General features: G+C 72.2%; 52 protein-coding genes and 2 pseudogenes (1 of these 54 only partly in view). 37 read left to right on the top strand and 17 right to left on the bottom strand.

All coding sequences use genetic code 11. The features are described from left to right. From typA to H9641_RS10020, 8 genes are all read left to right on the top strand, one after another. Positions 1 to 457: the 3' end of a translational GTPase TypA gene (gene typA / locus H9641_RS10055; protein ID WP_191803352.1), read on the top strand. It extends 1,454 nt beyond the left edge of the window; the window shows 457 of its 1,911 coding nt (coding positions 1,455-1,911); its start codon lies beyond the left edge, outside the window; its stop codon occupies positions 455 to 457. A 99-nt stretch (positions 458 to 556) separates the two neighbouring features. After that, complete coding sequence (locus H9641_RS10050) at positions 557 to 1,678, top strand: PIG-L family deacetylase (protein WP_191803350.1); 1,122 nt, start codon at positions 557 to 559, stop codon at positions 1,676 to 1,678. Beyond that, entirely contained in the window at positions 1,675 to 2,145 is a 471-nt protein-coding gene (locus tag H9641_RS10045) for a DUF6113 family protein (protein ID WP_191803348.1), read from the top strand. The genes H9641_RS10050 and H9641_RS10045 overlap by 4 nt, the downstream gene beginning before the upstream one ends. An 83-nt stretch (positions 2,146 to 2,228) precedes the next feature. Next, on the top strand, positions 2,229 to 5,102 hold the full coding sequence (locus tag H9641_RS10040; protein WP_225220279.1) for a VanW family protein: 2,874 nt from the start codon (positions 2,229 to 2,231) through the stop codon (positions 5,100 to 5,102). Between the two features lie 293 nt (positions 5,103 to 5,395). Further along, positions 5,396 to 6,283: a hypothetical protein gene (locus H9641_RS10035; RefSeq protein ID WP_191803346.1), complete on the top strand. Its 888-nt coding sequence runs from the start codon at positions 5,396 to 5,398 to the stop codon at positions 6,281 to 6,283. Further along, positions 6,280 to 7,281, top strand: coding sequence for a prephenate dehydratase (locus H9641_RS10030; protein WP_191803344.1), 1,002 nt, complete (start codon positions 6,280 to 6,282; stop codon positions 7,279 to 7,281). The genes H9641_RS10035 and H9641_RS10030 overlap by 4 nt, the downstream gene beginning before the upstream one ends. Continuing rightward, positions 7,278 to 8,294 (top strand): prephenate dehydrogenase, encoded by a 1,017-nt coding sequence (locus H9641_RS10025; protein ID WP_191803342.1) that lies wholly within the window; start codon positions 7,278 to 7,280, stop codon positions 8,292 to 8,294. The genes H9641_RS10030 and H9641_RS10025 overlap by 4 nt, the downstream gene beginning before the upstream one ends. A 120-nt stretch (positions 8,295 to 8,414) precedes the next feature. Then, the gene (locus tag H9641_RS10020) at positions 8,415 to 8,816 is read left to right on the top strand and encodes a RidA family protein (RefSeq protein ID WP_191803340.1); all 402 of its coding nucleotides are present in this window, start codon (positions 8,415 to 8,417) and stop codon (positions 8,814 to 8,816) included. Positions 8,817 to 8,863: 47 nt separating this feature from the next. On the opposite strand, the gene H9641_RS10015 is transcribed toward H9641_RS10020, so the two are convergent. After that, positions 8,864 to 9,199: a hypothetical protein gene (locus H9641_RS10015; RefSeq protein WP_225220278.1), complete on the bottom strand. Its 336-nt coding sequence runs from the start codon at positions 9,197 to 9,199 to the stop codon at positions 8,864 to 8,866. 90 nt (positions 9,200 to 9,289) lie between these two features. On the opposite strand from H9641_RS10015, the gene fdxA reads away from it, so the two are divergent. From fdxA to H9641_RS10000, 3 genes are all read left to right on the top strand, one after another. Further along, entirely contained in the window at positions 9,290 to 9,607 is a 318-nt protein-coding gene (gene fdxA, locus H9641_RS10010; protein WP_056764260.1) for a ferredoxin, read from the top strand. Positions 9,608 to 9,628: 21 nt separating this feature from the next. Further along, complete coding sequence (dapC, locus tag H9641_RS10005) at positions 9,629 to 10,765, top strand: succinyldiaminopimelate transaminase (protein WP_191803338.1); 1,137 nt, start codon at positions 9,629 to 9,631, stop codon at positions 10,763 to 10,765. A 251-nt stretch (positions 10,766 to 11,016) separates the two neighbouring features. After that, positions 11,017 to 12,315, top strand: a complete 1,299-nt coding sequence (locus tag H9641_RS10000) for a citrate synthase (protein WP_056650274.1) — start codon at positions 11,017 to 11,019, stop codon at positions 12,313 to 12,315. Positions 12,316 to 12,408: 93 nt separating this feature from the next. On the opposite strand, the gene H9641_RS09995 is transcribed toward H9641_RS10000, so the two are convergent. Both H9641_RS09995 and dapD read right to left on the bottom strand, forming a co-directional pair. Then, entirely contained in the window at positions 12,409 to 13,419 is a 1,011-nt protein-coding gene (locus tag H9641_RS09995) for a hypothetical protein (RefSeq protein ID WP_225220277.1), read from the bottom strand. Between the two features lies 1 nt (position 13,420). Then, complete coding sequence (dapD, locus tag H9641_RS09990) at positions 13,421 to 14,404, bottom strand: 2,3,4,5-tetrahydropyridine-2,6-dicarboxylate N-succinyltransferase (protein WP_191803335.1); 984 nt, start codon at positions 14,402 to 14,404, stop codon at positions 13,421 to 13,423. Between the two features lie 59 nt (positions 14,405 to 14,463). Here dapD and dapE point away from each other — a divergent pair, with 59 nt between their 5' ends. From dapE to H9641_RS09960, 6 genes are all read left to right on the top strand, one after another. After that, the gene (gene dapE / locus H9641_RS09985) at positions 14,464 to 15,621 is read left to right on the top strand and encodes a succinyl-diaminopimelate desuccinylase (RefSeq protein WP_191803333.1); all 1,158 of its coding nucleotides are present in this window, start codon (positions 14,464 to 14,466) and stop codon (positions 15,619 to 15,621) included. A 42-nt stretch (positions 15,622 to 15,663) separates the two neighbouring features. Further along, complete coding sequence (locus H9641_RS09980) at positions 15,664 to 16,482, top strand: LOG family protein (RefSeq protein ID WP_191803331.1); 819 nt, start codon at positions 15,664 to 15,666, stop codon at positions 16,480 to 16,482. A 110-nt stretch (positions 16,483 to 16,592) separates the two neighbouring features. Further along, positions 16,593 to 17,501: a dihydropteroate synthase gene (folP, locus tag H9641_RS09975; RefSeq protein ID WP_318244504.1), complete on the top strand. Its 909-nt coding sequence runs from the start codon at positions 16,593 to 16,595 to the stop codon at positions 17,499 to 17,501. Beyond that, positions 17,498 to 18,847 (top strand): hypothetical protein, encoded by a 1,350-nt coding sequence (locus H9641_RS09970; protein WP_191803327.1) that lies wholly within the window; start codon positions 17,498 to 17,500, stop codon positions 18,845 to 18,847. The genes folP and H9641_RS09970 overlap by 4 nt, the downstream gene beginning before the upstream one ends. A gap of 161 nt (positions 18,848 to 19,008) precedes the next feature. After that, complete coding sequence (locus H9641_RS09965; protein ID WP_064506638.1) at positions 19,009 to 19,176, top strand: DUF3117 domain-containing protein; 168 nt, start codon at positions 19,009 to 19,011, stop codon at positions 19,174 to 19,176. Between the two features lie 78 nt (positions 19,177 to 19,254). Then, positions 19,255 to 20,811 (top strand): leucyl aminopeptidase family protein, encoded by a 1,557-nt coding sequence (locus H9641_RS09960; RefSeq protein WP_318244503.1) that lies wholly within the window; start codon positions 19,255 to 19,257, stop codon positions 20,809 to 20,811. 153 nt (positions 20,812 to 20,964) lie between these two features. Here H9641_RS09960 and H9641_RS09955 read toward each other — a convergent pair whose 3' ends face one another. Then, positions 20,965 to 21,615 (bottom strand): O-methyltransferase, encoded by a 651-nt coding sequence (locus H9641_RS09955; protein ID WP_369800608.1) that lies wholly within the window; start codon positions 21,613 to 21,615, stop codon positions 20,965 to 20,967. Between the two features lie 227 nt (positions 21,616 to 21,842). On the opposite strand from H9641_RS09955, the gene sigE reads away from it, so the two are divergent. From sigE to H9641_RS09920, 7 genes are all read left to right on the top strand, one after another. Continuing rightward, positions 21,843 to 22,472, top strand: a complete 630-nt coding sequence (sigE, locus tag H9641_RS09950; protein ID WP_377617508.1) for an RNA polymerase sigma factor SigE — start codon at positions 21,843 to 21,845, stop codon at positions 22,470 to 22,472. Then, complete coding sequence (locus tag H9641_RS09945; RefSeq protein WP_191803323.1) at positions 22,469 to 23,455, top strand: anti-sigma factor family protein; 987 nt, start codon at positions 22,469 to 22,471, stop codon at positions 23,453 to 23,455. Before sigE ends, H9641_RS09945 begins: the two co-directional genes overlap by 4 nt. After that, the gene (locus H9641_RS09940) at positions 23,452 to 25,317 is read left to right on the top strand and encodes a S1C family serine protease (RefSeq protein WP_191803321.1); all 1,866 of its coding nucleotides are present in this window, start codon (positions 23,452 to 23,454) and stop codon (positions 25,315 to 25,317) included. Before H9641_RS09945 ends, H9641_RS09940 begins: the two co-directional genes overlap by 4 nt. 9 nt (positions 25,318 to 25,326) lie before the next feature. Beyond that, on the top strand, positions 25,327 to 25,701 hold the full coding sequence (locus H9641_RS09935) for a twin-arginine translocase TatA/TatE family subunit (RefSeq protein ID WP_191803319.1): 375 nt from the start codon (positions 25,327 to 25,329) through the stop codon (positions 25,699 to 25,701). A 70-nt stretch (positions 25,702 to 25,771) separates the two neighbouring features. Next, on the top strand, positions 25,772 to 26,809 hold the full coding sequence (gene trpS, locus H9641_RS09930) for a tryptophan--tRNA ligase (RefSeq protein WP_191803317.1): 1,038 nt from the start codon (positions 25,772 to 25,774) through the stop codon (positions 26,807 to 26,809). Beyond that, positions 26,809 to 27,360 carry a 2'-5' RNA ligase family protein gene (locus H9641_RS09925; RefSeq protein WP_191803315.1) on the top strand — a complete coding sequence of 184 codons (552 nt, stop codon included), beginning with the start codon at positions 26,809 to 26,811 and terminating at the stop codon, positions 27,358 to 27,360. Before trpS ends, H9641_RS09925 begins: the two co-directional genes overlap by 1 nt. 29 nt (positions 27,361 to 27,389) lie before the next feature. Next, positions 27,390 to 28,451, top strand: coding sequence for a YihY/virulence factor BrkB family protein (locus tag H9641_RS09920; RefSeq protein WP_191803313.1), 1,062 nt, complete (start codon positions 27,390 to 27,392; stop codon positions 28,449 to 28,451). 69 nt (positions 28,452 to 28,520) lie between these two features. Here H9641_RS09920 and H9641_RS09915 read toward each other — a convergent pair whose 3' ends face one another. The 4 genes from H9641_RS09915 to sdhC all read right to left on the bottom strand — a co-directional run bounded on the left by H9641_RS09915 (position 28,521) and on the right by sdhC (position 32,055). Next, entirely contained in the window at positions 28,521 to 29,294 is a 774-nt protein-coding gene (locus tag H9641_RS09915) for a succinate dehydrogenase iron-sulfur subunit (protein WP_056650307.1), read from the bottom strand. After that, positions 29,294 to 31,126 (bottom strand): succinate dehydrogenase flavoprotein subunit, encoded by a 1,833-nt coding sequence (sdhA, locus tag H9641_RS09910; RefSeq protein ID WP_056650310.1) that lies wholly within the window; start codon positions 31,124 to 31,126, stop codon positions 29,294 to 29,296. Before sdhA ends, H9641_RS09915 begins: the two co-directional genes overlap by 1 nt. Before the next feature lie 84 nt (positions 31,127 to 31,210). Next, on the bottom strand, positions 31,211 to 31,672 hold the full coding sequence (locus H9641_RS09905) for a succinate dehydrogenase hydrophobic membrane anchor subunit (protein ID WP_191803311.1): 462 nt from the start codon (positions 31,670 to 31,672) through the stop codon (positions 31,211 to 31,213). After that, the gene (sdhC, locus tag H9641_RS09900; RefSeq protein ID WP_191803309.1) at positions 31,672 to 32,055 is read right to left on the bottom strand and encodes a succinate dehydrogenase, cytochrome b556 subunit; all 384 of its coding nucleotides are present in this window, start codon (positions 32,053 to 32,055) and stop codon (positions 31,672 to 31,674) included. Before sdhC ends, H9641_RS09905 begins: the two co-directional genes overlap by 1 nt. Positions 32,056 to 32,379: 324 nt before the next feature. Between sdhC and H9641_RS09895 the strand changes: the two genes are divergently transcribed. Beyond that, complete coding sequence (locus H9641_RS09895) at positions 32,380 to 33,549, top strand: mannose-1-phosphate guanylyltransferase (protein ID WP_191803307.1); 1,170 nt, start codon at positions 32,380 to 32,382, stop codon at positions 33,547 to 33,549. An 11-nt stretch (positions 33,550 to 33,560) separates the two neighbouring features. Here H9641_RS09895 and H9641_RS20920 read toward each other — a convergent pair. Further along, a pseudogene (locus H9641_RS20920) lies at positions 33,561 to 34,181 on the bottom strand (DUF4192 family protein); the annotation flags it as partial. A gap of 122 nt (positions 34,182 to 34,303) precedes the next feature. On the opposite strand from H9641_RS20920, the gene H9641_RS09885 reads away from it, so the two are divergent. After that, complete coding sequence (locus tag H9641_RS09885) at positions 34,304 to 34,870, top strand: hypothetical protein (RefSeq protein ID WP_191803305.1); 567 nt, start codon at positions 34,304 to 34,306, stop codon at positions 34,868 to 34,870. 14 nt (positions 34,871 to 34,884) lie between these two features. Then, complete coding sequence (locus H9641_RS09880) at positions 34,885 to 36,006, top strand: polyprenyl synthetase family protein (RefSeq protein ID WP_191803302.1); 1,122 nt, start codon at positions 34,885 to 34,887, stop codon at positions 36,004 to 36,006. Between the two features lie 52 nt (positions 36,007 to 36,058). Here H9641_RS09880 and H9641_RS09875 read toward each other — a convergent pair whose 3' ends face one another. After that, positions 36,059 to 36,478, bottom strand: a complete 420-nt coding sequence (locus H9641_RS09875; RefSeq protein WP_191803300.1) for an Rv2175c family DNA-binding protein — start codon at positions 36,476 to 36,478, stop codon at positions 36,059 to 36,061. Positions 36,479 to 36,606: 128 nt separating this feature from the next. Here H9641_RS09875 and pknB point away from each other — a divergent pair, with 128 nt between their 5' ends. Then, positions 36,607 to 38,721 carry a Stk1 family PASTA domain-containing Ser/Thr kinase gene (pknB, locus tag H9641_RS09870; RefSeq protein ID WP_191803298.1) on the top strand — a complete coding sequence of 705 codons (2,115 nt, stop codon included), beginning with the start codon at positions 36,607 to 36,609 and terminating at the stop codon, positions 38,719 to 38,721. Positions 38,722 to 38,988: 267 nt separating this feature from the next. Here the strand turns inward: pknB and H9641_RS09865 are convergent, their stop codons facing one another. From H9641_RS09865 to H9641_RS09855, 3 genes are all read right to left on the bottom strand, one after another. Beyond that, positions 38,989 to 40,341: a class II 3-deoxy-7-phosphoheptulonate synthase gene (locus tag H9641_RS09865; protein WP_191803296.1), complete on the bottom strand. Its 1,353-nt coding sequence runs from the start codon at positions 40,339 to 40,341 to the stop codon at positions 38,989 to 38,991. A 7-nt stretch (positions 40,342 to 40,348) separates the two neighbouring features. Next, complete coding sequence (locus H9641_RS09860; RefSeq protein ID WP_191803294.1) at positions 40,349 to 41,587, bottom strand: pyrophosphate--fructose-6-phosphate 1-phosphotransferase; 1,239 nt, start codon at positions 41,585 to 41,587, stop codon at positions 40,349 to 40,351. An 88-nt stretch (positions 41,588 to 41,675) separates the two neighbouring features. Continuing rightward, entirely contained in the window at positions 41,676 to 42,452 is a 777-nt protein-coding gene (locus H9641_RS09855; RefSeq protein ID WP_191803292.1) for a lysophospholipid acyltransferase family protein, read from the bottom strand. A 75-nt stretch (positions 42,453 to 42,527) separates the two neighbouring features. Here H9641_RS09855 and H9641_RS09850 point away from each other — a divergent pair, with 75 nt between their 5' ends. After that, positions 42,528 to 43,097: a hypothetical protein gene (locus tag H9641_RS09850; protein ID WP_191803290.1), complete on the top strand. Its 570-nt coding sequence runs from the start codon at positions 42,528 to 42,530 to the stop codon at positions 43,095 to 43,097. 221 nt (positions 43,098 to 43,318) lie between these two features. Here the strand turns inward: H9641_RS09850 and H9641_RS09845 are convergent, their stop codons facing one another. Then, positions 43,319 to 44,266 carry an ROK family glucokinase gene (locus H9641_RS09845; RefSeq protein WP_191803288.1) on the bottom strand — a complete coding sequence of 316 codons (948 nt, stop codon included), beginning with the start codon at positions 44,264 to 44,266 and terminating at the stop codon, positions 43,319 to 43,321. A 263-nt stretch (positions 44,267 to 44,529) separates the two neighbouring features. On the opposite strand from H9641_RS09845, the gene H9641_RS09840 reads away from it, so the two are divergent. Further along, a complete protein-coding gene (locus tag H9641_RS09840; RefSeq protein ID WP_191803286.1) occupies positions 44,530 to 46,341 on the top strand; it encodes an AMP-dependent synthetase/ligase in 1,812 nt (603 codons plus the stop codon). Between the two features lie 78 nt (positions 46,342 to 46,419). Here the strand turns inward: H9641_RS09840 and H9641_RS09835 are convergent, their stop codons facing one another. Further along, a complete protein-coding gene (locus H9641_RS09835) occupies positions 46,420 to 47,985 on the bottom strand; it encodes an NYN domain-containing protein (RefSeq protein ID WP_191803284.1) in 1,566 nt (521 codons plus the stop codon). A gap of 72 nt (positions 47,986 to 48,057) precedes the next feature. Here H9641_RS09835 and H9641_RS09830 point away from each other — a divergent pair, with 72 nt between their 5' ends. Together H9641_RS09830 and H9641_RS09825 are read left to right on the top strand one after the other, a co-directional pair. Next, a complete protein-coding gene (locus H9641_RS09830) occupies positions 48,058 to 49,935 on the top strand; it encodes a DEDD exonuclease domain-containing protein (RefSeq protein ID WP_191803282.1) in 1,878 nt (625 codons plus the stop codon). Beyond that, positions 49,929 to 50,210, top strand: a complete 282-nt coding sequence (locus tag H9641_RS09825) for an Lrp/AsnC family transcriptional regulator (protein ID WP_191803280.1) — start codon at positions 49,929 to 49,931, stop codon at positions 50,208 to 50,210. Before H9641_RS09830 ends, H9641_RS09825 begins: the two co-directional genes overlap by 7 nt. Before the next feature lie 48 nt (positions 50,211 to 50,258). Here H9641_RS09825 and trpD read toward each other — a convergent pair whose 3' ends face one another. Together trpD and H9641_RS09815 are read right to left on the bottom strand one after the other, a co-directional pair. Next, positions 50,259 to 51,314: an anthranilate phosphoribosyltransferase gene (gene trpD, locus H9641_RS09820; RefSeq protein ID WP_191803520.1), complete on the bottom strand. Its 1,056-nt coding sequence runs from the start codon at positions 51,312 to 51,314 to the stop codon at positions 50,259 to 50,261. Between the two features lie 86 nt (positions 51,315 to 51,400). Further along, a complete protein-coding gene (locus H9641_RS09815; RefSeq protein WP_225220275.1) occupies positions 51,401 to 51,874 on the bottom strand; it encodes a hypothetical protein in 474 nt (157 codons plus the stop codon). A 494-nt stretch (positions 51,875 to 52,368) separates the two neighbouring features. Between H9641_RS09815 and ctaE the strand changes: the two genes are divergently transcribed. The 5 genes and pseudogenes from ctaE to H9641_RS09790 all read left to right on the top strand — a co-directional run. Further along, complete coding sequence (ctaE, locus tag H9641_RS09810) at positions 52,369 to 53,019, top strand: aa3-type cytochrome oxidase subunit III (RefSeq protein WP_191803278.1); 651 nt, start codon at positions 52,369 to 52,371, stop codon at positions 53,017 to 53,019. An 81-nt stretch (positions 53,020 to 53,100) separates the two neighbouring features. Further along, complete coding sequence (gene qcrC, locus H9641_RS09805; protein WP_191803276.1) at positions 53,101 to 53,880, top strand: cytochrome bc1 complex diheme cytochrome c subunit; 780 nt, start codon at positions 53,101 to 53,103, stop codon at positions 53,878 to 53,880. After that, complete coding sequence (gene qcrA / locus H9641_RS09800) at positions 53,877 to 54,908, top strand: cytochrome bc1 complex Rieske iron-sulfur subunit (RefSeq protein ID WP_318244502.1); 1,032 nt, start codon at positions 53,877 to 53,879, stop codon at positions 54,906 to 54,908. Before qcrC ends, qcrA begins: the two co-directional genes overlap by 4 nt. Further along, positions 54,905 to 56,623 (top strand): cytochrome bc1 complex cytochrome b subunit, encoded by a 1,719-nt coding sequence (gene qcrB / locus H9641_RS09795; RefSeq protein ID WP_318244501.1) that lies wholly within the window; start codon positions 54,905 to 54,907, stop codon positions 56,621 to 56,623. The genes qcrA and qcrB overlap by 4 nt, the downstream gene beginning before the upstream one ends. A 178-nt stretch (positions 56,624 to 56,801) precedes the next feature. Further along, positions 56,802 to 56,877: pseudogene (locus H9641_RS09790) on the top strand (superoxide dismutase); the annotation flags it as partial.

Below are 56,877 nucleotides of genomic sequence, written 5' to 3'. Positions count from 1 at the left end.
CCTCACGGACACGCGCGGCACGGGCATCGCGTCCTCGATCGCCGAGGGCTACGAGCCGTGGGCGGGCCCCATCGAGACCCGTGTGAACGGTTCGCTCGTCGCTGACCGTGCGGGCGTCGTGACGCCGTTCGCGATGATCAACCTGCAGGAGCGCGGCTCCTTCTTCGTCGACCCCACGCAGGAGGTCTACGAGGGCATGATCGTCGGTGAGAACTCGCGCAACGAGGACATGGACGTCAACATCACCAAGGAGAAGAAGCTCACGAACATGCGTGCCGCGTCGAGCGACACGTTCGAGAACCTCACCCCTCCGAAGCACCTGACGCTCGAGGAGTCGCTCGAGTTCGCCCGCGAGGACGAGTGCGTCGAGGTCACCCCCGAGGTCGTGCGCATCCGCAAGGTCATCCTCGACCAGACCGAGCGCGCCCGCGCGTTCTCCCGCGCCAAGAAGTCCTGATCTCGTCAGGACTGCACAACCGCTGAGCACGCAGCCCGTGCCGCTGGTCCTCGTGACCGGCGGTGCGGGCTCCGCTCTACCTGCACCTCTGGAGGACGAATGAGGCTCGAGCCGGTCCAGCCCCGTGGTGGGCTGCTCGCCGTGCACGCGCACCCCGACGACGAGACCCTCGCGACCGGCGCGCTGCTGGCGACGTGGGCGGCGGCGGGCGAGCCGGTGACGCTCGTGACGTGCACGCGCGGCGAGCAGGGCGAGGTCATCGGCGCGGAGCTGGCGCACCTCGAGGGCGACGGCCCGGCTCTCGCGGCGCACCGCGAGGGTGAGCTGGCCGCGGCGCTGGCGAGCCTGGGCGTGTCCGACCACGTGTTCCTCGACCAGGTCGAGGACGGCGAGCCTGGCCGCTCGCCGGGCCAGGTCGGTGAGCGTTCCTTCCGCGACTCGGGCATGGCGTGGGCCGCGCCGGGCATCGCCCGGGCCGCGGCCGAGGCGGACCTCCCCGAGGGAGCGCTCGTCGGCGTCCCGCTCGACGAGGCGGCGCGCCGCCTCGCGCGCGTGCTGCGCGAGCGGCGCCCGCGCGTCGTGGTGACGTACGAGCCGTCGGGCGGCTACGGCCATCCGGACCACGTGCGGGCGCACGAGATCACGGTCCGCGCGATCGAGCTCGCCCGGGAGCAGGGTTCCGCGCTGCCCGACGGCGGAGCCCCGGACCCCGAGGTCGTCCGGCTGGGCGGTGCGCGCGCAGGAGACCCGTCGGCGGGTCACGAGCCCGCGCTGTGGCAGTCCGTGGTGCCCGCCGAGGTCGCGCGAGCAGCTCGACGTGAGCTGGCCGTCCTGCCGGGGGTCGCGGCGCTGCGCGCCGAGCATCCCGAGCTCACGCTGACCGACCCCGAGGAGCCGCTGCCCCCCGTGGCCAAGAACGGTCTCGAGGAGGTCGTCGTGGTCGAGGTCGAGCCGGTGCTCGGTGCCGTGGTCGGCGCACTGCGTGCGCACGCGACCCAGGTGCAGCACGTCGGCGTCGCGGTGCGGCACGGCGACGGAGCCCCGGCGGGGGAGCGGGGTCAGAGCGCTGCGGGTGAGGTCCTCGGGTGGTACGCGCTGAGCAACGACGTCCTCGCTGCCCTTCCTTCACGCGAGTTCTACACGGTGACCTCGGAGTCTGCGGGAGCCTCTCGCACGTTCACGGGAAATGATCAGACAGGACCAGTAGCGTGGACGTCGTGAAGAAGACCGGAACCCGTCGCCTGACGCACGCGCTGCTGTGCGTGCTGCTCGGCCTCGTCGTGGGCGTCGTCGGCACGGTCATGCACCGTGTCGTGGTGACGGACCACCTCCTTCCCGTGGGGGTCGTCGTCGCGCTGCTCGCGGTGCTCGCCGCGGGGACGCTCGCGCGGGCCTGGGCCGGGTACGCCGGGGTCGTCGGGTTCGCGATCGGATGGGTCGTCGCCGTCCAGGTCCTGTCGATGCGCGGGCCAGGTGGTGACCTGCTCGTACCCAACCAGACCGTCGGGCTCGTGTGGGTCTACGGCGGGATGCTGCTCGTAGCGGCCGCGGCCTTCCTCCCCGCGTCCTGGTTCAGCGACCGACCCGTGCGTGCTGTCGCCCGCACGAGCGACGAGTCGCCGCAGCCGCAGATCGCCACCGGATCTTCACCCGGAACACCCACCGGACACTTCGGTACAGACGCATAGAATTGCCCCCGTGCGGGCTGCCCGCATCCCCCACTCTTTCGTCGCGGCTCGACCGCGCACCCACATCATCACGGAGACAGTCGATGGGACACCCGACCGAGCGTGAGAACGCGCCCGACCCGAGCCTGAGCGACGGGACTGCGACTCCTGTGGAGCCAGGCACCCCGGCCGCCGCAGCGGCAGTGCCCGCCGCGGCCGACGCCCCGACGAGCCCAGCCGCCGAGGCCGGGCGCGCCGTCTCTGACCAGGAGGTCGTCGAGCCTGCGGAGGAGTCGGCTCCGGTCGAGGGCGGGTCTCTGGACACGCAGCCCGTGCCGACGCCTGCCGAGGATGCGGCAGTGCCCGCCGCGGACACGGTGTCATCGCCTGAGCCGCCCGCCGAGACGCTCGGCACAGAGGACGTCACGGTCGAGTCCGGCGCGGACGTTCTGCCGGTCGACTCGGACGCGGTGGTCACCCCCGCGACGGCACCGGCTGTACCTGCCGAGCCCGCGCCGGTCGCCGAGGCGACCGCGCCCGCAGCCGCAGATGCTCCTTCGGGAGAGGCCCCGGCACCGGTCGAGCCTGCATCAGTCGAGTCGGCAGAGACCGTGGCCGATGCCGAGCTCCCCGCTCCTGTCGAAGCGGCGCCGGTCGAGCACGCCCCTGTTGCGGTCGAGCCGGTGAGCGCACCCGCGCCGACTGCCGCTCCCGTCGCGGACACCGAGCCCGCGGCAGCTGCTCACGGCCCGTCGTTCGACGATGACGACGACGTGCCCTACTCTCCTCGGGTCTTCGCGTTCGAGCAGGCGGACGCTCCCGCCGAGCCGGCTCCCGTCGAGCCCGCTCCCGCTGAGCCCGCACGTCCGGTGGCGGCCGAGCCTGCTCCCGTCGAGCCCGTTCTGGTCGAGCCCGCGCGCGCTGAGCCCGCAGGTCCGGTGGCGGCCGAGCCGGCTCCCGTCGAGCCGGCTCCCACCGAGGTCCCGACCAACGCCGTGACCGAGGTCCTGCCGCCCGTGGAGGCCCTCCCGGTCCCGGACGCCCAGGCGACCCAGGTTCTCGCGCCCCTGCCGGGCGCCCCCGAGGTTCCCGCAACCCCGGTCGCGGCCTCCGCGGCGCCCGCTTCCCCCTTCGCCCCGGCGACGTCTGCGTGGACGAGCGCGGCGACGTCGGGCGCTGCGGCGACCCCCGCACCCGCCGCTCCCGCGCGAACCTCTGTCACCTCGGCGTTCACGCCCGTGGGGGTTTCGGCCCCCGCGGGAGCGGAGCCGCCGGCCGACGACTCGCCCCTCGCGGGCCTGTCCGGTGACAAGGCACCGAGCCGACTGCCCAAGGTCGCCCTGTGGGCGGGCATCGGCGTCGTCGTGCTCGCCGGCCTCTACACGGGAGCCCAGTGGTTCTACTCGGACAAGGTGCCGCCCGAGACCACGGTGGCGGGGGTCGAGGTCGGCGGCCTCGACCGGACCTCGGCCGTGTCGGCGCTCGAGAAGGGGCTCGGGGGACGCGCGAAGGAGCCGATCACGCTCCAGGCCGGTGAGGCGACCACGACCCTCGACCCCGCGGCCGCAGGCCTCGCGTTCGACGCCCAGGCCACGGCCGACGAGCTGACGTCCTTCTCCATGAGCCCCGTCCAGCTGTGGAAGCAGCTCTTCGGCGGCGAGGAGGAGCTGCCCGTCACGACGGTCGACAAGACCAAGCTCGCAGCCCAGGTCGCGGAGGTCGAGGCGAGCCTCAACGTCGAGCCCGTCGACGGTTCGGTCGTGTTCACCGACGGGCAGCCCACCGCCACGCCGGCGCTCGACGGCGCCGAGGTCGTCGCAGACGAGGCCACCACGATCATCGAGTCGTCGTGGCTCACTGCCGCGCAGCCGCTCGACCTGCCGACCGACCCGATCGCTCCGGCCATCACCCAGGCGGAGACGGACGCGGCGCTCGCGCAGGCCACGACGCTGGTCTCGGCGCCGGTCACGGTCGAGGTCGGGGGCCAGCGTGCCGAGCTGAGCCCGGACGTGCTGGCAGAGGCTGCGGCGTTCAACGCGGCGGACGGCTCGCTCCAGCTCACGCTCGACGGTGCGACGCTCCTCGAGGCGGTCGTCGACGGCACGGACGACCTGCTCAACGCGGCGGCCGACGCCAAGTTCGTCTTCGTCAACGGCGCCCCGGTGATCGAGGGCGGGGCGCCCGGCACGACGATCGACCCCGCGGCCCTCAGCGCCGCGGTCGCCACTGCGGGGACGGGGACGGAGCGGACGGCGACCGTCGAGCTCGTCGAGTCGGACCCGGCCCAGTCGGTCGCCGCGCTCGAGGCGCTCGGCGTCAAGGAGAAGGTCTCCGAGTTCTCGACGCCCCTGACCAACGACGCCCAGCGCACCGAGAACCTGCGCGTCGGGGCGAGCAAGGTCAACGGGACTCTCGTGCTGCCGGGCGAGACGTTCTCGCTGACGGAGACGCTGTCGCCGATCACCAAGGCCGGGGGCTACTTCTCGGCCGGCATCGTCCAGGACGGCAAGCACGTCGACGGGATCGGAGGCGGTCTGTCGCAGATGGCCACCACGACGTACAACGCCGGGTTCTTCGCGGGCCTCGACGACGTCGAGCACCGTCAGCACAGCTACTGGTTCAGCCGCTACCCGGCGGGGCGCGAGGCGACCATCTTCGTCGGCTCGATCGACATGAAGTTCAAGAACGACACCCCCTACGGCGTCCTCATGCAGTCCTGGGTCGGCGGCGGTGAGCTGCACGTCGCGATCTGGAGCACCAAGTACTACGAGGTGCAGACGAGCGAGGGCGAGAAGCGCAACGTCGTCCAGCCGACGACCGTGACGCACTCGGGCGCCGACTGCGTGCCGCAGCCCAAGGGCAACCCCGGGTTCACGATCACGACGCCCCGCAAGGTCCTGCTCGACGGCAAGGTCGTCAAGGACGAGAAGAACACGTGGACGTACAAGCCGGACAACCAGGTCGTGTGCGCGCCGTGACCTGCTGACCAGCTGTTCCTCCGACCAGGAGCCAGCAGGTCGGCGTCGGGCGTCGGCGAGGCGCCCGGTAGTACCACGGAGCGGGTCGTGACCGGAAGGTCGCGGCCCGCTCCGTCGCGCTCGGCGCGGCACTCGCCGCTGCCTGGAAGGTCGGGGCGTCACCGGTGGCCCGGGACGTCTCACGGAGCCCTGCGCCCGCGGCCGGGACGTGCCCTCGCGGCTAGACTGCTCGGCGGACGCTGACCCGCGCTGCGCTCGCGCAGCCACCCCTCGAGGCAAGGCAGAGACACTCGATGCTCGGACGTAGTGAACGCGAGTCGGGGGCCCACGCGCGGCTCGCGGCGCAGATCGCGAAGTGGCACGGCGCGGACGGTCTGCCCGCGGGGACCGGCGCCGACGACCTGCTGGACCTGGGATCCACGTCGTCGACCCTGGCGACGGTCGCGAGCATCGACGACCTCGCAGCCGTCATGCACATCGGGCACCCCGCGCAGCCGTCGCACGACCTCGAGCGGGCGCTCCTGGCGGCGTCGCCGTCCTTGGTCGTGACCGCGGCCGTCGCGGTCCCCGCCCAGTGGGTGTGGGTCGGTCGGCCTGGCCAGGCCACGGGCAGCGTCGTGGTCGACGAGGCCGGGATGCGCGACTGCCGTCACGTCCTGCGGACCCTGGGCGCGAACCCGCGTCTGGTCCCCTCCCGGACGGCGCTCGACGAGCGCATCGCACTCTCGGGCCGGGACGGCACCCTGGTCGTCGAGCGCTCGGAGATCCCCGCGGGGTGGGCCGAGATCCCGGGCAGCGAACAGCTGAGCGCGGGGGCCCCCATCTGGTACGGGCTCGTCGAGGCCCGGCGTCCCGCGCCCGTCGTCGAGGGCGAGGCGCAGGTGTGGTTCGCGTTCGGTCCGCGCGACGACCACCGCGGTTCGCTCCAGCAGACCCTGTCGGTCATCGCGGAGAGCGGGATCGACATGCAGCACCTGCGCAGCCACCGCTCGCTCGCGGGGCCGCACATCTTCTTCTCGTCGTTCTCGTGCCCCGACGCAGCGGTGCTGTCGTCGCTCGTGAGCGAGCTCGCGGCGCGCGACGTGGCGCACCGCGTCCTCGCGGTGCTCCCGGGACGTGACTTCCTGCCCGGCCCGGACGCGTTGGTGCCGCAGTGGGCGCCGGAGCACGTGGGCTCGTGAGCCGGGTCGCCTACCTCGGGCCCGAGGGCACGTTCACGCACCAGGCGGCCGTGCAGTGGGTCCGGTCCCAGGGACAGCCCGCTGAGGCCCCGGAGGCGTCCGGCACCACCTCGGGCCGTGCCGTGGGTCCGGTCGAGGCGCCCGTCGAGCTGGTGCCGGCCGCGACCGTGACGGACGTCTACGCCGGGGTCGCCTCGGGGGCCTTCGACCAGGGCATCGTCGCGATCGAGAACTCGGTCGAGGGGTACGTGGTCCCGTCGCTCGATGCGATCGTGGGCAGCGAGGACGTCGTCGCGATCGACGAGGTGGTCCTCGAGATCACGTTCGACGCGTTCGTCCGACCGGGCCACGGCGAGCTGACCGAGGTGACCGCGCACCCGCACGGCCTGGCGCAGTGCCAGGAGTTCGTGACGCGCTCGGGGGCGCTGCCGGTGCCGGCCGCGTCCAACGCGTCGGCGTGCCGGGACGCGACCGCGCACCAGGTGGCGCTGGGGCCGAGCATCTGCGGCGAGCTCTACGGTCTCGACCTGCTCGAGGCCGGCGTCGAGGACTTCCACGGCGCACGGACCCGGTTCCTCACGATCGTCCGGCGGGACCGCGCGAGGGACGCCCTCGCGGCGGCGCGGACCGACGGTCCCGCACAGTGGCGCACCATGCTCGCGCTCACGCCTCTCGTGACGGGCCCGGGGGTCCTGGCACGGATCACGCAGGCGTTCGGGGCGGGCGGGGTCAACCTGTCGAGTCTCATCACGCGTCCGCTCAAGGCGCTCGAGGGCAAGTACGTGTTCGTCCTGACGGCCGACGCGGCGCCGTGGGAACCGGCCGTGCGGAAGGTGCTCGAGGGCCTGCTCGCCGCGGGCGACTCGGTCAAGACGCTCGGTGTCTTCCCGGCCCGGGGCGAGCTCGACGAGGCGCTCTCGAGCGACCACGTGCCGGTGGGCTCGGTCGGGGCCGGCGCGAGCGCCGACGAGCTGGACCGGGGGCTGCTGTGGGCATGACGTCGCCGACCGTCGCGGTCCTGGGCCTCGGGCTCATCGGTGGGTCGCTGGCCCGGAGACTGGCGGCGCAGGGGATCGAGGTCACGGGCCACGACTCCTCGGCCGCGACGCGCGCCGAGGCAGCGACGGCCGGGATCCTCGTCACGTCGGACATCGAGGCGCTGTGCACCGCGGCGCCTGACGTCCTGGTCCTCGCGGTGCCGTTGCGGGCCATGCGTCCCGTGGCCACCGAGGTCGCGCGCCACCTGCCGGCGACCACGCTCGTCACGGACGTCGGGTCGGTCAAGGGGCCCGTGCGCGACGTCCTCGACGCGTGCGGTCTGGGGCAGCAGTACGTCGGTGCGCACCCCATGGCGGGGACCGAGCACTCGGGATTCGCGGCCTCCTCGGAGTCGCTGCTCGACGGCGCACGGTGGGCCGTCACGGTCACCGAGCGCACACGGGCGGACCTGCTCGTGACGCTGCTCGCGCTCGTGACGGGCCCCGCGGGTGGGAGCGCCTACGTCCTGACGGACGAGGTGCACGACGAGGCCGCCGCGCTCATCAGCCACGTCCCGCACGCGTTCGCGATCGAGCTGCTGAACCTGGTCTCGGCGGCCCCGGTCCGTGACGTCGCGCTGGCGCTCGCGGCGGGCAGCTTCCGCGACGGGACCCGGGTGGGCCGGACCGACCCGCGCCGGACCGAGGCCATGCTCACCGAGAACGCGGGGTGGGTCGCTCCCGCCCTGCGCCTCGCCGCACGGGACCTGGAGGCGCTCGCGACGGCGCTCGAGGCGAACGCCTCGGCGGCGGAGTTCTTCGACCGTGCCGACGACGTCCGGGCCGGCTGGCAGCCTCGGGGCGTCGACGGGCCGTCGTCGGTCTCGTCCGGGTCGCCGGTGCAGGACGGGTCGGGCGAACGGCTGACGGTCGACCTCGCGGAACCGGACGGTGCAGGGGAGCTCGTCGAACTCTGCCTCGCGGGCTGGGCCGTCGTCTCGGTGCAGGGCTCGCTCGTCGGACTGCACCGCTAGGCCGGTCGCCGCGCGAACGCGCCACCGCGGGCCGGGTCCCTCCACCCCGGTCCTCGGGCCCGTGCGCTCGCCGTGCCGCTCGTGCTGCCGGTGTCAGGGGGCCGTGGAACCGTGGGGGTCATGGAGATCACACGGATGCAGCCGGCCGGGCTCGTGGTGAGCCCGGCGTTCAGTCATGTCGCGATCGTCCCCGCGGGGGCCGCGACCATCTACGTGGGCGGCCAGAACGGCGTCGACGACACGGGCGCGGTCGTCTCGGACGACGTCGCCGAGCAGTCGGTCCGGACCATCGACAACGTCAGCATCGCGCTCGAGGCGGCGGGGGCCTCGCTCGCCGACGTCGTGCAGTGGACGGTCCTCCTCGCGGCCGACGCGGACCTCGGCGCGGCGTACGGTGCGATCGCGCCGCGACTGGCGACCGCCGGGGCGCCGCCCCTCGTGACTGCGGCGCGGGTCGTGGGGCTCGGGGTGCCCGGAGCCCTGATCGAGGTGAGCGCGATCGCCGCGGTCGTGCCTGGCTGAGCGGACCGGGCCGGGACCCGGACGCCGGGCTCGGCCGTTCGCCGGGCTCAGTCGACCGGCTGGCGGGGCAGCCGTCGCGGCGGCCTCGGGGGGATGCGCTTGGCCGCGACGAGCTGTTCGGCCGGGATCGTCACCTCGACCGCGTCGCGCGAGCCGCCCGCGTCGGTGCGGACGGTCACGGACTCCCCGGGCGCGGTCGACAGGACGATCCCGATGACGTCGGTCACGGTCTTCGCGGGCTCGCCGCTCGCCGGGTCGCGCGTCGCGAGCGACTCGGCGTCGGTCAGGCGGCGACGGAGCACGACGCGCGTGCCCGCGGGCCAGGAGGCCCAGTCGGGGTCGACGGCGGGGAAGCGGTGCGGGGGGTTCACAGCAGTCGTCACGCTCACTTGGTCGGCGGGTGGCCGGGATGTCCGTCTCCTGAGAGATACTAGGGGGAAGTGCCCTGTGCAGAAGGTGGAAGGACCTCCGACGTGACGTACGTGATTGCTCAGCCTTGTGTGGACGTGAAGGACAAGGCGTGCATCGAGGAGTGTCCGGTGGACTGCATCTACGAGGGCAAGCGGTCGTTGTACATCCATCCTGACGAGTGCGTGGACTGTGGTGCGTGCGAGCCGGTGTGTCCGGTGGAGGCGATCTACTACGAGGACGACGTGCCCTCGGAGTGGAGCGACTACTACCGGGCGAACGTGGAGTTCTTCGACGACCTGGGGTCGCCGGGTGGTGCGGCGAAGATGGGCATGATCGAGAAGGACGACCCGATGATCGCCGCCCTGGCCCCGCAGGCCTGAGCCCGGAGGCCGGACAACACCATGGGATTCGCCAGCCTGGGTGGCCTCGCCTACCCGTGGGACTCGCTCACGCCGTTCGCCGAGCGCGCCCGACAGCACCCGCGCGGGATCGTGGACCTCTCGATCGGCACGCCGGTCGACCCGACCCCCGCCGTCGTGCGGGACGCGCTCGCCGCCGCCGGGGACGCGCACGGGTACCCGACCACGCACGGCACGCCCGTGCTGCGCGAGGCTGTCGTCGACTGGTTCGCGCGGCGTCGTGGCGTGCCCGGGCTGGACCCGGACGCGGTCCTGCCCACGGTCGGTTCCAAGGAGCTCGTGGGCCTGCTGCCGTCGCTGCTGCGGCTCGGTCCGGGGGACGTCGTCGTCCACCCGGCCACCGCGTACCCGACCTACGACGTGGGGGCCCGGCTCGCCGGCGCGACCCCGCTCGCGACCGACCGGGTCGAGGACTGGGCGGGGCGAGAAGACGTGCGCCTGGTCTGGGTCAACTCCCCGGGCAACCCGACGGGGGAGGTCCTCGGGGTCGAGCAGCTCGCGCGGGTGGTCGCCGCTGCACGGGAGATCGGTGCGGTCGTCGTGAGCGACGAGTGCTATGCCGAGCTCGCGTGGGAGGAGCCGTTCGCCACCTCCGGTGTGCCGAGCATCCTCGACCCGCGCGTGAGCGGTGGTTCGAACGAAGGCCTGCTCGCCGCGTACTCGCTGTCCAAGCAGTCGAACCTCGCGGGGTACCGGGCCGCGTTCGTCGCGGGAGACCCCGGGGTCGTCGCCGACCTGCTCACGACGCGCAAGCACCTGGGCATGATCGTGCCGGCCCCGGTCCAGGCGGCCATGGTCGCGGCTCTCACGGACGACGCGCACGTCGCAGCCCAGCGCGAGGTCTACCGGCGGCGTCGGGACGTGCTCCTTCCTGCGCTGGGGCAGGCCGGACTCCAGGTCGACGGGTCGCAGGCCGGTCTCTACCTGTGGTCGCGCCCGGCGGGCGAGACGGCGGATGAGCACGACTGCTGGGAGACCGTGGGCGCCCTTGCGGACCTCGGGATCCTCGTGGGTCCCGGGGCCTTCTACGGCCCGACGGCGGCCGGCCACGTCCGTGTCGCGCTCACCGCGAGCGACGAGCGGGTGCACGAGGCCGCGGCCCGGCTGACCGTGGTGTGAGCCACCTGTCGATTGTTGGGCGAATTGCGCCTCGTTCTCGCCTGTGATCCGCATCACAGGCGGGTGACGGTTTTGTGACCGTTCCAGATTGGTCACGTGTGGGTGAAGCGAGTACCGTCGACCCAGGCCAACGCTGTCCGACACTTCGGCCACCGACGGCTCGGCCGGACAGGTGGCGATCTCGCGGCGACACCACGGAAGACACGCGCAGCCACCCGCAGGGGGAGCGGCAGCGCGCAAGGAAGGAAGACATGACCACCACCCAGCAGGCGACCGTTCGGCTCGTCGTCAACGAATCGAGCCAGGACCTGCCCGTGGTCGCAGCGACCGAGGGCAACGACGGCATCGTCGTGTCCTCGTTGCTCAAGTCGACCGGGCTCGTCACCGTGGACCCCGGGTTCATGAACACCGCCTCGTGCGAGTCGGAGATCACCTACATCGACGGCGACGCGGGGATCCTGCGCTACCGCGGGTACCCGATCGACCAGCTCGCGGAGAAGTCCACGTTCCTCGAGGTCGCGTACCTCCTGATCCACGGCGAGCTCCCGGACGGGCCCACGCTCGACGCGTTCGTCGAGCGCGTCAACCGCCACACCCTGGTGCACGAGGACTTCCGCACGTTCATGGGGACGTTCCCCCGCAACGCGCACCCCATGGCGGTCCTGTCGTCGGCGATCAACGCGCTGTCGACGTTCTACCCGGAGTCGCTCGACCCGTTCGACGACGAGACGGTCGAGCTCGCGACGGTCCTGCTCCTCGCCAAGACGCGGACCATCACGTCCTACCTGCACCGTCGCGCCGTGGGCGAGCCGCTGCTCTACCCGGACTACTCGCGCGGGTACGTCGACGACTTCCTGCGCATGACGTTCGCGACGCCCTACGAGAAGTACGAGTCCGACCCGACCGTGGTCGACGCGCTCGACAAGCTCCTCATCCTGCATGCCGACCACGAGCAGAACTGCTCGACCTCGACCGTGCGCGTCGTGGGCTCGAGCCACGCCAACCTCTACGCGTCGGTCGCGGCGGGCGTCAACGCGCTCTCGGGTCCGCTGCACGGTGGTGCGAACGAGGCCGTCCTGTCGATGCTGGACAAGATCCAGAACAGCGACTTCGACGTCGACACCTTCATGAAGAAGGTGAAGAACAAGGAGGACGGCGTCCGCCTCATGGGCTTCGGGCACCGGGTCTACAAGAACTACGACCCGCGCGCGGCGATCGTCAAGGCCAAGGCCGACGCGGTGCTCTCGACCCTGGGCAAGAAGGACGAGCTGCTCGACATCGCGCTGCGGCTCGAGGAGATCGCGCTCAACGACGACTACTTCATCGAGCGCAAGCTCTACCCGAACGTCGACTTCTACACCGGGCTGATCTACAAGGCCATGGGCTTCTCGCCGGCCATGTTCACCCCGCTGTTCGCCCTGGGCCGCATGCCCGGCTGGATCGCGCAGTGGCGCGAGATGATGAAGGACCCGCAGACCAAGATCGGGCGTCCGCGCCAGGTCTACACGGGGGCCACCGAGCGTCCGTACCTGCCGGTCGACGGTCGCTGACCTCCCCGATCACCTGCATGTGACGACGGCGCCCCGCACCTTTGCGCGCGGGGCGCCGTCGTCACGTGCAGGGAAGGCGTCGGAGCGAGCGGTTCACCCCTCGTCGGCCGTCGCGACCGTGATCCGCACCTGGCCGACCGGGAGGGGTGCGGAGACCTCCTCCGGAGCCAGGTCGCCCGACGGCGTCCACACCGGGTCCTCGCGGGTCCAGGTGCTGTCGCCGACGTCCACCCGCACGACGTCGGTCTCGTCGGCGCTGGCCACGGCCCACTGACCGACGGCCCACCCGGTCCGGCGCGCCTCCGACGCGACGCCCGTGAGCGGCACGGTGTCCACCACGGTGCTCGCGCCCTCGACCGTGAGAGGCAGGTCCCCGAGGTCGCGCACGAGGCGTGCCCTCAGGGTCTCGTTCGAGTCGACCACGCTCACGAGCGTGGTCGGGTCGACCGCGACGAGCTCGCACGAGAGCGTGCCCTCGGAGTTCCCCGTCAGGGCCGAGGCCCATGCGCGTGACCTGGACTCGTGCTGCGCGTAGGCGTCGGGGAAGCCGGAACGCTGCACCGCCTGGGCCGCGACCGTCACCGGGAGGTCTTCGTAACCGTCCACCTTGTCGAGGCCGTCGTAGAACGCCGTGGTCGAGAAGACGGGGTCCATGATCTGCTCGACCGTGCCCCAGCCCTGGGACGGACGCTGCTGGAAGAGCCCGATCGAGTCGCGGTCGCCGTAGTCGATGTTGAGCAGGCGCGACTCCTGCAGCGCGGTCGCCAGGCCGATGGTCGCGGCGCGGGCGGGCATGCCGCGGCGCACCGTCGTGACGGCGATCAGGGCCGCGTTGTCCGCCTGGGCGGGGGAGAGGTGCCAGGCCTGCCCGTCCGCCTCGGCCGAGCAGCGCTCGGCCACGGGGGTGTGGTCCGTCAGACGGTTGAGCGCGATGACGACCCCCGCGCTCGCGACCGCGAGGACGGTCACGACCGTGACGGCGATCCGCAGGGGGCGGTGCCGGCGTCGACGGACGCCGTGCCCCTGGGCGCGGGGGCTCGTGCCCCCCTGCCCAGGAGCGGACGGGGCCCCCTGGTGCCCCGGGGCGCCGAAGACGGAGGACATGTCAGTTCGCGTGCAGCGCGGCGTTGAGCTCGATCCCGACGCCCGTGCGCGAGACCGCCTCGACGCCGCCCGTGAGCGAGTTGCGGCGGAAGAGGAGGTTGTCCTGGCCGGACAGGTCGCGTGCCTTGACGACCACGGGGCCGCCGTCGGGACCGCTGCGTCCCACGAGGGTGACCTTGGTGCCCGCGGTGACGTAGAGCCCGGACTCGACGACGCAGTCGTCGCCGAGCGGGATGCCCAGCCCGGCGTTGGCGCCGAGCAGCGAGCGCTGGCCGATCGAGATGATCTCGCGGCCGCCGCCGGAGAGCGTGCCCATGATGGACGCCCCGCCGCCGATGTCCGACCCGTCGCCCACGACCACGCCGGCCGAGATGCGGCCCTCGACCATCGAGGTGCCGAGGGTGCCGGCGTTGAAGTTCACGAAGCCCTCGTGCATGACGGTCGTCCCTGCAGCGAGGTGCGCTCCCAGCCGGACGCGGTCCGCGTCGGCGATGCGCACACCCGGGGGGACCACGTAGTCGACCATGCGGGGGAACTTGTCGACCCCGAGGACCTGGACCGGCTGGCCGGTCGCCGCGCGCAGGCGCAGGCGCGTCTCCTCGAAGCCCTCGACCGCGCACGGGCCGTGGTTGGTCCAGACGACGTTGGCGAGAGCGCCGAACACGCCGTCGAGGGAGAGGCCGTGGGGGGCCACGAGGCGGTGCGAGAGCAGGTGCAGGCGCAGGTAGGCGTCCGCGGCTCCCGACGGTGCGGCGTCGAGGTCGATCACGGTGCGCACGACCACGACGTCCACGCGCCGCGCCTCGTCGTGCTCGGTCAGCGCGTCGAGCGACGCGGGGACGGTCTCGTCCGAGGGGGCCTCCCCGAGCGCGGGGGACGGGTACCAGACGTCGAGGACGGTGCCCTCGTCGGTCACGGTGGCGAGGCCGAAGCCCCAGGCGGTGCGGGGGCCCGTTGCGGCGCCGGTGGGAGTCGCTGAAGTCATACCTTCACCCTATCCGTCACTCCGGGCCGGACGGTGAACTGTCCGGGTAGGGTCTGCGTGTGACCAGCGACGAGACTCTCGACCAGACCTCCGACCAGACCGCGCCGCCTGCGTCGGCGGCTCCGACGGTCCGGCTCGACCTCGACGGCGACCTCACCGCGCTCTTCCGCGCGGTGTGCGACGTGCCGTCCGTGAGCGGGGACGAGAAGGCCCTGGCCGACGCGATCGAGGCCGCGCTGCGCCCGCTCGCGCACCTCGAGGTCGTCCGTGACGGCAACGCGGTCGTCGCTCGCACGCACCTCGGGCGTTCGCGTCGCGTCGTGATCGCCGGGCACATCGACACGGTCCCGTTGACCAGCCCGCCGAACCTGCCCACCCGTGTGGTCGGCGAGGGGGCCCAGGCCGAGGTCTGGGGGCGCGGCACGGTCGACATGAAGGGCGGCGTCGCGATCCAGCTCGCGCTCGCGTCCTCGCTCACGGCCCCGGACCAGGACGTCACGTGGGTCTTCTACGACCTCGAGGAGGTCGCGTCCGACCTCAACGGCCTGGGGCGGCTGGCCCGCAACCGCCCCGAGCTCCTGCAGGGCGACTTCGCGATCCTCGGCGAGCCCACGGCCGCGGGGATCGAGGGCGGCTGCAACGGGACCCTGCGGGTCGAGGTCCGTGTCCCCGGGGTCACGGCGCACTCGGCGCGTGCGTGGATGGGCTCCAACGCGATCCACTCGGCCTCGGTCGTGCTCGACCGCCTGGCGGCCTACGAGCCCGCGTCGATCGAGGTCGAGGGCCTCGTCTACCGCGAGGGCATGAACGCGGTCGGCATCCGCGGCGGCATCGCGGGGAACGTCGTCCCGGACGAGTGCGTGGTCACGGTCAACTACCGCTTCGCGCCCTCCCGTTCGCTGCCCGACGCCGAGGCGCACGTCCGCGACCTCTTCTCGGGTTTCGAGGTGGTCGTCACGGACGCCGCCCCGGGGGCCCGGCCCGGGCTCGACGACCCGATCGCGGCCGACTTCGCCGAGACGGTGCTGAGCCTCACCGGCGGCCGCCCGGCGCCCAAGTACGGCTGGACCGACGTCGCGCGCTTCGCCGAGCTGGGGATCCCGGCCGTGAACTTCGGCCCCGGCGACCCGTTGCTCGCGCACAAGGACGACGAGCGGTGCCCGGTCGGCCACCTCGCGCTGTGCCACGACGCGCTGCGCGCGTGGCTCACCCGCTGATCGTCCCCGCCACGGGCCCCGGAAACGCTTAGGCTCGAGAGCATGAGCGACGACGGAGTTCCCCAGGCAGGCACCGGCTACCGCAAGGGTCCGGTGCTGCTGCGGGGAGAGCAGATCCCCCAGCAGACGACCGACCAGCGGCTGCTCGACACCGCGGGCAGCGCCGACTGGGTGCACAGCGACCCGTGGCGGGTCATGAGGATCCAGAGCGAGTTCGTCGAGGGCTTCGGAGCTCTTGCCGAGGTCGGCCCGGCGGTGTCGGTCTTCGGTTCGGCGCGCACGAGCCCCGACCACCCGGACTACGCGCTGGCGGAAGAGGTGGGCCGGCTGCTCGCCGAGCGCGACCTCGCGGTGATCACGGGTGGCGGGCCGGGCATCATGGAGGCCGCGAACAAGGGGGCCACCGAGGCCGGGGGCCTCTCGATCGGCCTGGGGATCGAGCTGCCGTTCGAGCAGGGCATGAACAAGTACGTGAACCTGGGCGTGAACTTCCGGTACTTCTTCGCCCGCAAGACCATGTTCGTCAAGTACGCGCAGGGGTTCGTGGTCCTTCCGGGCGGGTTCGGCACGTTCGACGAGCTCTTCGAGGCGTTGACCCTGGTCCAGACGCACAAGGTCACCGAGTTCCCCATCGCCCTCGTGGACAGCGGCTACTGGTCGGGCCTGCTCGAGTGGGCCCGTACGACCGTCGCGGGGCGCGGCATGATCAGTGCGCACGACCTCGACCTGCTGTACCTGTGCGACGACCCGGCCGAGGCGGTCGAGTACGTGTGCGAGCGCGGCGAACAGCTGCGTGCCGAAGAGCTCGAGTCGGTGGCCGACACGGCAGCCGCTCAGCAGCGGGCTGCCGGCGACCGGTGACGGGCGCCGCGACCCCGGAGCCCGGGGGCCGGGCGGTCGGCGCCGACCCGGCGTCGACCGTGCCCCTGGTCCCTCCGCAGTGCGCTCCGCTCGTCCTGCGAGGGCGGGAGGTGGGGGTCGACGAGAACGCCCCCGGTCGCCCCGTGCGCCCCGTGGTCATGGCGATCGTCAACCGGACGACGGACTCGTTCTACGCGCCCGCACGTCAGCTCGACGACGGGGCGGCGCTCGAGGCGGTCGCGCGGGCCTGGTCCGAGGGTGCGGCGATCGTCGACGTCGGGGGAGTGCGCGCGGGGACGGGGCCCGAGGTCACACCGGCCGAGGAGATCCGTCGGGTCGTGCCCTTCGTCGAACGGGTGCGGGCCGACTTCCCCGACCTCCTCGTGAGCGTCGACACCTGGCGAGCCGAGGTCGCCCGCGAGGCGGCCCTGGCCGGCGCGGACCTCGTCAACGACACCTGGGCCGGGCACGACCCGCGCCTGGTCGAGGTCGCGGGCGAGCTCGGCGTCGGCGTCGTGTGCTCCCACACGGGAGGCGCCACGCCACGGACCGACCCGTTCCGGGTCGCCTACCCGCCCGAGGGGCTCGACGGCTCGGCGAGCCGGCGGACCGACCCTCGCGACGCCGTCGTGCAGGACGTCGTCGCGACGCTCACGGCGGCCGCCGCGCGCGCGGTCGCGTGCGGCGTACCGGCGGCCTCGGTGCTCGTCGACCCGACGCACGACTTCGGCAAGAACACCTGGCACTCGCTGCACCTCGTGCGCCGGACCCAGGCGCTCGCGGGCCTCGGCTTCCCGCTGCTCATGGCGCTGTCCCGCAAGGACTTCGTGGGCGAGACGCTCGACCTCCCGGCCGACGAACGGCTCGAGGGGACGCTCGCCGCGACGGCGGTCGCCGCGTGGCTCGGCGCCCGGGTCTTCCGCGCCCACGACGTCGCGGCCACTCGACGGACGCTGGACACCGTGGCCGCGATCCGGGGCGACGCACCCCCGGCCGTCGCGCTGCGCGGTCTCGCGTGAGCGAGCCGGCCGCGGTGCGCGGGCCGGGCGACGAGCAGGCGGCCCGGTCGCGGGCCCGGGAGACGGCCCCGCCCGGCGGGACCGATGCCGCGCGGCCCGGGCGAGCCTCCTCGCTCGTGACGGCCCTCCGGGCACCCGTGCGGTGGCCGTGGTGGGTGCAGGTGCTCGCGGTCTACGCCGCGGCCCGGCTCGTCACCGCCGCGATACTCCTGGTCGTCGCGCGCTCGCAGGAGTCCAACCTCTGGACCGACGCGGCGCCGTCGTACGCCGCCTGGACGGGGCGGATGTGGGACGCCTCGTGGTACCAGCAGATCGCCGAGCACGGCTACCCGGCCGAGCTGCCCGTGGGGGCCGACGGGCAGGTGCAGCAGAACGTCTGGGCCTTCTACCCGCTCTTCCCCTTCCTGGTGCGGGCCGTGCAGCAGGTCACCGGCCTGGGCTGGGACGTCGTCGCCCCGACCACGGCGCTGCTGTGCGGCGCAGGGGCGATGCTGGTGATCCATCGCCTGGTCGAGTGCGCCGGTCGCCTCGCCGTGGCGCGCCGTCCGGGCCTTCCGCTCGCCACGGTCGCGCTCGTGAGCGTCTTCCCTTCGTCGGTCGTGCTCCAGGTCGCCTACACCGAGGCGCTCGCGCTCCTGTTGATCGCCGGGGCGCTGTACCTGGTGTGGGCGCGTCGCTACGAGTGGGCGGGGCTCGTGGTCGTGCTGCTCGGCTTCAGCCGCGCCGTCGCCCTCCCGCTCGCACTGGTCGTGGCGTGGCACGCGGCGGTCCGTGGACGTGCGTGGTGGCGCGCCAGGCGCGTGGTCGGGCACGAGCCGGGCGGTGGTTCTGTGACGGTCCCCTGGCGTGACGTCGCCCGCATCGGGGGGCTCCTCGTCGTCACGGTGCTCAGCGGGCTCGTGTGGCAGGTCCTGTGCGGCCTCGTGACCGGTCGGCCCGACGCCTACTTCCTGACCCAGGAGGCCTGGCGGGGAACGGGACCGGTCGTCCCGTTCGTGCCCTGGGTCCAGGTCTCGCAGATGCTCTTCGGCGGCGCCGGCCCCTGGGTCCTGCTGGCGGTCCTGGCCGCCGTGGCCGCGGTGGGGCTGAGTCCCGTCGCGCGCAGGCTCGGCCCTGAGCTCCAGGCGTGGCCGCTCGCCTACCTGGGATACCTCGTCGCCGTGATCGAGCCCTGGACGAGCCTGGTCCGGTTCCTCCTGCTCGCCTTCCCGTTGGGAGCCGTGACCCTCGGATGGACCCGGTCGCGGTGGTGGTTCTGGGGGTGCGTCGTGGCGTGCGTCGCGGGGCAGGCCTGGTGGGTCTGGGGCCTGTGGAGGCTCACCCCGCCGAGCGGATGGCCGCCATAGCGGCGACCGGTTCACGATCTGCGCATTTGCCGCGACGGCGTGTCGCACGGGTGAACTAGAATGGTGCACGGGCGTCCTCGGGCGGTCGGCGCGGCGACGTGCTGCCACCCTGCCGGGACGCCGACCACAGCAGTACTGGACTACGGAATGGAGAGCCCACAATGGCTGCGATGAAGCCGCGTACGGGGGATGGCCCGCTCGAGGTCACCAAGGAGGGCCGCGGCATCGTCATGCGTGTCCCGCTCGAGGGTGGCGGTCGACTCGTGGTGGAGCTCAACGCGACCGAGGCCAGCGAGCTGGGCGAGGCGCTCCAAGCCGTCGTGGGCTGAGACGCCTTGACCGCGCGCGACGCACAACCGCTCCTGGACCTACCTCCCGTCGGAGGAGCCCCTCGCCACCTCCCCGAGGTGGTCGAGACACCGGGGACCGTCCTGGACTGCCCGTTCCTGACGGACGACGCGGTCTCCGCCCTCGTGGTGGCCGTCGCTCCTCCGCTCGAGGAGGAGGACGGACTGCAGCCGCGCGCGGGGACCGTGGACGCGGCTGCGCGCTACGGGATCGACCTCGCGGAACTGGCCGACCGCTCCGGAGGCTCTGGCTTCCGGGGCGCGGCCGGCGAGGTCACGACCGTCGACCTGCCGCGCACGCACGCGGGCGCGGCCAACCCGCTGCCCTGGGCGGGGCTCCCGTCCACGATCGTGCTGCTCGGGATCGGTGCAGGCTCCGACCTCGAGCTCCGACGCGCGGGAGCCGCGCTGGCCGGGGCGACGCGCGGTCTCGAGCGCGTCGTGAGCGCAGCGACGGCCGACGCCACCCCCAGCGGCGTGACGGCGTTCGTCGAGGGGTACCTGCTCGCGGCCTACCGCACGCCACGCTTCGGCGGAGGCGCCCCGAGCCGCAAGGTGCGTGGGCCCGCCCCGGACCCGCGTGCGGCCGCGGAACAGCTCGTCCTCCTCGGCGAGGGAGCCGAGCAGCAGATCATCGCTGCACGGATCGCGGCGAGCGCGACCTGGCTCGTGCGCGACCTGTCGAACACGCCGTCCAACATCAAGGACCCGGCCTGGTTCGCCCAGCAGGCGACGGATCTCGCCGAGGCCGGAGGCCTCGAGACCCAGGTCCTCGGCCCGCGCGAGCTCGCGGCGAAGGGGTTCGGAGCCCTGCTGGCCGTGGGTGCGGCCTCGGCGAGCCCGCCCCGGCTCGTGACGATCACGTACGTGCCGGAGGACGCCGACCAGCACGTCGTCCTCGTCGGCAAGGGCATCACCTATGACACCGGCGGGCTCTCGATCAAGCCCCGTGAGGCCATGGTGCCCATGAAGACCGACATGGCCGGGGCCGCCGTCGCGCTGGCCGTGGTCCTCGGTGCCGCGGAGGCCGGCGTCCGGCACCAGGTCACCGCGGTCCTCCCGCTCGCCGAGAACCACTTCGGTGCGGACTCGTACCGTCCCGGGGACGTGCTGCGCACCTACTCGGGACGCACGGTCGAGGTCGCGAACACCGACGCCGAGGGTCGCCTGGTCCTCGCGGACGCGCTCGGCTATGCGGTCTCCGAGCTCGCGCCGGACCTGCTGATCGACGTCGCGACCCTGACCGGCGCCGCGAGCGTCGGCCTCGGACGGGGCCATGCGGCCCTCTACGCGACCGCTCCCGAGCTGGTGGCAGGCCTCGAGGCCGCTGCCGACGCGACGGGCGAACGCGTCTGGCACATGCCCCTCGTCGAGGACTACACGTCCGCGCTGCGCTCGACCGTCGCGGACCTGCGGCACGTGCCGCTCGAGGCCGGAGGCGGCGGAGGGTCCATCACGGCCGCCCTCTTCCTGCGGGAGTTCACGGGAGGGCTGCCCTGGGTCCACCTCGACATCGCCGGGCCGGCACGGGCCACGGCTTCGCGGCACGAGGTCACCGAGGGGGCGACGGGCTACGGGGCGCGCCTCCTGCTCCGGTACCTCGCCGACCTGCGCTGAGGTCACGCCCGGCGATCTGCCGGGTGCACGACGAGGGCCCCTCACCCGTTCGGCGGGTGAGGGGCCCTCGTCCTGTCTCACGCTCGCGCCGGCTGCGCGGAACGACGCGTGCGGTGGTCGGCCGGTGCGCTCTGCTGCCCGGACGTCCCTGGGCTACCGGCGCACGCCGAGGAGCAGCCCGTCGCCGCTCGGGATCAGTGCGGGCAGGACACGGTCGTCGGCGCGCAGCGAGCGTCCCACCTCGCGCACGATCGTGGTGATCTCGTCGCGCCGGGCGGGGTCTGCGACGCGGTCGCCGACGAGCGCACCGTCGACCGCGACGATGCCGCCCGGGCGCAGGAGACGCAGCGCCTGCTCGACGTACTCGGGGTAGCTGTGACGGTCGGCCCCGACCAGGACCAGGTCGTACGCGCCGTCGGTGAGCCGGGGCAGGACGTCGCTCGCACGACCGGGGATGGTCCGGGTCCTGGTGGCGCGGATCCCGGCCTCGGCGAAGGCGTCCTTGGCGGCACGCTGGTGCTCGACCTCGACGTCGATGGTCGTCAGGACGCCGTCCTCGGGCATCCCGCGCAGGAGCCAGAGCGACGCGACACCCGTGCCCGTGCCGATCTCGACGACCGAGCGGGCGCCCAGCGCGGCCGCGAGAGCCTGGAGCACGGCGCCCACGCCGGGCAGGACTGCGGGGCAGCCCAGCTCGGCGGCACGCTCGCGAGCGCGCAGGAGGACGTCGTCCTCCGGCACGAACTCCTCGCAGTAGGTCCAGCTCGACGCCTTGGCGTTCGTCCGGCCGATGTCGGTGGTGATAGGGCCCTCCTGGTCTCGGGCACCGCGCGTCTCCGGGGAACCCCGGACGGACTGCTGCGGTGCTGCCGTCCTGCGCGGTGCAGGTGAGGCGATCGTACCGGCCCGCGGGCTCCGTGGCGCTGGATGAGCCCCCGTCCGGGGGAGGTTTCGTGGACGTGGTGCGCACGTCCGCGCGACGCCGGGAACGGATGCGCGACGCACGGCGTTGTACGGGGACAATGGACCGTGTGAGCAGTGACGTGAGTGCCCAGCCCTGGACGCCCCCCTCGTGGGACCAGATCGTGCGGGAGCACTCCGCGCGCGTGTACCGGCTGGCGTACCGCCTGACCGGGAACCAGCACGACGCCGAGGACCTGACCCAGGAGACGTTCATCCGCGTCTTCCGGTCGTTGTCGAGCTACACCCCGGGGACCTTCGAGGGGTGGCTGCACCGCATCACCACGAACCTCTTCCTGGACCAGGTGCGGCGCAAGCAGCGCATCCGCATGGAGGCCATGGGCGAGGACTCGGCCCAGTACGCGGCCACGGGGGAGATGACGCACCCGGAACGCGGGTACGAGCACACGAACCTCGACCACGACGTCCAGCGCGCGCTCGACGCCCTCTCGCCCGAGTACCGGGCGGCGGTCGTGCTGTGCGACATCGAGGGGCTGAGCTACGAGGAGATCGCGGTCACGCTGGGCATCAAGCTCGGCACGGTGCGTTCGCGCATCCACCGCGCGCGCTCGCAGCTGCGTGCGGCGCTGCCGCACCGTGACCCGTCCGAGCGCGCGGCCACGGACGGTACGCCGTCCGAGGACGCTGCGGTCGACCAGCTGACGGCTCTGGCGGTCCGCACCGCACCGGGGGGACCATGACGCACCTCGGGACCCTCATCAGCGCGCTGGCCGACGACCAGCTCTCGCCCGCGACGCGCGAGCGCGCGCTGACGCACGTCGCAGGGTGCGACCAGTGCGCGGCCGAGCTCGCGGTGGCGCGCGCGGTCCGCAAGCGCCTCTCGTGCGCGCGCGACGTCCTGCCGACGAACGACCTGACCTCGCGGCTCCTTGCCCTCTCCGCCCAGATCCCCGAGGTCGAGGGCGACCCGCTGCGCCAGGGGCCGGCTGTGCGCGACCCGTGGGCGCCCCCTCCTGAGGCGGGGGCGCTGAGCTGCGCGCTCACGGGGGACATCGCCGCCCATGCCCGACGACGCCGCTCGCGTCGCGTGCTCGTCGCCGCATCGAGCGGGGTCGCGGTGCTGGCCGTCGCGCTCTTCACGCTCGGTGACCGGCCCGTCGTGGTGCCGGACCGGCACGTCGCGTCGCCCCTGACCGTGCTGGCCGAGGCCGGCGGTGCCACGGCGGCGGGAGCCACCGAGGTGGCACTCGTCCCCGTCCTGCCGGAGATCTCCGAGGACGGTGGGGCCGGTGGCGTGGACCTCGCGGACTCGACCGCGCTCGCGTGGATGGCGGAGAACGGGTGGACGAGCCCGTCGGGGATCCTCGACGGGTTCGACGTCACGTCGGTCCGGCTCGTCGGACCCGAGGGGGACGTGCTCCGCGTGGACCTCGCCGGCCCCGAGGGGACCATCGTGGTGCGCGAGCAGGTCGGCCGGCTGGACACGTCGAGCCTCTCGCGCTCGGAGGGCTTCGAGGGGCGCGCCGTCTACGTCCTGTCCGACGAGCCGCCCCACCTGGTGTGGCAGGCTGGGGACACGGTGATCGACGTCGTGGCAGAGGTGAGCAAGGACGTCCTCGCCTCGTTCGTGGCGACGTTCCCCGCGCACGACTTCGACGCGGGGGTCCCGGCCCGCATCTCCCGGGGATGGACGACCATGACAGGAGCCTTGGGCACCCCATGACCGCACACGACTCAGCGCTGGACCCCGCCGAGCCACAGCCCGTTGCGCCGCCTCACGAGCGTTCGCCCGAGCACACGCCCGTGTCGACGAGCGGATCGGGACCGTCCGAGGACGTGCAGTCGTCGCCCGAGCAGGCGTCGACCCCGCAGGCGTCGCCCCCGCAGGCGGACGCCCTCGAGGTGCTGGTCGCATCGTCGGGCGAGGCGTCGCCGACAGTCGTGGCGCCGGACGCTCCTGCACCGGCCGGCGTGCTCGACGGCGAGCCCACGGCCCCGTCGCCGAGCGCTCCGGCGGAGCGGACGCCGACGCCCGGGGGAGAGCAGCGCACCGAGGAGGTGCCCGTGCCTCTCCCGGCCCCCGCGCTGCCCCCGGCCGCTCCGAACCCCTTCGCTCCGCCGTCGGCGTTCCGGTCCACCCCGACCGCCCCCCTGTCCCCGGGTGCACCCGGGGCGAGCCACGCGGCTCCCGGCCCCGTGCCGCCGCCCGGTCCGCACGACACCCGCCCGTACGGAGCGCCCCTGGGCGCGCTGCCCGTCGCCCGCCCGGGCCTGCCGGGATACGCCCCGCAGGGGCCGGCCGGCCGACCCCCGTACGCCGCGTACCAGCACCCCACGGCTACACCGGGCGGTCCCGCGCAGCACGGAGCCACCCCGCCGCAGCCGGGGTATCCGGGAGCGGCCGGCCTGCCCGGCGAACCCGACCCGCAGGGCCCCACGACGCCTGCCGAGCCCTGGGGTGCCCCGCCCCCGCCGCCGGCGCAGAAGCCCCGTCGCCGGATCGGCGCCGGTGCCGTGGCAGGTATCGCCGCGCTCGCCCTCGTGGCGGGCGCGGTCGGTGGCATCGCCGCCGACCGGATCGCCGACGGCACCCAGCGCCGTCCGGTCAGCGCGTCGCTCCCGCTCGCAGGGACGAGTCCTGAGGCCGAGCGCCCCGAGGGATCGGTCGCCGCGATCGCCGCGACCGTGCTCCCGAGCGTCGTGTCCCTGCAGGTCGAGGGCGCAGACGGGATCTCGACGGGCTCCGGCTTCGTGATCCGCGAGGACGGCTACATCCTCACCAACAACCACGTGGTCGCCGGTGGCGCGGACGGCGGCAAGGTCACGGTGCTCTTCGCGGACGGGAGCGAGCGTCCGGCCACGATCGTCGGTCGGACCGCGGACTACGACCTCGCGGTCGTCAAGGTCGACGAGGCGGGCCTGACCCCGCTCGTGCTGGGCGACTCGGACGCCGTGGTCGTCGGTGACCCCGTCGTCGCGATCGGTGCCCCGCTCGGGCTCAACGGGACCGTCACGACGGGGATCGTCAGCGCGCTGAACCGCCCCGTCGCGGCAGGCGACTCTGCCGAGACCGCGTTCATCAACGCGATCCAGACGGACGCGGCCATCAACCCGGGGAACTCGGGCGGACCGCTGGTCAACGGTGCGGGCGAGGTCGTGGGCGTGAACTCCGCGATCGCGCAGCCGCCCGGCACGGGCGGCGCGACGGGCAGCATCGGCCTCGGCTTCGCGATCCCCTCCGACCAGGCTCGGCGCACCGCAGAGGAGCTGATCGAGAAGGGCACGGCCACCTACCCGGTGATCGGGGTCCTGCTCGACTCGCGCTACCAGGGCGAGGGCGTCCAGGTCACGACCGAGCCGCAGGGCGGGCAGTCGCCCGTGACCGCGGGCGGTCCCGCGGACGCTGCCGGGATCCAGGCCGGGGACGTCATCCTCGCGATCGACGGGAGGCCCGTGAGCCTGAGCGACGAGCTCATCGTCGCGATCCGCGCGAAGGCCCCCGGGGACACCGTGACGCTGCGCGTGCGCACCGGCGACGACGAGCGCGACGTCCGCGTGGTGCTCGACGAAGCCACGAGCGAGTAGTCTGACCGCGTGTTCGGTATCAACGGCGCCGAGTTCGTCGTCCTCCTCGTCGTCGCCGTGATCGTCATCGGTCCCGAGCGACTGCCCCGCTACGCCGAGCAGCTCGGCGCGTTCGTCCGCACGGCCCGCGGCTTCCTCAAGGACGCCAAGTCGCGCGTCGACGAGGAGCTGGGGCCGGAGGTGGGCGACGTCGACTGGTCCAAGCTGGACCCTCGCCAGTACGACCCGCGACGGATCGTCCGGGAGGCGCTGCTCGACGACGACGACCTGCTGGGCACGTCCTCGCGACCCCGTGGCGCGTCGCCCGTCCCGCCGCCGCCACCGCCGCCCACGGACACGGACGGCGTGCGTGTCCCGGCGCCGTTCGACGACGAGGCGACCTGAGCGCACGAGCCCGTGTCCCAGGGAACGACCCGGATTCGGTCGACGCACGTCGACCTGTCAGAATGGGGCAATGGTCAACGAGGTTCCCGGTGAACGGCGTCCACGCATCTTCTCGGGGATGCAGCCCACGGAGGATTCGCTCCAGCTGGGCAACTACATCGGGGCTCTGAGCCAATGGGTCGCGCTGCAGGAGTCGTACGACGCGATCTACTGCGTCGTGGACATGCACGCCCTGACGGTCAACCCCGAGCCCGCGAAGCTGCGCGAGCGCACGCGTCGTACCGCAGCGCAGTACCTGGCCGGGGGAGTCGACCCCGAGACCTCGACGCTGTTCGTGCAGTCGCACGTCCCCGAGCACGCTGAGCTGGCGTGGGTGCTGTCGTGCCAGACGGGCTTCGGCGAGGCGGGTCGCATGACCCAGTTCAAGGACAAGTCCGCGAAGCAGGGCACCGACGGCACGACCGTGGGCCTCTTCACCTACCCGGTCCTGATGGCCGCGGACATCCTGCTCTACGACGCGGCGCTCGTGCCCGTGGGCGAGGACCAGCGTCAGCACCTCGAGCTGGCCCGCAACCTCGCGGAGCGCCTCAACTCGCGGTTCGGCGAGGACACCGCCGTGGTTCCCGAGCCCCACATCGTCAAGGCCGTGGCGAAGATCTACGACCTGCAGGAGCCGACCGCCAAGATGAGCAAGTCGTCGTCGGGCGGCAAGGGCGTCATCTGGCTCCTCGAGGACCCCAAGGCGGCCGCGAAGCGCATCCGCTCTGCGGCGACGGACTCGGACAACGAGATCCGCTACGACCCGGCGAGCAAGCCCGGCATCTCCAACCTGCTCACCATCTTCTCGGCCCTGACCTCGCGTCCGGTCGAGGCGATCGCCGCCGACTACGAGGGCAAGGGGTACGGGCACCTGAAGGTGGACCTCGCCGAGGTCGTCGTGGACTTCCTGACGCCGTTCCAGGCCCGTGCGAACGAGTACCTGTCCGACCCGGCCGAGCTCGACGCGGTCCTGGCCCGCGGCGCCGAGCGAGCGCGGGGGCTCGCCCAGACCACCCTGGACCGCATCTACGACCGCGTCGGCCTGCTGCCGGCCCGTCGGAACCGCTGATGAACCTGCCCGAGCGCGGTCCGTCGCAGGTGCGGATCGGCATCGCGATCGAGATCCCCGAGCCGTTCGGCCCCGCGCTCCAGGAGGCTCGTGCCGCGTTCGGCGACCCGTTCGCCGGGGACATCCCCCCGCACATCACGTTGCTCGGCCCGACGGTCGTGGACGAGTCGGCCCTCGACGAGGTGTACGCGCACCTCGAGCGCGTGACCGCGCAGGCTGCGCCTTTCCGGGTCATCCTGCGCGGCAGCGGGACGTTCCGGCCCGTGTCGCCCGTGGTCTTCGTGATCGTCGCGCAGGGCATCGCGGAGTGCGAGGAGCTCGAGGGCGCGGTGCGCTCGGGCGTGCTCGACCAGGAGCTCCGGTTCAACTACCACCCGCACGTCACGGTCGCCCACGAGGTCGACGACGAGGCGCTGGACCTGGCGTTCGAGGAGATGGCGGGGTTCGAGGCCGCGTTCGACGTCACGGGCATCCATCTCTACGAGCACGGCGACGACGGGGTCTGGCGTCCGGCCCGCCGGTTCGAGCTCTCCGGTCTGTCGGACGGGTGAGCCGGGGGTTCCTCTCCTAGGCTCGGGCGATGACCTCTCCCACGACGCCCGACGACGAGGCTCCTGGCCTGGTGGCCCGGCTCACGACCCGGGCCAAGGCGGTGCAGGCCTGGTGGAACACGACCCGGCCCGCTCGGGCCCTCGCGCAGTACGGGGTCCAGCGGGGGGCGCTCCTGTGCGGCGGCATGGCCTACTCGGCCCTGTTCTCGCTGTTCGCCGGCCTGACGATCTTCTACACGGCCTTCATGGCCTTCCTGGGCAACCGTGAGGAGCTGCGGGACGAGATCTTCGCACAGATCGACAAGGCGATCCCGGGGCTGATCGACACCGGGGACGGCAGCAACGGGATCATCTCGCCCGAGGACCTGATCCTCGACCGTGGCTTCGACCTGTCGAGCATCATCGCGGTGTTCGTGCTGCTCTTCAGCGCGATCTCCTTCATGGCCGCGCTGCGCACCTCGACCCGCGCGATGTTCTCGCTCACGAACGTGGGGCAGAACCCGGTCCTGTCCAAGCTGCGCGAGCTCGGCGGGTTCGCCGTGCTGGGTATCAGCGTCGTCATCTCCGCGGCCGCGACGGTCGTGGTCCAGACGCTCGGGGCGACGCTCTTCGGCCATGGTGTCCTGGCATCGGTCCTGGTGCCCGTGGTCGGCATCTTCGTCGGGCTCTTCTTCGACGCCGTCGTGGTCCTGCTCATCATCCGCTTCGTCGCGGGAGTACGCCCGCCCCGCAAGGACCTGTACATCGGTGCCCTGACGGCCGCGGCAGCCTTCGGGGTCCTGCGCTACCTCGGGACGAGCGTGATCGTCGGCAGCTCGTCCCGCAACGCGCTGCTGGGCTCGTTCGCCACGTTCGTCACGATCCTGCTCCTCGCGAACTTCGTGACCCGGATCCTGCTCATGGTCGCGGCCTGGATCGCGGACCCGCCCGCGCAACCGACCGCGGACGAGCTGCGTGCGCAGGCCGAGGCCGAGCAGGAGGAGCGGCTCGAGGCGGAGGTCCGACGCGGGGCCGGCTACGGGTACCCCTGGAGTCCCGTGGTGCGCGGGGTGCGGCGCGGCCGCGAGCCGCGGGTGTCCGTCAAGATCTGAGCCGCCAGACTCCGACGGCGGCCCGCCGGCCGGAGCCGGGGACCGCCGTCGGGCAGTGCGGGAGGAACGTCAGAACGCGCGGGTGATCATCGCGCGCTTGACCTCCTGGATCGCCTTGGTGATCTCGATGCCACGAGGGCACGCCTCGGTGCAGTTGAAGGTCGTGCGGCAGCGCCACACGCCCTCCTTGTCGTTGAGGATCTCCAGGCGCTGCGTCGCACCGTCGTCGCGCGAGTCGAAGATGAACCGGTGCGCGTTGACGATCGCGGCCGGACCGAAGTACTGGCCGTCGGTCCAGAACACGGGGCACGAGGACGTGCACGCCGCGCACAGGATGCACTTGGTCGTGTCGTCGAAGCGCTCGCGCTGCTCGGCCGACTGCAGGCGCTCCTTGCTCGGCTCGTTCCCCGACGTGATGAGGAACGGCATGATCTCGCGGTAGGAGGCGAAGAACGGCTCCATGTCGACGACCAGGTCCTTGATGACCGGCAGGCCCTTGATGGGCTCGACGGTGATCGGCTTGTCCGGGTTGACGTCCTTGAGGAGCGTCTTGCACGCCAGACGGTTACGGCCGTTGATGCGCATCGCGTCCGAGCCGCAGATCCCGTGGGCGCACGAGCGACGGAAGGTCAGCGAGCCGTCGTGCTCCCACTTGATCTTGTGCAGCGCGTCGAGCACGCGGTCCGTGCCGTGGGCCAGGACCGTGTACTCCTCCCAGTACGCGTCCTCGCCGTGCTCGGACTCGGGGTTGTAGCGGCGGAGCTTGATCGTGACCTCGAAGGAGGGCACGGCGCCGACCTCGGTCTTCTCCGAACCGGCAGGGGCTTCGAGTGTGGCAGTCATCAGTACTTACGCTCCATGGGCTCGTACCGGGTCTGGGTGACGGGCTTGGAACCCAGCACGATCTTGTAGGAATCGAACTCCTCGACGTGGTCGAAGTATCCCTCCACGTGCCCGTCGGCGGTGTCGCCGGCGGCCGTGGGGCGACGGTAGGCCATCGTGTGGAGCATGTAGTTGGCGTCGTCGCGGTCCGGGAAGTCCTCGCGGTAGTGACCGCCGCGCGACTCCTTGCGGTTGATGGCCGCGATGACCGTGACCTCGGCGATGTCGAGGAGGAAGCCGAGCTCGATGGCCTCGAGCAGGTCGGTGTTGAACAGGCGTCCCTTGTCCTGGACCGAGACCTTGCGGTAGCGGTCCTGGAGGGTGCGGATGTCCGAGAGCGCCTGGTTGAGCGACTCGCCCGTGCGGAACACCTGGGCGTTGGCGTCCATGGTCTCCTGGAGCGCCTTGCGGACGTCCGCCACGCGCTCGCCGTCGGGACGGTTGCGCATCTCGTCGAGCTGGGCGATCACCGCGGCGGCGGGGTTCTCCGGCAGCTCGCGGTACTCGGCGGTCGCGGCGTACGCGGCGGCCTGACGGCCCGCGCGCTTGCCGAACACGTTGATGTCCAGGAGCGAGTTGGTCCCGAGGCGGTTCGAGCCGTGGACCGAGACGCACGCGACCTCTCCGGCCGCGTACAGGCCGCGGACGACGTTGTGCCCGTCACGCAGGACCTCGCCACCGACGTTGGTCGGGATGCCGCCCATGGCGTAGTGCGCCGTGGGGTAGACGGGCACGGGCTCGGTGTAGGGCTCGATCCCGAGGTACGTGCGCGCGAACTCCGTGATGTCCGGGAGCTTGGCGTCGATGTGCGCGGGCTCGAGGTGCGTCAGGTCGAGCAGGACGTAGTCCTTGTCCGGCCCTGCGCCGCGTCCCTCGCGGACCTCGTTGGCCATCGACCGCGCGACGATGTCGCGCGGCGCGAGGTCCTTGATGGTCGGGGCGTAGCGCTCCATGAAGCGCTCGCCCTCGCCGTTGCGCAGGATGCCGCCCTCACCGCGGGCAGCCTCCGAGAGGAGGATGCCGAGCCCGGCGAGACCTGTCGGGTGGAACTGGAAGAACTCCATGTCCTCGAGCGGCAGGCCGCGACGGTAGGCCAGGGCCATGCCGTCACCGGTGAGCGTGTGCGCGTTCGACGTCGTCTTGAAGATCTTGCCGGCGCCGCCCGTGGCGAAGATGATCGCCTTGGCCTGGAAGACGTGGATCTCGCCGGTCGCCAGGTCGTACGCGACGACGCCGGTCGCGTTGACCGTCTCGCCGTCCGGCACGTCCTCTGCCGCGAGGTCGTGGTCCGTGATGAGGTCCAGGACGTAGAACTCGTTGAAGAACTCGACGTCCTGCTTGACGCAGTTCTGGTAGAGCGTCTGGAGGATCATGTGACCCGTGCGGTCCGCGGCGTAGCAGGAGCGGCGCACCGCGGCCTCGCCGTGGTTGCGCGTGTGGCCGCCGAAGCGTCGCTGGTCGATCTTGCCCTCGGGCGTGCGGTTGAACGGCAGGCCCATGCGCTCGAGGTCGAGGACCGCGTCGATGGCCTCCTTGGCCATGATCTCCGCGGCGTCCTGGTCGACGAGGTAGTCGCCGCCCTTGACCGTGTCGAACGTGTGCCACTCCCAGTTGTCCTCCTCGACGTTCGCGAGGGCGGCGCACATGCCGCCCTGCGCCGCGCCGGTGTGGGACCGCGTGGGGTAGAGCTTCGAGATGACCGCCGTGCGGACCTTGCCGGACGACTCCAGCGCCGCGCGCATGCCGGCGCCGCCTGCTCCGACGATGACGACGTCGTACTGATGGGTTTGCATCGGTGTCGATGCCTCCTGTGACGAGTGGGAAGGGGGACGGGGGCTGTCAGGCGGCGTCTGGGGGAACGTCGACCGGCAGGTCCGTCAGGCGGAGCAGAACGACGGGAGCTGGTAGTCCAGCGCGTTCGGCGGGCACGGGTCGAACGTGAAGACCACGAGGGTGCCGAGCACGGTGACGATCACGAAGGCCAGGTACAGGGCCCACTTGAGCACCATGCGGGTGCCGTCGCGCTGGGCGTAGTCGTTGATGATGGTGCGGACGCCGTTGGTGCCGTGGATCATCGCGAGCCAGAGCATCAGGAGGTCCCAGACCTGCCAGAACGGCGAGGCCCACTTGCCGGCGACGAAGCCGAAGTCGATCGCGTGGACGCCCTCGCCGACCATGAGGTTCACGAAGAGGTGCCCGAAGATCAGGACGATCAGCACGACGCCCGAGGCGCGCATGAAGACCCAGCTGTACAGCTCGTAGTTCGAGCGCGTCGTCTTCTGGCGCTTGTACGGGTCGCGGGGGGCCGCGAGCGGAGAGCTGGTGGTCGTGGTGCCCATCAGTGCCCACCTCCGAAGACGTTCATGAGGTGGCGGGGCAGGAAGCCCGCCATGGTCACGACGAACAGACCGACGACGACCCACAGCATGGTGCGCTGGTACTTGGGGCCCTTGGCCCAGAAGTCCACGAGGATGATCCGGACACCGTTGAAGGCGTGGAACACGATGGCGGCGACCAGGCCGGCCTCACCGAGTCCCATGATCACGGTCTTGTACGTGCCGATCACGGCGTCGTACGCCTCGGGCGAGACTCGTACCAGCGCTGTGTCCAGCACGTGCACGAGGAGGAAGAAGAAGATGAGCACGCCGGTCACGCGATGCGCGACCCACGACCACATGCCTTCACGGCCGCGGTACAGCGTGCCAGCAGGTGCACTGGGCACTTTAGGGGCCTCCTGTGGCGAGTTCAGGGGTGAGATATCGAGCTGGACGACGTCGTCCGCCGGTGGCCGTTCACGACCGCTCCGTCTCGAGGCTCCGAGGAGTCGGGAGGAGCGGCAGATCCAGGGCTCGCCGGAGTCCGTCGATATCCGTCTCTGGGGTTCCACCATAGTGACATCGGCGTCAGGTTGCGGACCGCCTGGGCTCCCAGGCGCCCCGCCCACCCCGGATTGTGACTCATTCCACAGGGCGCCGGGGAACTGTCGGGGGCCGGTCTCGCGGACGTCCCGGGCGGCGTCTCGACCCGTGGTCACTATGCTTCGAGCATGTCGACCACTCCTGTGCCTGCTCCTGCTCCTGCTCCCGGTGAGTCGTCCACCGACGACCGGGCCGTCCCTGGTTTCTACGCCGTGATCCCCGCGGGCGGGGCGGGGACACGGCTCTGGCCGCTGTCGCGGCGCGGCAACCCCAAGTTCCTGCTCGACCTCGCGGGCACCGGGCGCTCGCTGCTCCAGGCGACGGTGGACCGCCTGGTGCCCCTGACCGGCGAGGCGGGAATCGTCCTGGTCACGGGGCGTCAGCACGTGGCCTCGGCCAGGACGCAGCTGCCCGGGCTCGACCAGGACTCGGTGCTCGCCGAGCCGTCGCCCCGGGACTCGATGGCGGCCATCGGGCTGGCCGCCGCGGTCCTCGAGCAGCGGCACGGGGACGTGGTGATCGGCTCGTTCGCGGCAGACCAGGTCATCACGGGCCAGGCGGCGTTCGAGCAGGCCGTGCGGGAGGGCGTGGAGGCCGCCCGGGCCGGGTACGTCGTCACGATCGGCATCGCGGCGTCGCGACCGTCGACCGCCTTCGGCTACGTCCGCAGCGGGGCGCCGCTCGGTCTCGAGGGAGCACCGACGGGTCTCCACGCCGAGGGCTTCACCGAGAAGCCCGACGCGCTGACGGCCCAGCGCTACGTGCGCTCGGGGGAGTACCGCTGGAACGCGGGCATGTTCATCACGCGGACCTCGGTCCTGCTCGGGCACCTGGCCGACCAGCGCCCCGAGCTCCACGACGGGCTGCGGCGGATCGCCGCGGCCTGGGACACCCCCGAGCGCGACCAGGTGCTCGCGGACGAGTGGCCGGGGCTCGAGAAGATCGCGATCGACCATGCCGTCGCAGAGCCCGTCGCGGCCGTGGGCGGCGTCGCGGTGGTCCCGGGGAACTTCGGCTGGGACGACGTGGGCGACTTCAACTCGCTCGCCGCGCTGCTGCCTGCGGCCGACGAGTCCGGTTCCAAGGTCCTGGGTGACGCCGGTCGGGTCGTCCGGCTCGAGAGCGCGGGCTCGGTCGTGGTCCCGGCGAGCGATCGCGTCGTGACGGTCCTGGGTCTCGACGACGTCGTGGTGGTCGACACGCCCGACGCGCTCCTGGTCACGACGCGGGCGCGCGCGCAGCAGGTCAAGTCGATGGTCGACGCGGTGCGCGAGCGTGGGCTCGACGAGCTGCTCTGAGTCTTCTGGCACGCGCACACCCGGGCGGGCGTTCGCGTGCCCGGGCGAGCGGCGCCGTCGGGCCGTGGGAGGAGCTCCCACGCAGCCCGACGGCGCAGCGCGGGCTCGAGCACCGGGATGGCGAAGGAGTGGGCCCGGGAGGGCGCGACGGCTTCCCCCGCGAGAACCATGTGCGCGCCGACCTGGGTGGACTCGAGGTCGGTGAGGGGCCTGCCCACAGCGGGGCAGCACGCCTCGTCGAGGCAGTCGAGCGAGGCGTAGCCCCGGGGGCCCACGACCCAGACCTCCAGGTCGCCGAGGAAGTCCTCGGCGGCTTCCCGGCAGTGCTCGACCGCAGCACGCTCGCGGGCCGCCGAGGCGTCGCCCGCGCGCAGGTCCACGTCGGTGTACACGACGAGCACTGCGCGCCGTGCGCCGTCGGCACACAGGTGAGACACGAGCGTGCGTGCGACCTGCGGGCCGTGCTCGAGGTCCGCGAGGTCGGCCAGGTCCGCACGGGCGACCAGGCCCACCCGGCCGCGCGGGGCGCGGAGGCTGATCAGGACAGCGCTGTCGTCGGGCCGGTATCCGAGCCGGAAGGGGACGTAGGCGAGGAGCTCGCGGGGCCCGCGGGCCCGGATCGTTGTCGTCATGACGCACATCCCAGCGCACGGACGGCGCCTCGGAGCGGCCGCACGCGTGACTGTGGACAGCATGCTCAGGCATGCGTGGGCTGTGGTCGAGGCACGTGCCGTGCAATGACTACGGTGTGGGGGTGCGCCGTCCACCTGACTCGATCGATCGCCCCCGGACCGTGGGAGCGACCGTCGCCGCGGCCTGCCTCGCGCTCGGTCTGCTCACGGGCTGCTCGGCCCCCGCCGACTCCCCGACCGGACCCGACCGCGGAACGGACGTGGCGCCGTCGGGCGACGTCCCCGCCCCCGAGGCGCTGTCCCCCGCGACCGACATGCCCTCGTTCGACGTGAGCTCCGTGGCGGGCTCGCTCGTGGACGGCTTCCCGGCCGACGTCGTCCCCGTCCCGCCCGAGGCGCAGGTCCTCGCGAGCTCCGCGGCCGACGTCGAGGGCCAGTCCCTGCGCCAGGTCACGCTCAACCTCTCGTCGACCGCCTCGGTCCAGGAGCTCCTCGACTTCTACGCGCAGACGATGGCGGCGACGGGCTTCAGCACGGTCGAGGGTTCCTCGACAGGCGGTCTGAGCGGCCAGGTCGCGTTCAACCGCGCGACGCCCGAGGGTGCGACCGAGACCCTGTTCGTGGGCGTCCTCGACACGGAGGACGCCCGGCTCGTGACGGTCAGCGGGCAGGTCGCACCTCCCGCGTGACCTAGGCTGCGGTCATGCCTGCTGACGCCCCTGCGCCCGCCTCCCTGCCCGTCGACCGCGAGCACCTCCGCCCCGACGTCGACGCGGCCCTCAGCGCCTTCCTCGACGCCCAGCGGGCCCAGCTCGCCACGATCGGCGAGGACGCCGCCCCCCTCGCCCAGGCCACGGCCGACCTGCTCACGGGCGGCAAGCGCCTGCGCGCAGCCTTCTGCTACTGGTCCTGGCGCGCGCACGGAGGCCAGGTCGACGACGGACGCCGGCGCGCGGCCGTCCGGACGGGCGCGGCGCTCGAGCTCTTCCAGGCGGCCGCCCTGTTCCACGACGACGTCATGGACAACTCCGACACCCGCCGCGGCCGCCCTGCGGCGCACCGTGCGTTCGCGGCCCGGCACCGCGACGCGGCCTGGTCGGGCAGCGACGTCCAGTACGGCTCGTCGGCCGCGATCCTGCTCGGCGACCTGTGCCTCATCGGGAGCCAGGCGGAGATCCGTGGGGCGCTCGTCGGGCTCCCCGAGGACGTCGCGCTGCGGACCCGGACGCTCTTCGACGACATGCAGACCGAGGTCACGGTCGGGCAGTACCTCGACGTGCTCGCACAGGCCGTGCCGTGGGGCGAGGACCTCGACGCCGACGAGGCCAGGGCGCGCGCGGTGATCCGCTCGAAGTCGGCCCGCTACTCGGTCGAGCACCCGCTCGCGCTGGGGGCGGCCCTCGCCGGCGCCTCCGCCGACCGTCTCGCGGCGGTCCCCACCTACGGCCTGCCGATCGGTGAGGCGTTCCAGCTCCGCGACGACCTGCTGGGTGTGTTCGGCGACCCGTCCACGACGGGCAAGCCCGCCGGGGACGACCTGCGCGAGGGCAAGCGGACCGTGCTGGTCTCGCGGGCTCTGCGGACCGCGACGCCCGCCCAGCGTGAGCTGCTGCTGGGCGCTCTGGGCGACCCCGGGCTGGACCTCGACACGGTCGACACACTGCGTGGGCTGCTGATCGAGACCGGCGCGGTCGCCGCGGTCGAGGGACTCATCGACGAGCTGAGCGAGCAGGCCTTCGCGGCGCTCGACGCGGCCGATCTCGCGTCACCGGGCGCAGAGGTGGTCGCCGAGCTCGCGCGCGCCGCGGTGCAGCGCACGGCCTGAAATTCGACACCCCGGCGCCGGACGCAGGACGTCCGGCGCCGGGGTCAGTGCGTCAGAGCAGCGCCTGGGCGACCCGTCGCACCTCGGCCTTGCGGCCGGCGAGCAGCGCCTCCATGGGCGTGGTCCCCAGCGCCTCGTCGGGGCTGAAGAGCCACTCGATGATCTCGGCGTCGGTGAAGCCGAAGTCGGTGAGGACCGCGACCGTGCCCTGCACGGACATGAGCACCACGTGGCGCCCGTCCTCGGGGTTCTCCGGGGCCGGCGCGACGTTGGCCGGGTTGGCACGGTGCGCCGGGACCACGAAGGCCGCGGGGATCTGGAACGAGGTGCGCTCACCGCGCTTGACGCCGACGACGCGACGGTCCTGGACGATGCTGCGGGCCTGCGTCACGGTCGTGCCGAGCACCTCGGCGAGTTGGGGAAGGGTCAGCCACTCGGGAACGAGCTGCTCGAGGTCAGTCACATCAGTCACGGCACCAGCGTACGTGGCTCCGGGACCGGCGCCCGCCCACCCGTCGCTCACGATCCGTCCTCACGACCCCCACCACCACCATGCGGCGCCTCACCGGTTCCACGTCCCGGGACGCCTAGACTTCCGACGTGGCAACTGTGACGACTGATCCGTTCGTCGGCCGCCTGGTCGACGGGCGGTACGAGGTCGTGTCCAAGATCGCCCGTGGCGGCATGGCCACGGTGTACCTGGCGCTGGACCGACGACTCGACCGCGAGGTCGCGCTCAAGGTCATGCACCCCCACCTGGCCGAGGGCTCGGACGGTGCGGAGTTCGTCTCGCGCTTCCGGCGCGAGGCGCGGGCCGCGGCGGGGCTGACCCACGCGGGCGTGGTCGCCGTCTACGACCAGGGGATCGACGGCGAGACCAGCTACCTGACCATGGAGTACGTGCCGGGCACGACGCTCCGCCACGTCCTGCAGGACGAGCACGCGCTGAGCGTGGGCCGCACCCTCGAGCTGCTCGAGGAGATCCTGGACGCCCTGGCCGCGGCCCACCGCAAGGGCCTGGTCCACCGCGACGTCAAGCCGGAGAACGTCCTGATCGACGCGTCGGGCCACGTCAAGGTCGCGGACTTCGGCCTCGCGCGTGCCGTGACCGAGGCCGCCTCGACCGCGACGAGCACCATCCTCGGCACGGTCGCCTACCTCGGCCCCGAGCTCATCACCTCGGGTCGCTGCGACGCACGGACGGACGTCTACGCCGTCGGCGTCATGGCGTACGAGATGCTCACGGGCCGCCTCCCCTACACGGGCGAGACCCCGCTGCAGGTCGCCTTCCAGCACGTCAACTCGGACGTGCCTGCGCCCTCCGACGTCGAACCGTGGCTCCCCGCCGAGCTCGACGTCCTCGTGTGCGCCCTCGCGGCTCGCACCCCCGACGACCGTCCGGTCGACGCCGCGGCCGCGCTGACCCTGGTGCGCCAGACCCGCGCCGCGCTCGACCCTGCGGTGCTCGGACGCCGGTCGGTCCCCGCGAGCAGCGGCCCGACCAGTTCGAACGCCAAGGGACCGGACTCGGGAGCGACCGCGGTTCTCGCCGGGGTCGCCGCGGCGGGTGCCTCGACGGCCGGCGCCTCCCGCACCGCCGGGGACCCGCAGACCGGCCGCCCGGGCTCCCCCTCGGCCGCCCAGCCCGACTCGACCCCCACGACCGTCCTCACGGGCATCGGCCCCGCGTCGACCGCTCACCTGGTCACGACCTCGGCCCAGGGTCAGGGCGTGCAGCACACGCTCGCGATGTCGCGCGGCGACCTGGCGGCCGACGGCCACGACGACGGCGTCCCCTCGCCCCGACGCCGCCGGCGACGCGCCGGCTGGTGGTGGTTCCTGGTCGTCCTGCTCCTCGCCGGAGCCGCGGTCGGCGCCTCGTGGTGGTTCCTCAGCGGCCCGGGCGCCTACACGGCTGTCCCCGGGAACCTCGTGGGCGCGACGCAGGCCGAGGCCGAGACGACGCTCCGGGCCGTCGACCTGCGCAGCACCGTCAAGGAGGCCTACGACGACAGCTTCCCGGCCGGCACCGTGATCTCGACCGATCCTCCTGCGGGCGGCAAGGTCCGCAAGGACGGTGCCGTGAACCTGCTGGTCTCGCTCGGGGTCAAGATGCTCGACGTCCCGACGGGCCTCGTCGGCACCAGCGCCGAGGCCGCGACCGCTGCGCTCGAGGACGCGGGCTTCGAGGTCGGCGACCCCGTCGGCGACTACAGCGACAACATGCCCGCGGGCGACGTGCTCGCCGTCTCCGTGCCCGAGGGCAGCTCGCAGCCCCACAGCACCGTCGTCCAGCTGACCGTCTCCCAGGGACCGGCTCCGGTCACGATCCCGCAGGTCGTGGGGCTTGAGAAGGACGCCGCCCTGACGGCTCTCACCGACCTCGGCCTCGACCCGAGCTCGACCGACGACTACTCCGAGACGGTCGCCGCAGGTCTGGTCATCAGCCAGACGCCCGAGAGCGGCAAAGAGGGGCACCGCGGCGACAAGGTCGCGCTCGTGATCTCGCTCGGCCCGCCGCTCGTCGAGATCCCCAGCACCTACGGGCGCAACGTCACCGAGGCCGAGAAGATGCTCAAGGACGCGGGGTTCGTGGTCGAGGTGCGCCACCCGCAGGGCATCAGCCCGCTCAACATCGTCTACGCCCAGTCGCCCGAGGGCGGGGCCGGGAAGACCGCGCCCAAGGGGTCGACGGTCGTCGTCAACGTCTTCTGACGCGCTCGGTCTTCTGACCTGATCGGCCACCTGGCGGCTCGCGAGACAGAGGGCTTGCGTCGAGGCAGAGGGACGCACGCCTCGTTCTCGACGGTCCTCCTCCACCTCGCGGTCACCTCCGTCGCATCGAGCCCCTCGACCTCGCGCACGCCCCACTCCCCCGAGCACGACGCAGCCCGACGGCGGCGCACCCGCGGGTGTGCCGCCGTCGGGCTGCGTGGGGTCTTCCCGGGCCACGGGCCCGGCCGTGAGGCCGTGGCCGCAGGCTCAGCGGGCCTGGAGCATCTCCGCGACCTGGAAGGCCATCTCGAGCGACTGCTGGTGGTTCAGGCGCGGGTCCACGAGCGTCTCGTAGCGCAGGGCCAGGCCGGCGTCGTCGATCTCCTCGCTGCCGCCCAGCACCTCGGTCACGTCGTCGCCCGTGAGCTCGACGTGCAGGCCACCAGGCACCGTGCCGAGCGCACGGTGGACCTCGAAGAAGCCACGGACCTCGTCCAGGACGTCCTCGAGGCGACGGGTCTTGTACCCGCTGTCCGAGGTGATGGTGTTCCCGTGCATGGGGTCCGTGACCCACGTGACGGGGGCGCCGGACTCGCGCACGGCCTCGACGAGCGCTGGCAGCGCGTCGCGGATCCGTCCCGCTCCCATGCGCGTGATGAACGTCAGGCGGCCCGGGATCGCGTCCGGGTTGAGCTTGTCGATCAGGCGCAGCGCGTCGTCGGGGGCCGTGGTCGGGCCGAGCTTGACGCCGATCGGGTTCGCCACGCGCGACAGGAAGTCGACGTGCGCGCCGTCGAGCTGGCGCGTGCGCTCACCGATCCACAGGAAGTGCCCCGAGGTGTCGTAGGCGTTGCCCGAGCGCGAGTCGATGCGCGTGAGCGACCGCTCGTAGTCGAGGATGAGCGCCTCGTGGCTCACGAAGAACTCCACGGTGCGCAGCGCGTCGAAGTCGACCCCGCACGCCTTCATGAAACGGATCGCGCGGTCGATCTCCGCGGCCGTGCTCTCGTAGCGCGCGTACGCGGGGTTGCGCATGAAACCGCGGTTCCACTCGTGCACCTGGCGCAGGTCCGCGAACCCGCCGCCCGTGAAGGCCCGGACCACGTTGAGCGTCGCCGACGAGATCCGGTACGCCTGCATGAGCCGCTCGGGGTCCGGGACGCGGTCCTCGGGCGTGAAGGCGTGCCCGTTGACCATGTCGCCGCGGTACGCGGGCAGCGTGACGCCCTCGCGCGTCTCGTCGTTCGAGCTGCGCGGCTTGGCGTACTGCCCCGCGAGCCGGCCCATCTTCACGATGGGCATGCTCGCGCCGTGCGTCAGGATCACGGCCATCTGCAGGATGGTGCGGACCTTGTTGCGGATGCGCAGGGCGTTCGCGTCCGCGAACGTCTCGGCGCAGTCACCGCCCTGCAGGAGGAAGGCCTCGCCCCGGCCCGCGGCGGCGAGCCGCGAGCGCAGGGTGTCGGCTTCCGAGGGGACCACGAGCGGCGCGGAGGCCGCGAGCCGCGCGGACACGTCCGCGAGGGCCGCGGCGTCGGGCCACGTGGGTTGCTGCTGCGCGACGAGGGAACGGAACGCGTCCAGCCCCTGGGTGATCTCCGCGCCGGTCGTGGTCGCCATCAGCGGGTCAGTGCGCCGTCGGGGCGGCGGGGACGAGCGGCTGGCCGATCTCGCCCAGCAGGTCGCCGAACCACGGCTGCGAGACGTCGAACGCCTTGCCGCCCGCGATGCGCGGGAACTCGATCGCGCGCAGGCGGTCGCCGTTCTCCTCGTCGTGACCGATCACGCCCGACTCGCCCCTGAACGCGCAGTCCACGGCGAGGTCCGTCATGGACTTGATGAGGCGCAGGTCCTCGGCGTTCGCGGCCGCGGCGCGCGAGTAGTAGCCCGACTTCTGGACCATGGTCTTCTCGGCGCCGAGCTTCTCCGCGAACTGCTTGGCGAACCAGGCACCCGGGTTGATCGTGTCGAGCTTGACGTGGCCGAAGGGGTCGCGCTCGACCGTCTCGCCCGACGCCTCGAGCTGCGCGACGATCTCGTTCATGCCCGCGCCCTCGGACAGGAAGATGTTGACGTTGCCGACCTCGTCCATGACGGTGCGCAGGCGCGCTGCCTCGGCCTCGATGTCGAGCGCGAGCTCGGGGACGAACACCGCGTGGATGTCCCACCGCTCCTTGGTCAGGCCGATGCCCGGGACCCACTCCTGCGTGTCGAGCCACTTGCGGTACTCGGCGGCCGAGGCGGCGGTCAGCCAGCCGCAGTGACGCCCCATGACCTCGTGCACGATCAGCATGCGCGGGCCCGAGCGGTGCTCGCCGATGATGTTGCGCGCGAAGCCCGCAGCCTCCTCGGCGGCGGTCCAGGCGCCGAGCGACTGACGGATCGGGATCACGTCGTTGTCGATCGTCTTGGGCAGGCCCACGACCGTCAGCTCGTAGTCGTTCTCGTGCAGGTAGGCCGCGAGGTCCGCCGCGGTCGTGTTGGTGTCGTCGCCACCGATGGTGTGCAGGACGTCGACGCCGTCGGCCTTGAGCTGCTCCGCGGCGACCTGCAGCGGGTCCTGGCCCTCCTGGACCAGACCGCGCTTGACGCAGTCCTTCGCGTTCGTGAGCTTGACGCGCGAGTTGCCGATCGGCGAGCCGCCGAAGCGGTGCAGGATGCCCGCGTTCTTGCGGGTCTCCTCGTCGACGACGATCTTGTTGCCGGTCAGCAGGCCGTGGTAGCCGTGCTGGTAGGCGATGATCTCGACCTCGGGGGCGAGCTCGGTGTAGCGCTCGATCAGACCGCCCACGGCGGAGGACAGGCACGGGGCGAAACCACCGGCCGTCAGGAGAGCGACGCGACGAACCTGCCGACGATCAGACATAGCAAAGGAGCCTCTCGTTGAAGGATGCCGCCGTGCCTGCGTCGATCGACGCCGGGGATCCCCCGGGGCAGCGGGACGGCCTGCTCCCTCAGTCTACTGACGGCGCGGGGTCCTCCTGCGGCGGTTCCGGAACCTGGACGTCCGGGACCGGCCTTCCGCCCGGGGCCGCGGGCGAGGCGGGAGGTGTGGTAGCGGCGGGTCCGGCCGCGAGGCGCGCCTTGGCCGTCGCGGCGTAGATGTCCACGTACTCCTGGCCCGAGAGGCTCATGATCGCGTACATGATCTCGTCCGCGACGGCGCGCAGGATGAAGCGGTCGTTCTCCATGCCCTTGTAGCGGCTGAAGTCGAGCGGCTCGCCGATCACGATCCCGATCCGCATGGGCTTGGGGATGACCTTGCCGATGGGCTGGGCGATGTTGGTGCCGATCATCGCGACGGGGACCACGGGCGCGCCGGACTCGAGAGCGAGGCGGGCCACGCCGGTCTTGCCGCGGTAGAGGCGCCCGTCGGGGCTGCGCGTGCCCTCGGGGTAGATGCCGAACAGCTCGCCGTCACCCAGGACCCGCAGTCCCGTGGTGAGCGCGGCCTCGCTGGCCTTTCCGCCCGCACGGTCGACGGGGATGGTGCCCACGCCGCGCATGAACCCGGCCGTCAGGCGCCCTTTGATTCCCTTGCCCGTGAAGTAGTCGGACTTGCCGAGGAACTGGACCTTGCGGTTCAGCACGAGGGGCAGGATGAAGGAGTCGATGACCGCGAGGTGGTTGCTCGCGAGGATCGCTCCGCCCTCGTCGGGGACGTTGTCGACGCCGCGCGTCCACGGACGGTACAGCAGCCGGAGCAGGGGGCCGACCAACACCTGCTTCATGAACCAGTAGAACAACGTTCCTCCTTGGAGCACCCCGCGAACACGGGCTGCGGTTCCGACTCTAGAGTGAACCCCATGGCCGCACCGAATGCAGGACCGCAGGACGAGAACGACGGGAAGGACGACGCGATCGAGCCGACCGACGACCAGCCGACCACGCCGCAGGACGACCTCCCCGACGTCGAGGCCCGCTGGGCCGACATCGTGGCCGACCTCTCGGACGTCTCGGCCGCTGCGGAGTCGGCCGTCGCGGAGGCGGGACCCGGCCCGTCCGCGCCCGACGCCCGCCCCGCGGCGCCCCGCGACCTCCACGAGACCTTCCCGGTCGCGCCCTGGGTGCAGGGGCCCGGCCCCCGGGACTGGCCGACCACGCCCGAGGTCGAGGACCTCGAGGAGGCCGAGAGCCACTTCACTCCCCCGGACCCGGACATCGGCATGGGCCGGGACCCGCTGCTGACCATGGCCTGGGGCCTGGTCGCGGGCATCCCGATCCTGCTGCTCGTCGGGATGGTCGTGCTCCGTCCGTTCCCGACGATCGCGGCCCAGGTCGCAGGCGGCCTGTTCCTGGTCGGGCTCGCGGTGCTCGTGTGGCGCATGCCCCACCGCCGCGAGGACGACCACGCGGGGCCGGGCGCCGTCGTCTGACGGTCGCCGTCCGGTGCCCGTCCTGGGGCGTCCGGGCGGCACCGTGGGACGGCTTCCCGTGCCCGACGGCGCCACGCCCCTCGGCGTGCGTCGCGCCCCGGGCGGGACGTCGGACCGCGCAGCAGGACGGCCCGCGACCCGGGGGGGCGGGCGCGGGCCGTCCCGTCGACGCAGGCCGTGCCGGCCACCGCCTCGGTGACCCGTGACGCCGACGACCTCGACTAGCTGCGGGCGAGGTCCGCCGCACCGACGATGCCGGCCTCGTTGCCCTGCTGAGCGAGGTCGATCTGCGCCTCGGGACGGTGCCCGCGCGCCGAGAGCTGGTCCGCGAACGCCTTGCGGACGGGCTGGAGCAGCAGGTCGCCGGCAGCACCGACACCGCCACCGATCACGATCAGCTCGGGGTCGAGCAGCGCCGTGACCGAGGCAGCCCCCTCGCCGATCCACCGACCGAGCGTCGCGAGCAGCTCGATCGCGAGCTCGTCGCCGTCCTGCGCGGCCTGCGTGATCTGCGGGCCGTTGAGCTTCGAGGCGTCGCCGCCCGCGAGCTCGAGCAGCGCCGTCGCACGGTCCGGCTGCGCGATGAGCGCGGCCTGGCCGTCGCGCACGAGCGCGCTGCCCGACGCGTACTGCTCCCAGCAGCCCTCGTGTCCGCAACCGCAGTAGTGTCCGCCGGGCACGACGCGCATGTGCCCGACCTCGGCCGCCACGCCCCAGCGACCGCGCACGAGCTTGCGGTCGACGATGATCGCGCCGCCCAGCCCCGTGCCGACCGTGAGCATGAGCATGTCCGAGGCGTCGCGGCCCGCGCCGAACTGGAACTCGGCCCAGCCCGCCGCGTTGGCGTCGTTCTCGACGACGATCTTGACGTCGTCGTCGCCGATCAGCGCGCGGACCTTGGCGGCCAGCGGGTACTCGCGCCAGGCGATGTTGGGAGCGAAGAGGACCGAGGTGCGGTCGGGGCTCACGAAGCCGGCTGCGGCCAGGCCCATGGCCTCGACCTCGAACTCCTTGGACAGCTCGGCGTACACGTCCGCGACGGCTGCGTCGATGCTCGCGACGTCGTCGGGCTCGGTGTCGCGACGCGTCTGCGCAAGGATCTTGCCGTTCTCGTCGACCACACCCGCGGCGATCTTCGTTCCGCCGATGTCGACTCCGATGGCATGCATGTCAGGTCCTCACTCACGTAGCGGTCTGGAACTCACAGGATGGGAACGCCCGCCGGTAACGGTTGTGCACCGCCTCGGCATCGGTTCTGCGTACGTCCGTCGGCTCCGATCGTCGGTCGCTCCCGGTGTTCGCCCAGGTACGGCCTGAAATCTTGCGCAACAGCGCACAGCACCATGAAGAGTACCGACTCGGAGGCGGTCAACGACACTTCCGTCCTGTGGGTAGTGTTCTCACACCGTCGACTTCTGCCACTGGAGCCAGCATGGACGAGTTCAGCGCACCGCGCATCATCGATGTCGATCCCCTCGACAACCTCAACGACCTCTTCGCCAGCCGTGTCGCGGCCGGGCCCGACCAGCCGATGGTCGAGGTCAAGAGCGGGCCGGGCGCCCCCTGGAAGACACTGACCGCACGCGAGGTCGACGCCGACGTCGTCTCGGTCGCCAAGGGCCTCGTGGCCCTGGGCATCCAGCCCGGCGAGCACGTGGGCATCATGTCCCGCACCCGCTACGAGTGGACCCTGCTCGACTGGGCCACCTGGGCCGCGGGCGCGGTCCCCGTGCCCCTGTACGAGACCTCGAGCGCCGAGCAGGTCCAGTGGATCCTCTCGGACGCCGGGGTCAGGCTGCTCGTGGTCGAGTCGCCCGCGCACGCCGCCACGGTCGAGGAGGTCCGGGCACAGGCGCCCGAGCTCGGCCAGGTGTTCGTGATCGACGACGGTGGGATCGCCGCGCTCAAGGAGGCGGGCAAGGACGTCAGCGACGACGAGATCGCCCGCCGCCGCGGCCTCGCGAATCTCGCGGACGTCGCGACCATCATCTACACCTCGGGCACCACGGGACGCCCCAAGGGCGCCGAGCTCACGCACGAGAACTTCTACTCGCTGACCGTCAACGCCGTGAAGGCGCTGCCCGAGGTCTTCGCCGAGGCCAACGGTCGCACGCTGCTGTTCATGCCCCTGGCGCACGTGTTCGCGCGCTTCATCGGCGTGCTCGTCGTGGCGGGCGGGACGGTCCTGGGGCACACCCCGGACACCAAGACGCTCCTCGAGGACCTCGGCGAGTTCAAGCCGACCTACATCCTCTCGGTCCCCCGTGTCTTCGAGAAGGTCTACAACTCCTCGGAGCAGAAGGCCGCCGCGGGCGGAAAGGTCAAGATCTTCCACTGGGCCGCGGCGACCGCGATCGCCTACTCCCGCGCCCTGGACGACCCCAAGGGCCCGGGCATCGGCCTCAAGCTCCAGCACAAGGTCGCCGACGCGCTCGTCTACAAGAAGCTGCGTGCGGCGCTCGGCGGGCAGACCAAGTGGGCCGTCTCGGGCGGCGCCCCGCTCGGTGAGCGGCTCGGGCACTTCTACCGCGGCATCGGCGTGCGCATCCTCGAGGGCTACGGCCTGACCGAGACGACCGCACCGACGTCGGTCAACCGGCCGACCGCGACCAAGATCGGGACCGTGGGGCCCCAGCTCCCGGGCTGCGGCGCCAAGATCGCCGAGGACGGCGAGATCCTGCTCAAGGGCCACCACGTGTTCCGCGGGTACCACAACAACCCGCAGGCCACGCAGGACGCGTTCGTCGACGGCTGGTTCCGCACGGGCGACCTGGGCTCGCTCGACGCCGACGGGTTCCTGCGCATCACGGGCCGCAAGAAGGAGATCATCGTGACCGCGGGAGGCAAGAACGTCGCCCCGGCCGTGCTCGAGGACCGCATCCGCGCGCACGCCCTGATCAGCCAGTGCGTCGTCGTCGGGGACGGGCAGCCGTTCATCGGCGCGCTCATGACGATCGACCCCGAGGGCCTGCCCGGGTGGCTCGCGATGCACGGCAAGGAGCCCATGAGCATCGACGCCGCGGCTCTCGACATCGACGTCCTCGCGGCCCTCGACGCCGCCGTGGACCGCGCCAACAAGGCCGTCTCGCGCGCCGAGTCGATCCGCAAGTTCACGATCCTGACCACGGACTTCACGGTCGAGAACGGCTACCTGACGCCTTCGCTCAAGGTCAAGCGCAACGTCGTCCTCCAGGACTTCTCGGTCGAGATCGACGCGATCTACGCGGGCGCTGCCGCCCACTGACCCGCACGGAGACGCCTGCTCCGCACGACGGCCGGTCCCCAGGAGGGGCCGGCCGTCGTGCTGTCCGCGGCCCCGCCCTCAGAGCCTCGCGAGCCGCGCGACGAGGGCCGGCGACCCGATCGCCACGGCGCCCATGGCCTGGACGTCGTCGGCGACCTCCCGGTCGCTCGTGACGACCGCGACGGGCCGCCCCTCGGGCTCGGCCGCGACGAGCCGGCGGATCAGGTGGTCGGCGATCTCGCCCGACGTGAACAGGACACGCACCCCGCGGGTGCTCGCGGGCGGCAGGTGGCCCAGGTCCTGCCCGTCGAAGCAGCACGTGACCTCGGCCCCGGTGCGCGACGCGACGCGCACCAGCCCGTCCACGAGGCGCCGCCGCTGCTGCGCGAGGGTCAGCGCGCCGAAGCCCGTCTTGGTCACGTTGTACCCGTCGACGATGAGGTGCATCTGGGGGACGGCCAGGACGTCGTCGAGCAGCGCCGGGTCGTCGCCGGTCCGCCCGCGCGACCCGGGCCGGGTGCGGTCGGGAGCGCCCGGCACCCCTCCGCCGTCCGCGGGGGCCACGGTGTCGGCCGGTCGGAGCGTCGTCGGGGGGATCCCGAGCTCGCGGCGGAGCCCGACCGCTGCGTCCACGACGGTCTCCAGCAGGAGCCTGGCGCGCGCGTTGGCGAGCTCGGCCCCGGTGTGCGTGAGCGTGCGCGCCTCGTCCCGGGCGGCGTGCGCGCGGTCGAGCGCGACCGACGCCTCCCGGCGCTCGTCGGCGGCCCGCGCCCCGAGCGCCTCGGCGGCCTCGGGGCGTGCGGCGGCCTCGGCGAGCGCGGCCCGGGCCTCTGCCCGGGCGCGGTCGGCGTCCGAGCGGAGCTTGCGCTCCTGCTTCTTGAGCGTCGCGATCTCGGCCCGGGCCTCGTCGAGCGCAGCGCGGTCGGCAGCCGCGGCCTCCTGGGCAGCGGCGAGCTCGGCGACGGCCCGGTCGCGCTCCCCCGCGGCACGCTCGGCCTCCTGAGCGCGGTGCTGCGCCTCGGCCTGCGTCTCGAGGGCCGAGGCCGCGCGCGCCAGGTGGTCCTCCCAGCCGTCGGGTCGCAGCAGGAACGCGCCGACGGCCAGGTCCACGAGGCCGCTCGCGGCCCGTTCGGCCTCGGCCTCGCCCTGCCCGACGGCGGAGCCTTCGTCCCGCACCGGGACCTCACCTGCCGACGTGGTCACCTCGTCGAGCGAGTCGTCCGGCGTGTCGGGCGCCCCGGCGGGACCCGCGCCTCCCGCCGTCTCGGTGCTCTCGTCGGCACCAGGGGCGACCGACGCCGTGGCGACGTCGCCGCCCGTGGACGTGACGCCGTCGGGCCGGAGGGCGCGCGCCTCCCGGGGGCGAGCCGCGCTCCAGGCTGCCGCGACCGCATGCCGGAACGAGGCGCTGGTCTCGAGGGCCTGCCACAGGGGCACGGCGCCCGACACCGCTCGTCGGCGCGGCGCGAACGTGCGGACCCTGCGGAGGGGCACGGGGACGCTCGAGGGCTCCCAGGCGCCCAGGACGCGCGCGGAGAGCTCGAGCAGCTGGGTGCGGACGACGGACGGGACGACGACCGTGTCGGGCGGCGCGTCGTCCGATCGATGCGGTGTGTCCTTCTTGTCCCGACTCGTCCCATCCATGGGTCCACACTACGGGCAGCGATCACGGGCCGCGCGGACGGACGTGTCAGTGCCCGAGGCTACCTTCGCCCCATGTCGTCCACGACCGTCCCCACCCGGGACGCACCACGCCGAACGCCCGCCCCGGACGGGTCCCGGTTGCTCTCGGTCCGCGCCTTCACCCCCGCGCCCGGCGAGGGAAGCACGCCGGTCCAGCTCGGCCTCGACGAGCTCTGCACCCCGCTGCAGGACGTGACCTTCGTGGTCGTGGACCTCGAGACGACCGGCGGCTCGCCCGCCTCGGCCGGGATCACGGAGATCGGCGCGGTCAAGGTCCGCGGCGGGGAGGTGCTCGGCGAGTTCCAGACGCTCGTCAACCCGGGTACGCCGGTCCCCGCGTTCATCGCGCGCCTCACGGGGATCACCACGGGGATGGTCGCGACCGCCCCACGCATCGAGGCCGTGCTGCCCAGCTTCCTGGAGTTCTCCCGCGGCGCGGTGCTCGTCGCGCACAACGCGCCCTTCGACATCGGCTTCCTCAAGGCCGCCGCCAAGGACGCGGGCTACGAGTGGCCGGGCAACCAGGTCCTCGACACCGTGCCGCTCGCGCGACGCGTCGTGACCCGCGACGAGGCACCCAACCACAAGCTCTCGACCCTGGCCGCGCTCTTCCACGCGACCGTGACCCCCGAGCACCGGGCGCTGGCCGACGCGCGCGCCACGGTCGACGTGCTGCACGCGCTGCTCGAGCGCGTGGCACCGTTCGGGGTCACGCACCTCGAGGACCTCGCGACCGCCACCGACCCGGTCCCGGCCGACGTCCGGCGCAAGCGGACGCTCGCCGACGGCCTCCCCGACGGCCCGGGGGTCTACATGTTCCGCGGTCCCGGCGAGGAGGTGCTCTACGTCGGCACCTCGACGTCGATCCGGCGCCGGGTGCGCAGCTACTTCACGGCCGCGGAGAAGCGTGGCCGCATGACCGAGATGGTCCGCATCGCCCACGCCGTCACCCCGGTCGAGTGCGCCACGGTCCTCGAGGCCCAGGTCCGCGAGCTCCGGCTGATCGCCGAGCACTCACCGCGCTACAACCGTCGCTCCAAGTTCCCCGAGCGCATGAGCTGGGTGCGTCTGACGAACGAGCACCACCCTCGGCTCTCGATCGTCCAGGACGTCCGGCCGGACGCCGCGCACATCGGACCGTACTCGTCGCGCCGGCAGGCTCAGCTCGCGATCGACGCCCTGCACGACGCGCTCGCCCTGCGCCAGTGCAGCCCGCGGCTCCCGCTCCTGCCCGCCCGGGGAGCGAGCGCGTGCGCCCTCGCCGAGATGGGACGCTGCGGCGCGCCCTGCACCACCGAGCAGCGACCGCAGGACTACCCGGCCGTGGTGGGCCGCGCGCGGGCGACCATGCTCGCGGACCCGGGCGACGTCGTCGAGCACCTGAGCGCGCGCATCGCCGAGCTCGCCGCGACCGAGCGCTACGAGCAGGCCGCCGAGGTCACGGCCCGGCTCGAAGCCTTCCTCCTGGGCGCCGGGCGCGCGCAACGGCTCCGACCGCTCGCGGCGTGCGCCCAGCTCGTCGCCGCCCGCCCCGTCGAGGGCGCCCGCTGGGAGATCGTGGTCGTGCGGCACGCACGGCTCGCGGCCACGGGCCTCTCGCCCGCCGGTGCGGACCCCTGGGCGACGATCGACGCGCTCGTCGCGACCGCCGAGGACGTGCCGGCCCCCGTGGCCCCGGCGCCCGCGTGCCACCCCCACGAGGCCGACCTGGTGCTGGGTTGGCTCGAACAACCGGGGGTCCGGCTCGTCGACGTGAGCCACCCGCTCTCGTGGCCCGTCCGCTCGGCGCGAGCCTTCGCGGACGGCACCCGCACCGCACAGCGCGTGGCCCACCACGGCAAGGCTAGATTGGGCAGCGGTTCCCCGACCGGCGAACCGCGTGCCACGGACCCGACGGAGGACCCATGCTGACCGCGATCGTGCTGATCGACACCGAACCGAACCTCATCCCGGAGGTCGCCTCGCACGTCGCCTCGCTCAAAGGGGTCAGCGAGGTCTACTCCGTGACCGGCAAGGCGGACCTCGTCGCGATGGTGCGTGTCGACGAGCACGACGACCTCGCCGACGTGATCGCCGACAAGATCAGCAAGGTGCAGGGTGTGCTGCGCACCGAGACGTTCATCGCGTTCCGCGCCTACTCCGACGTGGACCTCGAGCAGGCGTTCGCGCTCGGCCTCGACGACTGACGCGGCCCCGGTGGAGCGACCTTCGCGGGTCGCCCCACCGGACCGGTGTCAGCGCGAGGACGCGGAGACCCCGCGGGCGAGCGCGGCCGCGGCCGCGCCCGAGTCGATGCTCGCCGCACCGTGCTGCATGCCCGCCGCGAGGCGCTCGACGAGCGTCCCTTCCGCGGTCCCCGGCAGGCTCCCGTCCGCGACGAGCGCGGCCGCAGCGTTGAGCAGCACGGTCTCGCGCACGGGCCCGGGGTCCCCCGCGAAGACGCGCCGCGCGACCTCGGCGTTGAAGGCCGCGTCGGCGCCGCGCAGGTCCTCGACCGTGATCCGCTGCAGACCGAGGTCGCGGGCCGCGTCGAGCGAGTGGACGGTCACCTCGCCGTCGCGCACCTCCCAGACGGTCGACGTGCCCGTCGCCGCCAGCTCGTCGAGACCGTCGTCACCACGGAACACGATCGCCGACGCCCCGCGGGAAGCGAAGACCCCCGCCACGAGCGGGGCCATGCGCTCGTCGGCGACCCCGATCGCGGCCGCGCGAGGCTGCGCCGGGTTGGTCAGCGGGCCCAGGAAGTTGAAGGCCGTCGGCACGCCGAGCTCCTTGCGCGCGACCGCCGAGTGCCGGAACGAAGGGTGGAAGACCTGCGCGAAGCAGAACGTGATGCCGACCTCGTCGACGAGCTGAGCCACCCGCTCGGGCGACTGGTCCAGCCGGATGCCCAGGACCTCGAGGACGTCGGCCGACCCGGAGGACGACGACGCGGCGCGGTTGCCGTGCTTGACGACGCGCACCCCGGTCCCGGCGATGACCACGGCAGCCATGGTCGAGACGTTGACCGTGTGCGCACGGTCCCCACCCGTCCCCACGATGTCGACCGAGGGGCCGGCGACCTGGAAGCGCGTGGCGTGCGCGAGCATCGAGTCCGCGAGGCCGCGCAGCTCGCCGACCGTCTCGCCCTTGGACCGCAGCGCGATCAGGAACGCCGCGAGCCGGACGGGGCTGACCTCGCCCGTCATGACCTTGTCCATGGCCCAGGCCGTCTGCGCGGCGCTCAGGTCATGGCCGGCGATGAGCTCCGTGAGGAGCCCGGGCCACGTCGGCTCCGACTGCTCGGACACCAGGACGGTGGCCGTCGGCGCGGGGTCGGAGGAAGCGTGTGCCGGGATGCCCGGGGTCGTGGTCACAGGACCTGCCCTTCATGAGGTCATTCGATCAGCGAGACGATCGCCCGCTGCAGCTCGATCGCGTCGAAGGGCCGAGGAACGGCATCGTCGGCGAGCGACCACGATGCTAGCCAACCGTCCTGAGGCCTGCCCGTGAGGACCAGAACGGGAGGGCACTCGTAGATCTCGTTCTTGAGCTGGCGGGACAGTCCCATGCCCCCGGCCTTGTCGGCCTCGCCGTCGAGCACGAGCAGGTCCCAGCCGCCGGCGTCGGCCGCGGCGACGACCGCGGCAGCGGTCGCGACCTCCTTCCAGACGATGTCCGGAGCACCGACGCGGACCCGACGCCCGACCGCCATCCGTACCTGCTCGCGGACGGTCGCGTCGTCGCTGTAGAGCAGGATGCGGGGGGCGCGCGCCTCACGGGGCGCCGTGGTCGGCTCGACGTCCGTGCCCTGCACCGACAGCGCACCGCCGGTGGACGTGGTCGTCGTGCCGCTCGTGGTCGACGTCATCGTCGCCTCCATCTCGTTCGGGTCTCACGTGGTCCCGACCGGTCCCGGCCGGGTCTGGTCTGGTGGCGCGCTGCCCGCGGTGCCCGGTCATCGACCGGCACCTGTACGACGAGAGCAGCGCTCCCCGGCATCTTGGCACGTCGGGTCGCGCCACGGCACCCCCCCGCACCGGTGACGGCCGTCGCGCGTCCGCCCACCGGACAGGGGCGGCGTCCGCGGTCGGTGGCGCCGAGCGCCCGAGGTGACCGCCGGGATGCTCGCGCGCGGCGCGGGCGCCGACCGTCGTCGTCATTTCATGGCAATTCCCAGCGCACCGTCAGGAAATGTCGAGGCCCGCACTCTTCGCACAACGCCCGGAATGACGCCCTTTCATGGCACTTCAACGCGATCCGTCACGAAGTGCAGGGCTTGGTAGGGAGATCTGGAGAGTTTGTGAGATTCGCCGCGCGCCACCCCCTGGTTCGATGGTCCAAATCGCTCCGACGTCGGCCATAATGGCTGATGTGTCGACCGCAACGGCTGCCCCCCACGCCCACCAGCACGTGAGCGTCAACCGACCGAACCCAGTTTCGGTCGGGACGATCGTGTGGCTGGCCAGCGAGCTCATGTTCTTCGCTGGACTGTTCGCTATGTACTTCACCGCACGTTCGGTGATCCCGGCGGAGGAGTGGGCTTCTCAGACCGAGAAGCTCAACATCCCCTTCGCCGTGGTCAACACCACGGTGCTGGTGCTGTCCTCCGTGACCTGCCAGCTCGGAGTCCTCGCGGCGGAGCGCTTCCAGCCCGTCCGCACCGGATCGATCTTCCAGGTCAACCGGTGGGGGATGAACGAGTGGATCACGCTCACGTACATCATGGGCTCGATCTTCATCGGCGGTCAGATCTACGAGTACGCCGAGCTCGTGCACGAGGGACTCACCATCTCGTCGCACCCCTACGGCTCGGTCTTCTTCATGGCCACGGGCTTCCACGGCATCCACGTCGTCGGCGGTCTGATCGCCTTCCTGTTCCTTCTCGGTCGGTCCTTCTCCGCCAAGAACTTCGGGCACCACGAGGCCACGACCGGCATCGTGACGTCCTACTACTGGCACTTCGTCGACGTCGTGTGGATCGCACTGTTCTTCGTGATCTACATCCTTCGTTGACGCGGTGACGCCCGCGGCACCGATGCCCGGACAACCACACCTGCCCCCTGCACCCCCCACTTGCGAGACGAGGATCATTTCGTGAAGGCACTCGCCGCCCGCAGACACCACCGCTTCGCTCCGGTCGTGCTGCTGCTGCTGGCGCTGCTGGTCACCGGCGGCGTCTACGCCGCCTTTGCCCCGAGTCCAGCCAGCGCTGACACCGCCAGCACTGAGGACATCGAGACAGGCCAGAAGCTTTTCCAGGCGAACTGCGCCACCTGCCACGGCCCGAACGCGGAGGGCTCGGACACCGTTCCGTCCCTCGTCGGCGTCGGCGCGGCCGCTGTCGACTTCCAGGTGTCGACCGGTCGTATGCCCATGCAGATGGAGGGCCCTCAGGCCATCCAGAAGCCGCGCCAGTTCGACGAGGAGCAGACGTCGCAGCTCGCTGCGTACATCGCCTCCCTGGGCGCCGGCCCGGCGATCCCGACGGACGAGCAGATCGACGCCTCGCTCGGCGACTCCGCCAACGGCGCGGCCGTCTTCCGCACCAACTGCGCGATGTGCCACAACGCCGTCGGCGCGGGCGGTGCTCTCTCGGAGGGCAAGTTCGCCCCTGCGCTGTGGGACACCTCCGAGCGGAACATCTACCAGGCCATGCTGACCGGCCCGCAGTCCATGCCGGTCTTCAACGACATGAACATCACGCCCGACGAGAAGCGCGACGTCATCGCGTACCTCGTCGAGCAGCGTGAGGGTTCTGCCGGTGGACTTGACCTCGGCTCTCTCGGCCCCGTCAGCGAGGGCCTCTGGGCGTGGATCGTCGGGCTCGGCCTGCTGATCGGCGCCGCTGTGTGGATCGGAGCGAAGTCGTCGTGAGCGACAACCAGAACTCGACGGACCTGACGAAGCAGGACGGGCAGGAGCTCGACCGCTTCCAGGATCCAGGCATCCCGGCTCACAAGAGCCGGATGGCAGACCGTGACCCCAAGGCCGCCAAGCGTGCCGAGATGCAGGTCGTGATCCTCTTCACGATCTCGATCATCGGCACCATCGGCATGCTGGTCGCCTTCTTCGCCCTCCCGGACGACACGTCCGTCGCGGGCATCCGCACCACGAACCTGATCATCGGGCTCGGCCTGGCGTTCGCGCTGCTCGGCATCGGTCTCGCGGCCGTCCACTGGGCCAAGACGCTCATGTCGGACCACGAGCACGTCGACGAGCGGCACGCCCAGCGCAGCTCGGACGCAGTGCGCGCAGAGGCCGTCCAGGCCCTCACCGAGGGCGCAGAGGACTCGGGCATCGCCCGTCGTGGCGTGCTCAAGGGTGCCGTCGTGACGGCCCTCGCGCTGTTCCCCCTCGCGATCGCTGTTCCCCTCGTGGCAGAGGTGGGTGGAGACTGGAACGTCAGCAAGTTCCGTCACACCCTCTGGAAGCCCAAGATGCGCCTCGCGCTCGACCCGTCGGGCCGCCCGATCAAGGCCGAGGACGTCACGATCGGCAGCGCCTTCCACGTGATCCCGGACGTGTCCGAGGAGGTGCGCAACTCCCACGAGTGGATCTCGGAGAAGGCCAAGGCGATCGTCCTGATGGTCCGCCTCGACCCGCGTGACCTCAAGGAGGCCCCGGACCGCAAGGACTGGTCGTACGACGGCATCGTCGCGTACTCCAAGGTCTGCACCCACGTCGGCTGCCCCGTCGCGCTCTACGAGCAGCAGACGCACCACCTGCTGTGCCCGTGCCACCAGTCGACCTTCGACGTCGCCGACGGCGCCAAGGTCGTCTTCGGCCCGGCCAAGAGGCCGCTCCCGCAGCTGCCGATCACCGTTGACGACGAGGGCTACCTGGTTGCGCAGAGCGACTTCCACGAGCCCGTCGGACCGAGCTACTGGGAGCGCCTGAAGTGAGCACCAGCACCGCGGGACCCGCTGAAGCGACCGCAGACTACCTGGACCAGCGCACCGGCATCGCCGGAGCCGTGAAGGAGTTCGCCCGGAAGGTCTTCCCCGACCACTGGTCGTTCCTCCTGGGCGAGATCGCCCTCTACTCGTTCGTCGTCCTGATCATCTCGGGATTCTTCCTGACGATGTTCTTCGTGCCGAGCATGGGCCTGGTCACGTACCACGGTGAGCCGGCGTCGATGAACGGCGTGCTCATGTCCGAGGCCTTCGCCTCGACGCTGCACACCTCGTTCGAGGTGCGTGGCGGCCTGCTCATGCGTCAGATCCACCACTGGTCCGCGCTGCTCTTCATGGCAGCGATCGTGACCCACATGATGCGCGTGTTCTTCACCGGCGCGTTCCGCAAGCCCCGTGAGCTCAACTGGATGGTCGGGTTCCTCCTGATGATCATGGGTCTCGCAGCGGGCTTCACGGGCTACTCGCTCCCGGACGACGTCCTGTCCGGCAACGGCCTGCGCATCACCGACGGCGTCGTCAAGTCGATCCCGGTCATCGGGTCGTACATGTCGTACTTCATCTTCGGTGGCGAGTTCCCTGGCGAGCACATCATCCCGAGGCTCTTCACGCTTCACATCCTCGTGGTCCCGGGCCTCATCCTGGCGCTCGTCGCGCTCCACCTGTTCTTCGTGGTGCTGCACAAGCACACGCAGTACCCGGGTGGCGGCCGCACCAACGGCAACGTCGTGGGCTTCCCGCTCTTCCCCGTGTACGTCGCCAAGGCCGGTGGCTTCTTCTTCGTGGTGTTCGGCGTCATCGCCGCCATGGGCGCCACGATGGCCATCAACAACGTGTGGAACTACGGACCGTACGACCCCTCCCCCGTGTCGGCGGGCGCCCAGCCCGACTGGTACATGCTCTTCCTCGAGGGTTCGCTACGACTCATGCCCGGGCAGACCGAGTACGTGATCGCGGGCTACACGCTCTCGCTCAACATCCTCATCCCGGCGGTCGTGATCCCGGGCCTGCTGTTCACGTTCCTCGCGGTCTACCCGTTCCTCGAGGCGGCGGTGACCAAGGACAAGCGCGAGCACCACGTGCTCGACCGCCCGCGCAACGTCCCGGTCCGCACCGGGCTCGGTGTCGCGTTCCTGACGGCGTTCATCATCCTGGCCCTGGCCGGTTCGAACGACCTCATCGCGACGCACTTCCACCTGTCGATCAACGCGATCACGTGGGTGTTCCGAGTGCTCCTCTTCGTCGGTCCGGTGATCGCCTTCTGGATCACCAAGCGCATCTGCCTCGGGCTCCAGCGCAAGGACCGCGAGCTCGTCCTGCACGGCCACGAGACCGGCCGCATCGTGCGCTTCGCGCACGGTGAGTACATCGAGGTCCACCGTCCGCTCGACGAGCAGGAGCGCTGGCTCCGTGTGAACTACACGGCGCACGCCCCGCTCGAGATCGACCCGGCGACCGACTCGCGCGGCGTCCGCCGCAAGGGCTACAAGAAGGACCGTCGACTCCAGCGTCTGTCGCAGTTCTTCTACGAGGACCGGGTCGAGCCCGTGACCCCGTCGGAGCTCGCGGCATCGCACTCGCACGGTGAGCACGACGCCCTGGGCACCGCGGACACGACGCAGGCCGTCGAGTCCGGGTCGGCCGTGGGTGGCGGCAGCCACATCGTCAGCCCTGACGACACTGGGGCCGGCAGCACCAAGCACTGACCCGCTCCTTGCGGAGCACCAGAAGACCCGTGAGACTGCTCGGCCTCGGCCGGAACAATCTCACGGGTCTTCTACGTTCCACCGGTGTCGCGTTCGATCGCATTTGCCGTTCTCGAACGCGTTCGTCAAAGATGTCGCTCTACTCCGGCGCGGCACACGATCCAGGAGGCATTCCGGCATGGCTGTCTACACCCTTCCCGAGCTGTCGTACGACTACGGCGCACTCGAGCCCCACATCTCCGGCCGCATCATGG

It is taken from the genome of Oerskovia merdavium, assembly GCF_014836755.1.
Lineage (GTDB): Bacteria > Actinomycetota > Actinomycetes > Actinomycetales > Cellulomonadaceae > Oerskovia > Oerskovia merdavium.
The sequence above is the reverse complement of the archived record's forward strand: the minus strand, read 5'-3'. Positions and strand labels throughout refer to the sequence as shown.

Excerpts from the sequence above, each read along its gene's own strand:
- H9641_RS09925 (WP_191803315.1), top strand. The coding sequence starts at position 26,809 with ATGAACCTGCCCGAGCGCGGTCCGTCGCAGGTGCGGATCGGCATCGCG.
- H9641_RS09830 (WP_191803282.1), top strand. The coding sequence starts at position 48,058 with ATGTCGTCCACGACCGTCCCCACCCGGGACGCACCACGCCGAACGCCC.
- H9641_RS09995 (WP_225220277.1), bottom strand. The coding sequence starts at position 13,419 with ATGTCCTCCGTCTTCGGCGCCCCGGGGCACCAGGGGGCCCCGTCCGCT.
- H9641_RS09940 (WP_191803321.1), top strand. The coding sequence starts at position 23,452 with ATGACCGCACACGACTCAGCGCTGGACCCCGCCGAGCCACAGCCCGTT.
- ctaE (WP_191803278.1), top strand. The coding sequence starts at position 52,369 with ATGGCTGATGTGTCGACCGCAACGGCTGCCCCCCACGCCCACCAGCAC.
- H9641_RS09895 (WP_191803307.1), top strand. The coding sequence starts at position 32,380 with ATGTCGACCACTCCTGTGCCTGCTCCTGCTCCTGCTCCCGGTGAGTCG.
- H9641_RS10025 (WP_191803342.1), top strand. The coding sequence starts at position 7,278 with ATGACGTCGCCGACCGTCGCGGTCCTGGGCCTCGGGCTCATCGGTGGG.
- H9641_RS09850 (WP_191803290.1), top strand. The coding sequence starts at position 42,528 with ATGGCCGCACCGAATGCAGGACCGCAGGACGAGAACGACGGGAAGGAC.
- trpS (WP_191803317.1), top strand. The coding sequence starts at position 25,772 with ATGGTCAACGAGGTTCCCGGTGAACGGCGTCCACGCATCTTCTCGGGG.
- H9641_RS09905 (WP_191803311.1), bottom strand. The coding sequence starts at position 31,672 with ATGGGCACCACGACCACCAGCTCTCCGCTCGCGGCCCCCCGCGACCCG.
- H9641_RS09980 (WP_191803331.1), top strand. The coding sequence starts at position 15,664 with ATGAGCGACGACGGAGTTCCCCAGGCAGGCACCGGCTACCGCAAGGGT.
- H9641_RS09855 (WP_191803292.1), bottom strand. The coding sequence starts at position 42,452 with ATGAAGCAGGTGTTGGTCGGCCCCCTGCTCCGGCTGCTGTACCGTCCG.
- H9641_RS09865 (WP_191803296.1), bottom strand. The coding sequence starts at position 40,341 with ATGGCGACCACGACCGGCGCGGAGATCACCCAGGGGCTGGACGCGTTC.
- H9641_RS10040 (WP_225220279.1), top strand. The coding sequence starts at position 2,229 with ATGGGACACCCGACCGAGCGTGAGAACGCGCCCGACCCGAGCCTGAGC.
- H9641_RS10020 (WP_191803340.1), top strand. The coding sequence starts at position 8,415 with ATGGAGATCACACGGATGCAGCCGGCCGGGCTCGTGGTGAGCCCGGCG.
- H9641_RS09845 (WP_191803288.1), bottom strand. The coding sequence starts at position 44,266 with ATGCATGCCATCGGAGTCGACATCGGCGGAACGAAGATCGCCGCGGGT.
- H9641_RS10050 (WP_191803350.1), top strand. The coding sequence starts at position 557 with ATGAGGCTCGAGCCGGTCCAGCCCCGTGGTGGGCTGCTCGCCGTGCAC.
- H9641_RS09815 (WP_225220275.1), bottom strand. The coding sequence starts at position 51,874 with ATGACGTCGACCACGAGCGGCACGACGACCACGTCCACCGGCGGTGCG.
- dapC (WP_191803338.1), top strand. The coding sequence starts at position 9,629 with ATGGGATTCGCCAGCCTGGGTGGCCTCGCCTACCCGTGGGACTCGCTC.
- H9641_RS09825 (WP_191803280.1), top strand. The coding sequence starts at position 49,929 with ATGCTGACCGCGATCGTGCTGATCGACACCGAACCGAACCTCATCCCG.
- H9641_RS10000 (WP_056650274.1), top strand. The coding sequence starts at position 11,017 with ATGACCACCACCCAGCAGGCGACCGTTCGGCTCGTCGTCAACGAATCG.
- H9641_RS09860 (WP_191803294.1), bottom strand. The coding sequence starts at position 41,587 with ATGTCTGATCGTCGGCAGGTTCGTCGCGTCGCTCTCCTGACGGCCGGT.
- H9641_RS09945 (WP_191803323.1), top strand. The coding sequence starts at position 22,469 with ATGACGCACCTCGGGACCCTCATCAGCGCGCTGGCCGACGACCAGCTC.
- dapD (WP_191803335.1), bottom strand. The coding sequence starts at position 14,404 with ATGACTTCAGCGACTCCCACCGGCGCCGCAACGGGCCCCCGCACCGCC.
- H9641_RS09965 (WP_064506638.1), top strand. The coding sequence starts at position 19,009 with ATGGCTGCGATGAAGCCGCGTACGGGGGATGGCCCGCTCGAGGTCACC.
- H9641_RS09920 (WP_191803313.1), top strand. The coding sequence starts at position 27,390 with ATGACCTCTCCCACGACGCCCGACGACGAGGCTCCTGGCCTGGTGGCC.
- H9641_RS09835 (WP_191803284.1), bottom strand. The coding sequence starts at position 47,985 with ATGGATGGGACGAGTCGGGACAAGAAGGACACACCGCATCGATCGGAC.
- H9641_RS10035 (WP_191803346.1), top strand. The coding sequence starts at position 5,396 with ATGCTCGGACGTAGTGAACGCGAGTCGGGGGCCCACGCGCGGCTCGCG.
- H9641_RS09840 (WP_191803286.1), top strand. The coding sequence starts at position 44,530 with ATGGACGAGTTCAGCGCACCGCGCATCATCGATGTCGATCCCCTCGAC.
- H9641_RS09915 (WP_056650307.1), bottom strand. The coding sequence starts at position 29,294 with ATGACTGCCACACTCGAAGCCCCTGCCGGTTCGGAGAAGACCGAGGTC.
- sdhA (WP_056650310.1), bottom strand. The coding sequence starts at position 31,126 with ATGCAAACCCATCAGTACGACGTCGTCATCGTCGGAGCAGGCGGCGCC.
- H9641_RS09880 (WP_191803302.1), top strand. The coding sequence starts at position 34,885 with ATGCCTGCTGACGCCCCTGCGCCCGCCTCCCTGCCCGTCGACCGCGAG.